This window comes from Paraburkholderia tuberum STM678 (genome assembly GCF_902833905.1).
In the GTDB taxonomy this organism is placed as follows: Bacteria; Pseudomonadota; Gammaproteobacteria; order Burkholderiales; family Burkholderiaceae; genus Paraburkholderia; species Paraburkholderia tuberum.
The window spans coordinates 56,926-111,973 of the sequence record NZ_CADFGP010000025.1 but is presented as its reverse complement, the minus strand read 5'-3'; the positions used below and the strand labels follow the sequence as shown (position 1 = coordinate 111,973).

General features: G+C 62.8%; 47 protein-coding genes and 5 pseudogenes (1 of these 52 cut by a window edge). 34 read left to right on the top strand and 18 right to left on the bottom strand.

Translation table 11 applies throughout. From position 1 onward, the window contains the following. The 4 genes from HWY30_RS22225 to HWY30_RS22210 all read left to right on the top strand — a co-directional run. A partial coding sequence (locus tag HWY30_RS22225) for a citrate/2-methylcitrate synthase (RefSeq protein WP_279613295.1) occupies positions 1-159 on the top strand: 159 nt, incomplete at its 5' end. Between the two features lie 112 nt (positions 160-271). Further along, positions 272-2,869 (top strand): Fe/S-dependent 2-methylisocitrate dehydratase AcnD, encoded by a 2,598-nt coding sequence (acnD, locus tag HWY30_RS22220; RefSeq protein WP_090809236.1) that lies wholly within the window; start codon positions 272-274, stop codon positions 2,867-2,869. Positions 2,870-2,974: 105 nt separating this feature from the next. Next, positions 2,975-4,162 carry a 2-methylaconitate cis-trans isomerase PrpF gene (gene prpF, locus HWY30_RS22215; protein WP_090809238.1) on the top strand — a complete coding sequence of 396 codons (1,188 nt, stop codon included), beginning with the start codon at positions 2,975-2,977 and terminating at the stop codon, positions 4,160-4,162. A gap of 170 nt (positions 4,163-4,332) precedes the next feature. Further along, complete coding sequence (locus HWY30_RS22210) at positions 4,333-5,574, top strand: MFS transporter (RefSeq protein ID WP_090809240.1); 1,242 nt, start codon at positions 4,333-4,335, stop codon at positions 5,572-5,574. 13 nt (positions 5,575-5,587) lie between these two features. Here the strand turns inward: HWY30_RS22210 and copM are convergent. Then, positions 5,588-5,981, bottom strand: a pseudogene (gene copM / locus HWY30_RS22205) (CopM family metallochaperone). A gap of 190 nt (positions 5,982-6,171) precedes the next feature. Between copM and hmuQ the strand changes: the two are divergent. Continuing rightward, positions 6,172-6,486, top strand: a complete 315-nt coding sequence (gene hmuQ / locus HWY30_RS22200) for a heme-degrading protein HmuQ (protein WP_018424703.1) — start codon at positions 6,172-6,174, stop codon at positions 6,484-6,486. Between the two features lie 129 nt (positions 6,487-6,615). After that, positions 6,616-7,623 (top strand): zinc-dependent alcohol dehydrogenase family protein, encoded by a 1,008-nt coding sequence (locus tag HWY30_RS22195; protein ID WP_090810426.1) that lies wholly within the window; start codon positions 6,616-6,618, stop codon positions 7,621-7,623. A 335-nt stretch (positions 7,624-7,958) separates the two neighbouring features. Here the strand turns inward: HWY30_RS22195 and HWY30_RS22190 are convergent, their stop codons facing one another. Then, complete coding sequence (locus HWY30_RS22190; RefSeq protein WP_090809241.1) at positions 7,959-8,582, bottom strand: ABC transporter ATP-binding protein; 624 nt, start codon at positions 8,580-8,582, stop codon at positions 7,959-7,961. Between the two features lie 128 nt (positions 8,583-8,710). Then, positions 8,711-9,559, bottom strand: coding sequence for a shikimate dehydrogenase family protein (locus HWY30_RS22185; protein WP_090810428.1), 849 nt, complete (start codon positions 9,557-9,559; stop codon positions 8,711-8,713). A gap of 603 nt (positions 9,560-10,162) precedes the next feature. Between HWY30_RS22185 and HWY30_RS22180 the strand changes: the two genes are divergently transcribed. Further along, on the top strand, positions 10,163-12,061 hold the full coding sequence (locus HWY30_RS22180) for an ATP-dependent metallopeptidase FtsH/Yme1/Tma family protein (RefSeq protein WP_090809242.1): 1,899 nt from the start codon (positions 10,163-10,165) through the stop codon (positions 12,059-12,061). Between the two features lie 200 nt (positions 12,062-12,261). On the opposite strand, the gene HWY30_RS22175 is transcribed toward HWY30_RS22180, so the two are convergent. After that, the gene (locus tag HWY30_RS22175) at positions 12,262-13,386 is read right to left on the bottom strand and encodes an acyltransferase family protein (RefSeq protein ID WP_090809244.1); all 1,125 of its coding nucleotides are present in this window, start codon (positions 13,384-13,386) and stop codon (positions 12,262-12,264) included. Positions 13,387-13,687: 301 nt separating this feature from the next. On the opposite strand from HWY30_RS22175, the pseudogene HWY30_RS22170 reads away from it, so the two are divergent. Next, a pseudogene (locus HWY30_RS22170) lies at positions 13,688-13,989 on the top strand (IS6 family transposase); the annotation flags it as partial. A 47-nt stretch (positions 13,990-14,036) separates the two neighbouring features. Here HWY30_RS22170 and HWY30_RS22165 read toward each other — a convergent pair. The 3 genes and pseudogenes from HWY30_RS22165 to HWY30_RS22160 form a co-directional block, all read right to left on the bottom strand. Beyond that, entirely contained in the window at positions 14,037-18,185 is a 4,149-nt protein-coding gene (locus tag HWY30_RS22165) for a beta strand repeat-containing protein (RefSeq protein ID WP_341809938.1), read from the bottom strand. A gap of 282 nt (positions 18,186-18,467) precedes the next feature. Beyond that, positions 18,468-18,560: pseudogene (locus tag HWY30_RS43310) on the bottom strand (ESPR domain-containing protein); the annotation flags it as partial. A gap of 182 nt (positions 18,561-18,742) precedes the next feature. Then, entirely contained in the window at positions 18,743-19,081 is a 339-nt protein-coding gene (locus tag HWY30_RS22160; RefSeq protein WP_143037259.1) for a hypothetical protein, read from the bottom strand. Between the two features lie 278 nt (positions 19,082-19,359). On the opposite strand from HWY30_RS22160, the gene HWY30_RS22155 reads away from it, so the two are divergent. Further along, the gene (locus tag HWY30_RS22155; protein ID WP_090809251.1) at positions 19,360-19,587 is read left to right on the top strand and encodes a hypothetical protein; all 228 of its coding nucleotides are present in this window, start codon (positions 19,360-19,362) and stop codon (positions 19,585-19,587) included. An 84-nt stretch (positions 19,588-19,671) separates the two neighbouring features. Here HWY30_RS22155 and HWY30_RS22150 read toward each other — a convergent pair. Next, positions 19,672-19,740: pseudogene (locus HWY30_RS22150) on the bottom strand (transposase); the annotation flags it as partial. Positions 19,741-19,806: 66 nt separating this feature from the next. On the opposite strand from HWY30_RS22150, the gene HWY30_RS22145 reads away from it, so the two are divergent. The 4 genes from HWY30_RS22145 to HWY30_RS22130 all read left to right on the top strand — a co-directional run bounded on the left by HWY30_RS22145 (position 19,807) and on the right by HWY30_RS22130 (position 24,554). After that, positions 19,807-20,922, top strand: coding sequence for an OpgC domain-containing protein (locus tag HWY30_RS22145; protein ID WP_090809253.1), 1,116 nt, complete (start codon positions 19,807-19,809; stop codon positions 20,920-20,922). Continuing rightward, positions 20,919-22,613 (top strand): tannase/feruloyl esterase family alpha/beta hydrolase, encoded by a 1,695-nt coding sequence (locus HWY30_RS22140; RefSeq protein WP_090809255.1) that lies wholly within the window; start codon positions 20,919-20,921, stop codon positions 22,611-22,613. Before HWY30_RS22145 ends, HWY30_RS22140 begins: the two co-directional genes overlap by 4 nt. 256 nt (positions 22,614-22,869) lie before the next feature. Beyond that, positions 22,870-23,796 (top strand): ABC transporter ATP-binding protein, encoded by a 927-nt coding sequence (locus HWY30_RS22135; RefSeq protein WP_090810431.1) that lies wholly within the window; start codon positions 22,870-22,872, stop codon positions 23,794-23,796. Beyond that, positions 23,793-24,554 carry an ABC transporter permease gene (locus tag HWY30_RS22130; RefSeq protein ID WP_090809257.1) on the top strand — a complete coding sequence of 254 codons (762 nt, stop codon included), beginning with the start codon at positions 23,793-23,795 and terminating at the stop codon, positions 24,552-24,554. The genes HWY30_RS22135 and HWY30_RS22130 overlap by 4 nt, the downstream gene beginning before the upstream one ends. 82 nt (positions 24,555-24,636) lie before the next feature. Here the strand turns inward: HWY30_RS22130 and HWY30_RS22125 are convergent, their stop codons facing one another. Then, complete coding sequence (locus HWY30_RS22125) at positions 24,637-25,638, bottom strand: helix-turn-helix transcriptional regulator (RefSeq protein ID WP_090809259.1); 1,002 nt, start codon at positions 25,636-25,638, stop codon at positions 24,637-24,639. A 182-nt stretch (positions 25,639-25,820) separates the two neighbouring features. Between HWY30_RS22125 and HWY30_RS22120 the strand changes: the two genes are divergently transcribed. From HWY30_RS22120 to HWY30_RS22110, 3 genes are all read left to right on the top strand, one after another. Further along, positions 25,821-26,732 carry an AraC family transcriptional regulator gene (locus HWY30_RS22120; RefSeq protein ID WP_090809261.1) on the top strand — a complete coding sequence of 304 codons (912 nt, stop codon included), beginning with the start codon at positions 25,821-25,823 and terminating at the stop codon, positions 26,730-26,732. A gap of 300 nt (positions 26,733-27,032) precedes the next feature. Then, entirely contained in the window at positions 27,033-27,458 is a 426-nt protein-coding gene (locus HWY30_RS22115; protein WP_018424716.1) for a DUF3830 family protein, read from the top strand. A 131-nt stretch (positions 27,459-27,589) separates the two neighbouring features. Next, entirely contained in the window at positions 27,590-28,624 is a 1,035-nt protein-coding gene (locus HWY30_RS22110) for an SGNH/GDSL hydrolase family protein (protein ID WP_090810433.1), read from the top strand. 76 nt (positions 28,625-28,700) lie between these two features. Here the strand turns inward: HWY30_RS22110 and HWY30_RS22105 are convergent, their stop codons facing one another. From HWY30_RS22105 to shiA, 3 genes are all read right to left on the bottom strand, one after another. Next, positions 28,701-28,829 (bottom strand): MFS transporter small subunit, encoded by a 129-nt coding sequence (locus tag HWY30_RS22105; protein ID WP_090809263.1) that lies wholly within the window; start codon positions 28,827-28,829, stop codon positions 28,701-28,703. A 10-nt stretch (positions 28,830-28,839) separates the two neighbouring features. Further along, positions 28,840-30,243 carry an L-lactate MFS transporter gene (locus HWY30_RS22100; RefSeq protein WP_090809265.1) on the bottom strand — a complete coding sequence of 468 codons (1,404 nt, stop codon included), beginning with the start codon at positions 30,241-30,243 and terminating at the stop codon, positions 28,840-28,842. 414 nt (positions 30,244-30,657) lie between these two features. Then, on the bottom strand, positions 30,658-31,977 hold the full coding sequence (shiA, locus tag HWY30_RS22095) for a shikimate transporter (protein WP_090809267.1): 1,320 nt from the start codon (positions 31,975-31,977) through the stop codon (positions 30,658-30,660). A 375-nt stretch (positions 31,978-32,352) separates the two neighbouring features. Here shiA and HWY30_RS22090 point away from each other — a divergent pair, with 375 nt between their 5' ends. The 6 genes from HWY30_RS22090 to HWY30_RS22065 all read left to right on the top strand — a co-directional run bounded on the left by HWY30_RS22090 (position 32,353) and on the right by HWY30_RS22065 (position 38,486). Next, on the top strand, positions 32,353-32,571 hold the full coding sequence (locus HWY30_RS22090; RefSeq protein ID WP_090809269.1) for a hypothetical protein: 219 nt from the start codon (positions 32,353-32,355) through the stop codon (positions 32,569-32,571). Further along, the gene (locus HWY30_RS22085) at positions 32,549-33,268 is read left to right on the top strand and encodes a GntR family transcriptional regulator (protein WP_090809271.1); all 720 of its coding nucleotides are present in this window, start codon (positions 32,549-32,551) and stop codon (positions 33,266-33,268) included. Before HWY30_RS22090 ends, HWY30_RS22085 begins: the two co-directional genes overlap by 23 nt. A gap of 457 nt (positions 33,269-33,725) precedes the next feature. Continuing rightward, on the top strand, positions 33,726-35,489 hold the full coding sequence (locus tag HWY30_RS22080) for a thiamine pyrophosphate-binding protein (RefSeq protein ID WP_090809273.1): 1,764 nt from the start codon (positions 33,726-33,728) through the stop codon (positions 35,487-35,489). 24 nt (positions 35,490-35,513) lie between these two features. Beyond that, positions 35,514-36,761: a formyl-CoA transferase gene (gene frc, locus HWY30_RS22075; protein ID WP_090809275.1), complete on the top strand. Its 1,248-nt coding sequence runs from the start codon at positions 35,514-35,516 to the stop codon at positions 36,759-36,761. A 9-nt stretch (positions 36,762-36,770) separates the two neighbouring features. Next, positions 36,771-37,586 carry a fumarylacetoacetate hydrolase family protein gene (locus HWY30_RS22070; RefSeq protein WP_090809277.1) on the top strand — a complete coding sequence of 272 codons (816 nt, stop codon included), beginning with the start codon at positions 36,771-36,773 and terminating at the stop codon, positions 37,584-37,586. Between the two features lie 54 nt (positions 37,587-37,640). Continuing rightward, a complete protein-coding gene (locus HWY30_RS22065; protein ID WP_244144962.1) occupies positions 37,641-38,486 on the top strand; it encodes an NAD(P)(+) transhydrogenase (Re/Si-specific) subunit beta in 846 nt (281 codons plus the stop codon). Between the two features lie 90 nt (positions 38,487-38,576). On the opposite strand, the gene HWY30_RS22060 is transcribed toward HWY30_RS22065, so the two are convergent. Beyond that, positions 38,577-38,897 (bottom strand): HAD family hydrolase, encoded by a 321-nt coding sequence (locus HWY30_RS22060; protein WP_090809281.1) that lies wholly within the window; start codon positions 38,895-38,897, stop codon positions 38,577-38,579. Between the two features lie 96 nt (positions 38,898-38,993). Beyond that, positions 38,994-39,941 (bottom strand): LysR family transcriptional regulator, encoded by a 948-nt coding sequence (locus HWY30_RS22055; protein ID WP_090809283.1) that lies wholly within the window; start codon positions 39,939-39,941, stop codon positions 38,994-38,996. Between the two features lie 370 nt (positions 39,942-40,311). Between HWY30_RS22055 and oxlT the strand changes: the two genes are divergently transcribed. The 3 genes from oxlT (at position 40,312) to HWY30_RS22040 (ending at position 44,220) form a co-directional block, all read left to right on the top strand. After that, complete coding sequence (gene oxlT, locus HWY30_RS22050; RefSeq protein WP_090809285.1) at positions 40,312-41,661, top strand: oxalate/formate MFS antiporter; 1,350 nt, start codon at positions 40,312-40,314, stop codon at positions 41,659-41,661. A gap of 30 nt (positions 41,662-41,691) precedes the next feature. Beyond that, positions 41,692-42,675 (top strand): LysR family transcriptional regulator, encoded by a 984-nt coding sequence (locus tag HWY30_RS22045; RefSeq protein ID WP_090809287.1) that lies wholly within the window; start codon positions 41,692-41,694, stop codon positions 42,673-42,675. Between the two features lie 93 nt (positions 42,676-42,768). After that, positions 42,769-44,220: an aldehyde dehydrogenase family protein gene (locus HWY30_RS22040; RefSeq protein ID WP_090809289.1), complete on the top strand. Its 1,452-nt coding sequence runs from the start codon at positions 42,769-42,771 to the stop codon at positions 44,218-44,220. Positions 44,221-44,306: 86 nt separating this feature from the next. Here the strand turns inward: HWY30_RS22040 and HWY30_RS22035 are convergent, their stop codons facing one another. The 3 genes and pseudogenes from HWY30_RS22035 to HWY30_RS22025 form a co-directional block, all read right to left on the bottom strand. Then, the gene (locus HWY30_RS22035; RefSeq protein ID WP_090809291.1) at positions 44,307-45,284 is read right to left on the bottom strand and encodes a 2-dehydropantoate 2-reductase; all 978 of its coding nucleotides are present in this window, start codon (positions 45,282-45,284) and stop codon (positions 44,307-44,309) included. A gap of 166 nt (positions 45,285-45,450) precedes the next feature. After that, positions 45,451-46,005 (bottom strand): annotated as a pseudogene (locus HWY30_RS22030) (LysE family translocator); the annotation flags it as partial. Positions 46,006-46,015: 10 nt separating this feature from the next. Next, a complete protein-coding gene (locus HWY30_RS22025; protein WP_176078929.1) occupies positions 46,016-46,564 on the bottom strand; it encodes a hypothetical protein in 549 nt (182 codons plus the stop codon). Here HWY30_RS22025 and HWY30_RS22020 point away from each other — a divergent pair. Beyond that, complete coding sequence (locus HWY30_RS22020; RefSeq protein ID WP_176078926.1) at positions 46,476-46,718, top strand: hypothetical protein; 243 nt, start codon at positions 46,476-46,478, stop codon at positions 46,716-46,718. The two genes, HWY30_RS22025 and HWY30_RS22020, sit on opposite strands and share 89 nt — an antisense overlap. A gap of 98 nt (positions 46,719-46,816) precedes the next feature. Here HWY30_RS22020 and HWY30_RS22015 read toward each other — a convergent pair whose 3' ends face one another. Beyond that, entirely contained in the window at positions 46,817-47,398 is a 582-nt protein-coding gene (locus HWY30_RS22015) for an IMPACT family protein (RefSeq protein ID WP_090809295.1), read from the bottom strand. A gap of 839 nt (positions 47,399-48,237) precedes the next feature. On the opposite strand from HWY30_RS22015, the gene HWY30_RS22010 reads away from it, so the two are divergent. The 8 genes from HWY30_RS22010 to HWY30_RS21975 form a co-directional block, all read left to right on the top strand. Beyond that, entirely contained in the window at positions 48,238-48,420 is a 183-nt protein-coding gene (locus HWY30_RS22010) for a Flp family type IVb pilin (protein WP_425199393.1), read from the top strand. Between the two features lie 64 nt (positions 48,421-48,484). Next, a complete protein-coding gene (locus HWY30_RS22005; RefSeq protein ID WP_090809297.1) occupies positions 48,485-49,012 on the top strand; it encodes an A24 family peptidase in 528 nt (175 codons plus the stop codon). Between the two features lie 24 nt (positions 49,013-49,036). After that, positions 49,037-49,981, top strand: coding sequence for a Flp pilus assembly protein CpaB (gene cpaB / locus HWY30_RS22000; RefSeq protein WP_090809299.1), 945 nt, complete (start codon positions 49,037-49,039; stop codon positions 49,979-49,981). 137 nt (positions 49,982-50,118) lie between these two features. Continuing rightward, positions 50,119-51,480, top strand: coding sequence for a type II and III secretion system protein family protein (locus HWY30_RS21995; RefSeq protein ID WP_244144961.1), 1,362 nt, complete (start codon positions 50,119-50,121; stop codon positions 51,478-51,480). A gap of 11 nt (positions 51,481-51,491) precedes the next feature. Next, positions 51,492-51,866, top strand: a complete 375-nt coding sequence (locus HWY30_RS21990) for a CpaD family pilus assembly lipoprotein (RefSeq protein ID WP_244144960.1) — start codon at positions 51,492-51,494, stop codon at positions 51,864-51,866. A gap of 36 nt (positions 51,867-51,902) precedes the next feature. After that, complete coding sequence (locus HWY30_RS21985; protein ID WP_244144959.1) at positions 51,903-53,129, top strand: CpaE/TadZ family protein; 1,227 nt, start codon at positions 51,903-51,905, stop codon at positions 53,127-53,129. After that, positions 53,129-54,544, top strand: coding sequence for a TadA family conjugal transfer-associated ATPase (locus HWY30_RS21980; RefSeq protein WP_167368754.1), 1,416 nt, complete (start codon positions 53,129-53,131; stop codon positions 54,542-54,544). Before HWY30_RS21985 ends, HWY30_RS21980 begins: the two co-directional genes overlap by 1 nt. Continuing rightward, positions 54,541-55,048, top strand: partial view of a type II secretion system F family protein gene (locus HWY30_RS21975; RefSeq protein ID WP_244144958.1) — the 5' portion only. Its footprint extends 479 nt past the window's final position; the window shows 508 of its 987 coding nt (coding positions 1-508); the start codon lies at positions 54,541-54,543; the stop codon falls past the right edge of the window. Before HWY30_RS21980 ends, HWY30_RS21975 begins: the two co-directional genes overlap by 4 nt.

Here is a 55,048-nt window from a genome sequence, read left to right as displayed (position 1 = left end):
CCGACCGCGATGTTCACGCCGCTGTTCGTGATCTCGCGTACGGCAGGATGGAGCGCGCACATCATCGAGCAGCGCGTCGACAACAAGATCATTCGTCCGAGCGCGAATTACACCGGTCCGGACGATCTGCCGTTCGTGCCGCTGGCGAAGCGCGTTTGAGCTGAGGCCGCGAGCTAAACTACCCGCACTGTCCGGCCGGCGCGCGAGCGAAGCGCCGCCCGAGGCCGCCGGCATACCGTCCGGCGGCCGATAACCGTCCTGTCCCTACGTCATGAATACTGCCAACCGCAAACGCCTTCCGGGCACCGAGCTCGACTTCTTCGATACGCGTGCCGCGGTCGACAAGATCGAGCCCGGCGCCTACGACAAACTGCCTTATACGTCGCGCGTGCTCGCCGAAAACCTGGTGCGCCGCTGCGACCCGGTGACGTTGACCGCTTCGCTGAAACAGATCATCGAGCGCAAGCGCGAGCTCGATTTTCCGTGGTTCCCGGCGCGCGTCGTGTGCCACGACATTCTCGGCCAGACCGCTCTCGTCGATCTGGCGGGTCTGCGCGATGCGATCGCCGCGCAAGGCGGCGATCCGGCGCTCGTGAATCCGGTGGTGCCGACGCAACTGGTCGTCGATCACTCGCTGGCCGTTGAGTGCGGCGGTTTCGATCCGGATGCGTTCGCGAAGAATCGCGCGATCGAAGATCGCCGCAACGAAGACCGCTTCGATTTCATCAACTGGACCAAGCGCGCGTTCCGCAACGTCGACGTGATTCCGCCGGGCAACGGCATCCTGCATCAGATCAACCTCGAACGCATGAGCCCGGTCGTGCAGGTGAAGGACGGTGTCGCGTTTCCCGACACGCTGGTCGGCACCGACTCGCATACGCCGATGGTCGATGCGCTCGGCGTGATCGCGATCGGCGTCGGCGGCCTCGAAGCGGAGAGCGTGATGCTCGGCCGCGCGTCGTACATGCGGCTGCCCGATATCGTCGGCGTGGCGCTGAGCGGCAAGCCGGGCGAGGGCATTACCGCGACCGACGTGGTTCTGTCGTTGACCGAGTTCTTGCGCAAAGAGAAGGTGGTCGGCGCGTACCTCGAGTTTTACGGCGAGGGCGCGGCGAATTTGACCTTGGGCGATCGCGCGACGATCGCGAACATGGCGCCCGAGTTCGGCGCGACCGCCGCGATGTTCTACATCGACGAGCAGACGATCCGCTATCTGAAGCTGACCGGCCGCGACGACGAACTCGTCAAACTCGTGGAAACGTATGCGAAGCAAACCGGCTTGTGGGCCGATACGCTGAAGCACGCCGACTACGAGCGCGTGCTCAAGTTCGATCTGTCGAGCGTGGTGCGCACGCTCGCGGGGCCGTCGAATCCGCATCGCCGCTTGCCGGTGTCGGAGCTGGCCGCGCGCGGCATCAGCGGCAAGGTCGAGAACGAGCCCGGTCTGATGCCGGACGGCGCGGTGATCATCGCCGCGATCACGAGCTGCACCAACACGAACAATCCGCGCAACATGATCGCGGCGGGCCTGGTCGCACGCAACGCGAACCGGCGTGGACTCGTGCGCAAGCCGTGGGTCAAGAGCTCGCTCGCGCCGGGATCGAAGGCGGTCACGCTGTATCTGGAAGAGGCAGGGCTCTTGCCTGAACTCGAACAGCTCGGCTTCGGCGTGGTCGCGTATGCGTGCACGTCGTGCAACGGCATGTCCGGTGCGTTGGACCCGGTGATCCAGAAGGAGGTGATCGAGCGCGATCTGTATGCGACCGCCGTGCTGTCGGGCAACCGCAACTTCGACGGCCGGATCCACCCCTACGCGAAGCAGGCTTTTCTCGCGTCGCCGCCGCTGGTCGTCGCCTATGCGATCGCGGGCACGATCCGCTTCGACATCGAGAAGGACGTGCTCGGCGTCGATGCGGACGGTCATGCGGTCACGCTGAAAGATCTGTGGCCGTCGGATGCGGAGATCGATGCGATCGTCGCCGCGAGCGTGAAACCCGAGCAATTCCGCAAAGTGTATGAACCGATGTTCGCGGTCTCCCCCGACACCGGCGCGAAGGCCGACCCGCTGTACGACTGGCGCGAAGAAAGCACCTATATTCGCCGTCCGCCGTACTGGGAAGGCGCGCTCGCCGGCGAGCGAACGCTGAAGGGTATGCGCGCGTTGGCCGTGCTCGGCGACAACATCACGACGGACCACCTGTCGCCGTCGAACGCGATTCTGCCGGACAGCGCGGCCGGCGAATACCTGACGAAAATGGGCCTGCCCGAAGAGGACTTCAATTCGTACGCGACGCACCGCGGCGATCACTTGACCGCGCAGCGCGCGACCTTCGCGAACCCGACGCTGAAGAACGAGATGGTGCTGGAGAATGGCCAGGTGAAGGCCGGTTCGCTCGCGCGTATCGAGCCCGAAGGCAAGGTCACGCGCATGTGGGAAGCGATCGAAACGTATATGGAGCGCAAGCAGCCGCTGATCGTGATCGCGGGCGCCGACTATGGCCAGGGGTCGTCGCGCGACTGGGCCGCGAAGGGCGTGCGGCTGGCCGGCACCGAAGCGATCGTCGCGGAAGGCTTCGAGCGGATTCACCGCACGAACCTCGTCGGCATGGGCGTGTTGCCGCTCGAATTCAAGCCGGGCGTGAATCGCCTGACGCTCGGCATCGACGGCACCGAGACGTTCGATGTGATCGGCGAGCGCAAGCCGCGCGCCGATCTGACGCTGGTGATTCATCGCCGCAACGGTGAGCGCGTCGAAGTGCCGGTGACGTGCCGGCTCGATACGGCCGAAGAGGGGTCGATCTACGAAGCCGGTGGCGTGCTGCAGCGTTTCGCGCAGGACTTTCTCGAGTCGACCAGAGCAGCGGCTTGACGGGTAGACGCGCGTTTGCAGTGAACGTCGCAACAGACCAGGGCGATGCGGCTTGACGAGCCGCATCGCCCTTCATCAAAGAACATGTCACCTCAGGACACCTTCATGGCCCACCTTCCCCAGATCAAGATTCCGGCCACCTATATGCGCGGCGGCACCAGCAAGGGCGTGTTTTTCCGTCTGCAGGATCTGCCCGAGGCCGCGCAGCGACCGGGCGCCGCGCGCGACGCGCTGCTGATGCGCGTGATCGGCAGTCCCGATCCGTACGGCAAGCAGATCGACGGCATGGGCGGCGCGACGTCGAGCACCAGCAAGACCGTGATCATTTCGCGCAGCAGCCGGCCCGGTCACGACGTCGACTATCTGTTCGGGCAGGTGTCGATCGACAAGGCGTTCGTCGACTGGAGCGGCAATTGCGGCAACCTGTCGGCCGCGGTGGGACCGTTCGCGATCAGCGCGGGCCTCGTCGATGCGGGCCGCGTGCCGCGTGACGGCGTCGCGATCGTGCGCATCTGGCAGGCCAATATCGGCAAGACGATCATCGCGCACGTGCCGATGAGCGATGGCGCGGTGCAGGAAACCGGCGACTTCGAGCTCGACGGCGTGACCTTCCCGGCCGCCGAAGTGCCGCTCGAATTCATGGACCCGGCCGCCGACGAAGAAGGCGCGGGCGGCGCGATGTTCCCGACCGGCAACCTCGTCGACGACCTGGAGGTGCCGGGCGTCGGTACGTTGAAGGCGACGATGATCAACGCGGGCATCCCGACGATCTTCGTCGCCGCCGAGGCGATCGGCTACAAGGGCACCGAGTTGCAGGACGCGATCAACAGCGACGCGAAGGCGCTCGCGATGTTCGAGACGATTCGCGCGCATGGCGCGCTGCGCATGGGGCTCATCAAGCATCTCGACGAGATCGCGACGCGGCAGCACACGCCGAAGGTCGCGTTCGTCGCAAAGCCGGTCGATTACGTGGCGTCGAGCGGCAAGCCGGTGCGCGCGGGCGACGTCGATCTGCTGGTGCGCGCGATGTCGATGGGCAAGCTGCATCACGCGATGATGGGCACGGCGGCGGTCGCGATCGGCGCCGCGGCGGCGATCGCGGGCACGCTCGTCAATCAGGCGGCGGGCGGCGGCGAGCGTGAGTCGGTGCGCTTCGGGCATCCGTCGGGCACGTTGCGCGTCGGCGCGCAGGCGAGTCGGAAGGACGGCGAGTGGGTCGTCACGAAAGCGATCATGAGCCGCAGCGCGCGCGTGTTGATGGAGGGGTGGGTCAGGGTGCCGCAGCAGGGCTGAGGCGGCGCCGATGTCGGCCAACGTCAGCGGCACGGAAGGCTACGTAGAGCAGGCCGCCGCGCTCGCGGCGATGGGGGCATACGGTGCTCGCGGTCTACAATGGCCGCTCCGGCCGCGCTCCCATAACCACTCCCCAGCGGCCGACTCAGTCCCGACGCAGAGGAGCCACGATGCAGAACAGGCTGGACGCCGACGCAACGAAGTCCGGCGACGCGGCGCACGACATCGCGCGCGCGAGACGCGCTGTGCTCGTGATCGCGATTGCGCAATTGCTCGGTACGTCGTTGTGGTTCAGCGCGAACGGCGCGATGCGCGATCTGCAGATCGCCTGGCATCTGAGCGCGTCCGGTATCGGCTGGCTGACGAATGCAGTGCAGGCTGGCTTTATCGTCGGGACCTTGCTGTCGGCGACCACCGGACTCGCGGATCGCGTGTCGGCGAGCAAGGTGTTCGCCGTCTGCGGCGTGCTCGGCGCGACCTTGAATGCGCTGTTCGCGCTGTGCAGCAGCGGGCTCGCGTCGGCGCTCGTGTTTCGCTTCGGCGTGGGCGTCGCGCTTGCCGGCATCTATCCGCTCGGCATGAAGCTGCTCGTTACGTGGGACCCGCGCCGCGCCGCGCAGACGCTCGCGTTGCTCGTTGCGATGCTGACGCTCGGCACGGCGTCGGTGCATGCGATTCGTGCGTTGCTGTCGAGCGTGCCGTGGCAAACCGTGGTCCTCACTTCGTCGGGACTCGCGGTGATCGGCGCGCTGCTGGTGTTCGTGCTCGGCGAAGGGCCGCACGCGCGGCGCTCAGGCAGCCGACGCTTCGGTTTGTCGGCGGGCGTCGGGCAGGTCGTGCGCATCAGCGAGTTTCGCTCGGCCGCGCTCGGCTATTTCGGTCACATGTGGGAGTTGTACGCGTTCTGGACGCTGACGCCGCTGCTCGTGCAGCGCGCGTTCGCGAGCGGGGCGCCGGCGGCGCCGGGCACCGTCGCGTTGTGGTCGTTCCTGATCATCGCGATCGGTGCGCTCGGCTGCCTGTTCGGCGGCAGACTCAGCCAGGTGGTCGGCAGCGCGCGTACCGCCGCTCTCGCGCTGACGATCTCGGGCACGCTGTGCGCGATTTATCCGCTGACCACGGGGCTCGGCACCGCCGCGCAGCTCGGGTTACTACTCGTGTGGGGCATCAGCGTGATCGCCGATTCGCCGCAGTTTTCGGCGCTGTCCGTGAAGGCCTGTCCCGCCGACAAGATCGGCGGCGCGCTGACGCTGCAGAACAGCTTCGGCTTTTTCCTGTCCGCCTGCTCGATCCTGTGGTCGACCAGCGTATTTCACGCGCTCGACGTGCGCGTCGCATGGCTGCTGCTGCCTGGGCCGATCATCGGTCTGATCGCGATGACGCCACTGTTGCGCAAGCAGCCACGCTGGTGATGCTCGCGCTGCGTTACTTGCCGCCGTGCTTTTCCTGCCAGCGCTGCATGAACGCGATCTCGTCATGCTGCGCCTTGATGATGTTGCGCGCGAGCCGCTTGATCTCCGGGTCCTTGCCGTATTTCAACTCCGCCTGCGCCATCTCGATCGCGCCCTGGTGATGCGGGATCATGTGCGCGACGATCCCGGTCGGCGTCGCCGGTGTATTCGGGGGCGCTCGTCTCATGCATCATGCGCTCGTCGGCGGCCTTGAAGGCTTGCGTCGATGCGCCCGCGTCGGTATGCGCCGAATCCGGCATGTCCATGCCGGGCATGCCCTGATGTTGCGCGTGAGCGGGCAGAGCCGCCGCCGCGAATGCCAAACCGCCGAACACACAGAGAGCGCGCAACGCGCGAAGGTTTTTCAGATTGGTTTTCCGTTGTTGAAGAGTGTGGCGACGTGATCCGCGCGATTCTAACGGTCACGTCGGACATCGTGGAGCCTCCTGCCGTGGTAAGGTCAAGCGGAGGCAAAGCAACGCACGCCTATAATGAAACGCGACTGGATGACCAAGCCAGCATCATTGGCAGCATCACTCACTCAACGAGGCTGACAGCATGTACATCGCGATGAACCGCTTCAAAGTGGCGCCCGGCTCCGAGGACGCCTTCGAACATCTGTGGACCACGCGCGACACCCATCTGAAAGAGGTGCCGGGCTTCGTCGAATTTCATTTGCTGAAGGGACCGCGCAAGGACGATCACGTCCTCTATTCGAGCCATACGATCTGGCGCGACCATGGATCGTTCGAGGCATGGACGAAGTCCGACGCGTTTCGTGCCGCGCATCGCAGTGCCGGTAACGAAAACCGCGTGTTGTATCTCGGCCACCCGGAATTCGAAGGCTTCGAAGTCATCCAGACCGTCAAATAGCGCGGTGCTCGCGCGGCGCCTGCATGCCGGTTCGCATTCGCGCGGGCATGGCGCATGCACATCCGACGCGCATCGCGCGTGGACATCGAGCTGCTCACGGCAGCGCACCACTCACCAAGGATCGAAAACATGAAAGCCGTCAGAATCGGTTCTCCCGCCACAGTCGATAGCCTGCAGGTCGTCGATCTCGCCGATCCCGGTCAGCCCGAGGCCGGGCAGATTCGCGTGCGCATTCGCGCTAGTTCGTTGAACTACCACGACTACGGCGTCGTCAGCGGCAATCTGCCGGCCGAAGCGGGCCGCATCCCGATGGCCGATGGCGCGGGCGTCGTCGAAGCGGTCGGCGCAGGCGTGCGCGAATTCAAGGCCGGCGATCACGTCGTGTCCTGCTTCTTCCCACACTGGGAAAACGGTTCGCCCGCGATCGGCGATTTTGCGACCACCCCCGGCGACGGCGTCGACGGCTACGCGCGCGAAGTCGTCGTGCTGCCGAGCCACTACTTCACGCGCGCGCCGGCCGGCTACAGCCACGCCGAAGCCGCGACGCTGACCACGGCGGGGCTGACCGCGTGGCGCGCGCTGGTCGTCGACGGTCAGTTGAAGGCAGGCAGCAGCGTGCTCGTGCTCGGCACCGGCGGCGTGTCGATCTTCGGCTTGCAGATGGCGAGGGCGATGGGGGCGTCGGTGATCGCGACGTCGTCGTCGAATGCGAAGCTCGCGAAGCTGCGCGAACTGGGTGCCGACCATACGATCAACTATCGCGACAATCCCGAGTGGGGCAAAGAAGTGCGTCACATCACCAACGGGCGCGGTGTCGATCACGTAGTCGAGGTGGGTGGTCCCGGCACGCTGCCGCAGTCGATCACCGCATGCCGCATCGGCGGGCACATCGCGCTGATCGGCGTGCTGACCGGCCGCGCGGGTCCGGTGCCGACCGCGCATCTGATGGCGCGGCAACAGCGTCTGCAAGGGCTGATCGTCGGCAGCCGGCAGGATCAGATCGACATGGTGCGCGCGCTCGAGACCACGGGCATCAAGCCGGTGATCGACAGCACGTTCGCGCTGGACAAGCTCGCCGACGCGTTCCGGCACGAGGCATCGGGTGCGCACTTCGGCAAGATTTGTGTGGCGATCTGAGGATTCAACGCTCGCGCCCGGCCCGCATGACCCGCGGGATCGCTAGGGCCTGTTCACGCTAATAACGGGCTTGCGAACGTGCCTTTCCGCCCGTAGCGCAAGGAGAGAGGAGCGCCGTTTGGCCGAGCCAAACAAGCGACGACCGACGCCGCAATACGGGCGCAAAGGCACGTTCCCCTGTTTTAAAAAAACCTTCAAAGGGCTGGCCGCCAGAAGGGCCGATCGCCGCGTCATGCTCCTTGCGAATACGTCGAGTATTCGTTGCGTCGCAATCCTTGCGCTCGGCCCTTCTGGCGGCCAGCGCAAGCCCGTTATTAGCGTGAACAGGCCCTAGCTCAAATGCCCCTCGCGAGGTCCGCGAAACAGACACCCGTCGCCTCGCAGGCCTGCGTGAACCCTTCGTCGTAACTCGTGAAAAACAGCGTGCGCGTCGTGCCGAGCGTTCTGAACAGCTCGGCGAGCACCGCGCGCGCTGACGCGTCGAGTCCGCCGGCCGGTTCGTCTGCGATCAGCACGCGGGTTTCGCCGAGCGCGGCCGCCGTCAGAAACACCTTTTTGCGGCTGCCATACGACATCTGCTCGAAACGTTTGTCCAGATGCGGCGCGAGGCCGAAGCGTTCGGCGAGCGCGAGCACGTCGTCGGTCAGCGCGGTGTGCCGCGCCGCCGCAACCTGCCGCAGATAATCGCGGCCGGTCTGATCGGGCCAGCTCATGCTGTCTTCCGGCACATACGTGAGCAGCGCTTGCGCCGCATGCGGCGCGGCGCGCAGCGAATTACCGCCGAGCCATACGTCGCCGGTGTCGGGTTCGAGCGCGCCGGCGAGGATGGCGAGCAACGTCGATTTGCCGCTGCCGGATTCATCGTTCAACGCGACGCAGCCGGACGTCGCGTCGAAGTGCAGTCCTTCGAACAGGACGCGGTCGCTATAGCGCTTGCTGAGGTTGTCGAATCGAAGCATGGGTTGGCGCGCAGAGGGCGATGTGAACGCGGCGCAGGATTGCGCCACGCCTCGTGCATGCCGTGCGGGATCTGCGCCACGGTAATTTCGCGCCAGTGTAGCAGCGCGCGCCTGGTTCCTTCGCGCCGTTACGCAGACGTCGGCGTGTCCAGAAAGAACTCCACCATCCGATCACACACGCGTTCGAACATCTGCGTGCCCGTCACGGTCGGGCAACCGCGCGCGCGTGCCGCTTCGATCAGCGGCGTAAGTGGCGGTTTCGTTACGACATCGCCGACAAAAGTCGTGGCCGGCAAGCGCGCGACGTCGATCGGCAACGAATCGCCCGCGCGCATGCCGAGCGGCGACGCGTTGACGACCACGTCATACGGACTCGGGTCGAGGTCGGCCGCCGCACCGCGCGCCGTGCCTCGGCCGAGCGCATTGAGCCGTGCGGTCAGCGAGCCGGTGCGTTCGACGTCGTTGTCGCGCACGTCGAGCGAGCCGACGCCGCGCTGAATCAGCGCATGGCCGATCGCCGAGCCCGCGCCGCCCGCGGCGACCAGCAGCGCGCGCTTGCCCTGTAGTTCGCAGCCCGCCGCGACGAGCGCCGCAACGAAGCCGGTGCCGTCGAACATGCCGCCATGCCAGCTGCTGTCGGCGTTGCGGCGCAGCGTGTTGACCGCGCCAAGGAACGCGGCTTCTTCGGCGAGCGTCGCGCAATAGCTCGCCGCGGTGAATTTGTGCGGCACCGTGATGATCACGCCGTCGACGTTGCGCATCGGCGCGATGCCCGCGAAAAAAGCCGGCAGATCGGCTGGCGCGACGTGCGCGGGCACCACCAGCGCATCGCGGCCGGCCGAACGCAACGCGGCGGTCACGCCGGACGGCGAGCGCACCTGCGCAATCGGATCGCCGACGATGAAATACACGCGCGTCGCGCCGCTCAGACCCGCGTCGAGCGACGCCGCGAAGGAAGGGTTTTCAGCCCGCTGCATGATCGAATCTCCTGAGTGCAGCATAGGAAAGAACCGTCGATGCCGCTCGGCGCCGGCGCCCAAAAGCAGAACCTGAGAGAAAGTGTCGATGATGCGAACGGGTCCGTAGAGAGCCGTCGCTCATCCTGCCAGCTGATTCCAAAATCCTGACTTAATCGTGGCCTATTTTCAGATCATTTAGGTCCGTCTAATCACGTTTTGTCAGTAATTGTGACTGATTTTAATTGGGGCGCGGTTAGATATAGACATTAAAAACACGCGCTGCTTTTTACGCTGATAAACTGTGCGCGGAGCCAAGGCGGCGACGCCCTACGCGCGCTTGCCGCGTAACCTTCCGGCGTGTCGATGGTCGGATAGATGGTACAAATAGGCTTTTTCCGCGGCTTTGACAGACGCGTGCCGCCGGCATACTACCTTCGGCTAATGCGGCTCACCGGGATGCACAGATCGTCGTCCTTCTGAATTGTCCTTTGAGCCTCGCCGTGTGGCGCTTCGCCCCCAGCCGATTTTCCGCAGACTCCGCCTTCCGATTTCGACAGGTAAGTTTGACAGAAAGCTTGATTAAGTAAGGGCTTGTTCAAGTCCGCATTTTGGAAATGACTCATGAAGCCGGGAAATAATTCGCTTGGGAAAAAGCGCGCACGCAAAATTGCGGTCGCGGCTGTGGCGGTGCTGATCGCGGTGTTGGTCGGTTGGGGCGTCTGGTATATCCAGCATCGCGCCGAGCCGCAGGCGCCGGCGCTGAGCGGCATTGCGAGCCAGATGCGTCACGATGTATCCGCGTGGACGCATGCGGAGAAGGATGCATCGACGATGCTGCGCGACATTCACGACACCAACGTCGCGGCGATCGGCGTGAGTCCCAACGCGATTCTGGTGTCGCTGCGTGACGGCTCGAAGTACTTCGTCACCGATCACAACGCAACCTTCTCGCACGCGCTGCTGCTGGGCGAGCGCTCCGACGCCGCCGCGTACCAGCTCGTGTGGCTGCCCGACGTCGACATCCACAGCGACGGTGCACGCTGGACCCAACTGTTCGACCAGTTCCGCGACGCGCTGAGCGTGCTGCTGCCGCTCGTGCTGATCGGCGGCATGGCGTGGTTCATGCGACGCGAGATGAAGGGCGGCGCGAAGCTGCTCAGCGAAACACCGACGCTGCGTTTCGACGACGTGATCGGCGCGAACGAAGCGAAGGCCGCGCTCGCCGACATTCGCGGTTACCTGTCCGATCCGAAGCAGTTCTCGTCGCTGGGCGTGCGCGCGCCGTGCGGCATCCTGATGGTCGGCGCGCCCGGCGTCGGCAAGACGCGGCTCGCTCAGGCGTTGGCCGGCGAATGCGGCGCGAACTTCATTTCGATCACGGGCAGCTATTTCAGCGCGAAGTACTACGGTGTCGGTATCCAGAAGGTGCGGCACCTGTTCGAACTCGCGCGCAAGAACGCGCCGACGGTCATCTTCATCGACGAAGCGGACGGTCTCGCGAAACGAACCGACACCGGCGGTGGTCCGGTCGAAGCCGAAAGCAACCGGATCATCAACCAGCTGCTCGCGGAGATGGACGGCTTCGAGTCGAACGAGGGCGTGATCGTCGTGGCCGCGACCAACCATCCCGACAATCTCGACGAAGCATTGCGCCGCCCCGGCCGTTTCGATCGCACGGTGCAGGTGCGTCTGCCGGATCGCGAAGACCGCGCCAAGATTTTCCGTTTCTACGCGCAGCGGCTGAAGTCGAAAGCGGCGGATATCGACTACGACCAGCTCGCGCGTTTGACGACTGGACTGTCGCCGGCCACCGTCGCGATGGTCGTGAATCAGGCGGGGCTGATCGCGCGCAAGGCGGGCGATAACGAAATCGCCGCGAAGCACTTCATGGAAGCGATCAAGATCGCGCGCATCGGCGACGTGAGCGGCGCCGAGCGCGCGCTCACCGAGGACGAGCGCAGGCGCATCGCGGTGCATGAGGCGGGTCATGGTCTGGTCGCGGCGCTGCTTGGCACCGGCGTGCTCGAGGAAGTGACGATTCTGCCGCGTGGCGGCGCGCTTGGCGTCGCGCTGATCACGAAGGCGCAGGACAAGCACCTGTACCGCGAAACGGAAATCCGCAACGAGATCCAGGTGCTGCTCGGCGGACGCAACGCGGAGATTCTGATGTTCTCCGAAGCATCGAGCGGCGCCGCGTCGGACTTGCAGGAGGCCTCGCGTATCAGCCTCGACATGGTGTCGAAGTTCGGCTTCAACAGCGACGGCGATCTGTTCAGTCTCGCGGCGCTGCCGTCGCAGTATGCGGGCCTGCAAATGAAGAGCGCAATCGAGCATGCGAACGTGCTGCTCAAGGAGCTCAACGAACTTTGCTACGGGCTACTGCACGCGTACGAGCCGGTACTGCGCGACATTTCGGACCAGTTGCTCGAGCACGAGACCGTACCCGGGGACACCGTTTATCGGTTCATCGCCGAGCACAAGAGCACGTTGAAGATCGTGCACGAGCCTGCGGCGGCTTGACGGGCCTGATGATGCGCTACGCGAAGTCCGACGATCCCGGGTCGGTCGGCATCGCGGGAAAGCGCCGCGCGCATCGTGTTCTTCTTTCGTTTGGCCGGTTCGGTCCCGTGGAGTGCGTCAGATGAGGGGCGGCCGGGTGGTGAGGCCGAATGATAGCGTGAGGCGCGTAGCCGGATAGATCGGCGACCTGGTTCGATCTGTCAGGCTACGTCGGAAGCGACGTTCTCCGCCGCTTTCAATACCGATTCGCCGCGCGTCTTCACTCGCAAAATCGGCGCCTCGATCAACCGCCACGACAGCACCGCAATGCCAAGCGAAATCGCGAACGACGCGACGATGCCAAGCATGTGTGCCCACATCGGCACGGTGCCGCCAAACAACGCCTCGGCGTGACGGTTACGCGTCAGATCGGGGATCAGGTTGTGATACAGATAGAAGCCGTAACTGATACGCCCAAGACCGGCGAGCCAACGCGTCTGTAGCAGACCCATCACGGCAGCATTGCGGCAACACGCGATCGAAGCCACCAGCGCCGCGATACCGATCCCGTACGTTGCGCTGATCGCGGTAAACAGCAAGGGATCGTCGAGCATGTTCCACCTCGGCTCGGCCGCGCACAAACCGATCACGACCAGACTCAGCGCGAACAGCGTCAGGCCATGACCGAGCCAGGCACGCGCGCGGCCGCGATCGTCCTCGATCACCAGACCACCGATGCCGCCCAACGCGAGCAACCAGACATTGCTCAACGGGTGCGTATAGATCGTGATCTCATCCCAATGCGCGGCGCGCATCGCGAACAGCGCGGCAAGGCCGAGCGCCACGATCGCCCAACATGCCGCTCGATGTCGCCGCGTCGCGAGCAGCAGCAAAAACGGCGCAACGACGAGATAGAACTGCTCCTCGATCGCGAGGCTCCACAAGTGCGAATAGCGGCCCGGCCAGTAACGCAGCACCGAGCCGATCCAGAAGTTGGACAGATACGCGAAGTGAAACGGCATGCCGCTCGCCAGTTCCGGATTCGCGAGGCCGAATGCCATCAGCACGCACATCACGACGAGCATCAGGTAATAGATCGGAAAGATGCGCACCGTGCGACGAAACAGAAAGCGCCCGAGTTCGGTGCGGAAACAGCTGTCGCCCTCTTCGATGCGCGCGCGCCGCGACGACAGGATGCCGATGATCAGAAAGCCGCTCAGCGCAAAGAAGATCCACACGCCGAGATGCCCGATTTCGCCGATGTCGCCGAAGAGTCGATGCTGCAGAAACACCATCAGCACAGCGATCGCGCGCAATCCATCGAATCCGGCAATTCTGTTTTTCATAAACCTCTATTCGCAAAGCGGCGGAAAAGCACGAAAACATCGTACGGGGAAAAAATGCGAAAAAAATCGCAGCGCGCGTTCGATGATTTATTTTCGAGGCTCGCGTCCATCCATGAAGACGGGTGTCCCTGTTTCGTGCATGAAAAGCCGCAAAACTTTCCGCGTGTTCGCTAAAGACGCGCCGAGTATTACCAGTCGCCAACGACTCCATTTCAGAAAGCCGTTGTGAAAGCGAACATTAGAGGCGCATCGTCAGCGCCTTCGCCTGCGTCATAGGTGATGCATTGAACGATCGAGTCTTTTGTCGTTCGCACAGGTCGGCACGCTTTACCACGGTCATCGCTTTCCAGCGGCGGTCATCAGTTCCGCGGTCCGCTGGTATTTCAAGTTTCAGCTCAGCCTGCGTGATATCGAAGAGCTGCTATTCGAGCGGGGGTTATCGTCAGCTACGAAACAGTCCGACGCTGGTGCGATAAATTCGGTGCCCGTTTCGCCCACCGTGTCAAAGCGGCGCGTCGCAAGCCCGGCACGACATGGCACCTTGACGAAGTATTTGTGACGTTGCGCGGCGAGCCTTACCTGCTGTGGCGCGCTGTTGATCAATCGTGAAAAAGCGGGAGAGGGCACACGCACCCTTTCCCGCCGACCGCTTACCACTGATACGAGGCACCAATCCCGGCAGTCGTGCCACCCGCGGACATCCCAACACCCGCTTTCACCTTGATGTTGTCCTTGATACGAGCCGTACCGCCCAGTGCGATCGCCTGATAACCGTTGTAAGTCGCTGCCGCGATACCGAACGACAGTTTCTTGCCTTGATCGACTTCTGGAATCATCGTCAGCGCGGTAGCGGCGGCGATTCCCGAGTAGGCGTTCCTGGCGAGATTGTTGACCGCCTGGTTGGTCGCGTTGATACGCTGATCGGTGTAGTTGTTGGCCTGCTGAACGCCTTGTGCGACCGAGCTGTTCATCTGACCGACATTGACTGCATCCGTGTCCGCCGTACCCGCTGCGACGTTGGTGATCTGGCGTTCGTGACCCGCTGAACCCACCGATACCGAGTTATCGCGATCCGTCACCGAGCCCTGACCCAACGCCACTGAGTTCGCATTGCCAGCCTGCGAGCCCGTGCCGATCGCCGTCGAGTTGACGCCGGTCGCCGCCGCATTGGCGCCCACTGCCACCGCGTTCTCCGCTGCGGCGCTGGCGTTTGCCCCAACCACCGTGCTGCCCGCACCGGTACCCGGCATCGCCGCGTTAGCCACTGCTTCACTGTTGCGGTCCGACGACGAAACATCCGGAGTGACCGGCTGGATGTTCGACACCTGGGAACCGAGATCCTTCACCTGGCCGTTGAGATCCGTCACCTGGTCCTGCAACGCCGACAGCTGGCCGTAGTTCACCGCGTCATACTGGCTCGTGCCGTTCGCCACATTGGTCAGGATCACCGGACCTGCGCTCTGGCCTCCACCCAGCGTCACGGAACCGAAGTTCACCGAACCGTCAACGTTACGGTCGTACTGCACCGCGCCCGACAGTTGTGTTCCGACGTCGCCCACCTGGGTCTGCAGCTTCGTGATGTCCGTGGTGTTCCGCGTGACCCGGTCATCCAGGTTGGTGACGGCATCGCCTACGCTATGCACGGTCGTACCACCCACGCTGTAGCTCGGCGCGCTGACCGTACCGTCCGGGTTCACAGTCGAACCGCCACCCAGTGCCTGGGCCATGCTCGACGCCGTGCCATACAGCTGGCTGCCGTTCACCGCATCCACGCTCGACGCGTTCACCGCGCCTGCGGCCACGCCTGTCACTGTGCGGTCGCCCGCCGTGCCCGCCATGTTCACCACCGTACCGTCGGTGTCCTTGGCAACCGTAATGTCACGGGTGGTCGCGTCCTGCTGGACCAGACCCACCGAGCCATCAGCCAGTTGGTTCTGCACGTTCGTGATATTCGCGGTGTTCTGCGCGATGTCACTCGCGTTCTGCGTCGTACGGCCGTCGATGTTGGTAACAGCATCGCTGATGCTATGCACTGTCGTGCCGCCCACGGCGTAGCTCGGTGCGCTGATCGTGCCGTCCGCGTTCACGGTCGAACCGCCACCCAGTGCCTGGGCCACGCTCGATGCCGTGCCGTACAGCTGGCTGCCGTTCACCGCGTCCGTGCTGCTAGCCGACAGCGTACCGGCCGCCACATTCGTGATCTGGCGTTTGAGCGTCGCGTTGCCAACCGACACCGCATCGTCGCGGTCTGCGATCGAATCTGCACCCAGCGCCACCGAATTCGCCGCCTGTGCATTCGCCTTCGCGCCAAGTGCCGCGGATTTGTCGCCCGAGGCAGTCGAAAAGTTACCCATTGCCGCTGCACTTCCTCCGGTGGCAAGGGCGTTGTACCCCAGCGCAGAACTATCCGTACCCTGGGCCATCGCGCCTGCGCCGACCGCGGTTCCATGCGAGCCAGCTACGGTGTATGCGCCCAGCGCTACACCAGAATAACTATCGCTTACGGCCGTGTCGCCAAGTGCAATACCGCCCAGCGAAGCACGAGCGTTAGCTCCGATAGCAACACCATTGATATCCGTGTTGGAGCCGTTGCCCAAGACAAGAGGATTATTCCAGCTAGCGGTTGCTGCGCTGCCCACATTGGCGGATGCGCCCGCACCGACCGCAACCGACTTGGCTGCCGCGATCGCATCGTCCGTGCCATCCTCCAGGCCGCCCGCCTTGAAGTAGCGACTCGCGTTCGCGATTGCCTGGTTGGTCGCGTGCAACTGCGAACCGTTCACCGCTTCGGTGCTGGTGTCGCTCAGCGCACCGGCCTTCACGCCGCTCAGCGTGCGCACGCCATCGGTGCCACCGAAGTCCACCGTCGTGCCGTCCAGGTCCCTGGCCACCGTGATGGTCTTGCTGGTCGCGTCCTGCTTCACCAGGCCGACGCTGCCGCCGTCCAGCTGCTGCGTCAGGTTCGTGACCGAGCCTTCCACGTTGGTCACGCGGCCGTCGATGCTGGTGATTGCCGTCGCGTTGGCCGCAATGCTGGCCGTGTTGGTCGTCACGTTCTGGTTGGTCGCGTGCAGCTGCGAACCGTTCACCGCTTCGGTGCTGGTGTCGCTCAGCGCACCGGCCTTCACGCCGCTCAGCGTGCGCGCGCCATCGGTGCCACTGAAGTCCACCGTCGTGCCGTCCAGGTCCCTGGCCACCGTGATGGTCTTGCTGGTCGCGTCCTGCTTCACCAGGCCGACGCTGCCGCCGTCCAGCTGCTGCGTCAGGTTCGTGACCGAGCCTTCCACGTTGGTCACGCGGCCGTCGATGCTGGTGATCGCCGTCTTGTTGGCCGCAACGTTCGTCGTGTTGTCGGCGATGTTCGTCGTGTTGGCCGTCACGTTCTGGTTGGTCGCGTGCAGCTGCGAACCGTTCACCGCTTCGGTGCTGGTGTCGCTCAGCGCACCGGCCTTCACGCCGCTCAGCGAGCGAACGCCATCGGTGCCACTGAAGTCCACCGTCGTGCCGTCCAGGTCCCTGGCCACCGTGATGGCCTTGCTGGTCGCGTCCTGCTGCACCAGGCCGACGCTGCCGCCGTCCAGTTGCTGCGTCAGGTTCGTGACCGAGCCTTCCACGTTGGTCACGCGGCCGTCGATGCCGGTGATCGCCGTCTTGTTGGCCGCAACGTTCGTCGTGTTGGCGGCGATATTCGTCGTGTTGGTCGTAATGCTGGCCGTGTTGGCCGTCACGTTCTGGTTGGTCGCGTGCAGCTGCGAACCGTTCACCGCTTCGGTGCTGGTGTCGCTCAGCGCACCGGCCTTCACGCCGCTCAGCGAGCGCGCGCCATCGGTGCCACTGAAGTCCACCGTCGTGCCGTCCAGGTCCCTGGCCACCGTGATGGTCTTGCTGGTCGCGTCCTGCTGCACCAGGCCGACGCTGCCGCCGTCCAGTTGCTGCGTCAGGTTCGTGACCGAGCCTTCCACGTTGGTCACGCGGCTGTCGATGCTGGTGATCGCCGTCGTGTTGGCCGCAACGTTCGTCGCGTTGTCGGCGATGTTCGTCGTGTTGGCCGCAATGCTGGCCGTGTTGGCCGTCACGTTCTGGTTGGTCGCGTACAGCTGCGAACCGTTCACCGCTTCGGTGCTGGTGTCGCTCAGCGCACCGGCCTTCACGCCGCTCAGCGTGCGCGCGCCCTCAGTGCCACCGAAATCCACCGTCGTGCCGTCCAGATCCCTGGCCACCGTGATGTTCCGGGTCGCTGCGTCGTGCTGCACCAGACCGATCGTGCCGTCGTTCAGGTTGTTGGTGACGTTCGTGATGTCGCCACTCATCTTCGTGATGTCGGCTTTGTTGATCGCGATGTCCTTGCTGTTGTCGAGCGCGATGTTGTGGATCATCACTAGGCCATCGTTGAGGTTATCGATGAACCAGGCGTTGCGGCGCACGCTTTCGTCGATGTTGGCAAACGCGTCACCCACGTTGTTGACCGTCGTACCGCCCACGCTGTAGCTCGGCGCGCTGATCGTGCCATCCGACTTGATCGCCGCCCCACCGCCTAGCGCATTCACCACTCCGCCGAGCTGGCTCAGATTGACGGCATCCGTACTTTGGGTACCTGCAGCCAGGTTCACGATCTGGCGTTGGCCGGTGGACGTGCCTACCGACACCGTATTCGCCCGGTCGGCCACCGAATTCACGCCCAAAGCTACGCTATTGGTGGCGGTGACCGTGCTCCCGAAACCGAGCGCCACAGAATCTGAGGCACTCACGGTTGAAGCCGAGCCGAAAGCTGCCGAGCGATCACCGTTGACAACGGCCATTTCGCCGAGCGCAATCGTGCCACCCCCGTTCGCCTCGGCTGAATCGCCGATGGCAATGGCCGAGCTACCGTCATAATTAACGTCGCCTTTAGCGTTTGCACCAGCACCAATCGCTATCGATCCAGGAGTGCTGGCAGAAGCAGCGACGGTGGTGCTGGTCGAATTGTCAATAGCAATGTTGCCATAGACGCCAATAGGGTTCGCAACTTTAGCAGCAGCATTCCCACTGTAGCCGGCAATCACACCCAAGGCTACGCCGATGCTACCCATCACGCAGCGTGACTTGCTGCGCTTGCCGCGACGTGCAGTGTGCTCGGATGCAGCCACCCACGACCCAAGGGCTTCACTCCAGATGCTGACATAGGACTTGTTCATGACATGATTCCCTTTAAATTTTGAAAAAGAATTGAGTTATGCGAACTAATGCCAAATCGCCGTTGCCATTTCTTGCTGTTCGATATCAGCTGCAAAAACGGGGGCGATGACGATCCAGAAAGCTCATGGCCGCAGTAAGAATCGGCCAGATTTCTGCCGAGTCAATCTAGGGCAGGCCTTTGCTAAATCTCTGTAACTGGGTTCAGTCTATATTTTTGAGATTGGATAAAAATAGGACCGGTCCGAATCGGCGCGGGCCGGTATTTGAGCGCTGCAGCGCTTGAGATGGCGGCACTGCCTGCTAACGCGGAGAGCGTGGCAAGGTCAGAAATCTTGACGGGACGGCAGATAGTGGATTTTTGGGATTGGATAAAAATAGGACCGGTCCGAATCGGTGCGGGCCGGTATTTGAGCGCTGCAGCGCTTGAGATGGCGGCACTGCCTGCTAACGCGGAGAGCGTGGCAAGGTCAGAAATCTTGACGGGACGGCAGATGGTGGAAAGGGTGCCTATGTGTTTCATCAACTATCAACAGTTCAGCGATGCCCGTCGCCAATGCTTGCGCTGACGAGTGCAACCGCGCGCCGAACGGGTTTCAGTCGAGCTTCACGTAACAGGCGACGACCAGAAGTGAAGGCGGGGACAGGCGCAAACCGCAACGCCGCCCGCCACAGGCGGCTCAATCGACATCAAACACGCAACGAGTCGGAATCGCCGTATGATGCGGAAATCATTCCTTGCGTCCCTGATTCAGGTCCGCCATGCCATCACAGAGCACAGATTCCAGCAGGCATGGACGCGTGGTTCACACGCTCAACGGCGACTCACGCGTTGATGAGCCGAGCAGGCTGAACCGCTATCAGCGGACGCTCGTCATGGGCGCGGGCGTCGCGGTCTCGTTTGTCCTGGTGCTGTTGACCGGCGTTGTGCTGAAATCGACGGTCACGGACTACGTCGAGGATCGCTATACCGATTTCGCTCTCCGGCAGACTCACGCCGCAGAGACCCAACTGTGGTCAAGCGGTTAGTTGAGGACAGGAGTGCGACATGGTTTCCGCCAGCCACCGATCCCTTTAGCGAACAGCCCGCCATCCGGCTGGTCATGCCGGCCTTCGCTTGAGCGCGAAGTGCTGACGGATCGGACCGAAGCTCGATAAGAAAGCCTGCGTGCGTTCAGGATCGCACCCGCTGATGCGTGGCCATTGACGTTCTTGCGTGCCGCCAGCGCGCATTCTTCGAGAAGACGAATGGAAACCCCAGGCCGTGGCCGTGGACGATCGGTCGAAGTCGATTTCTTTCGCGGTATCGTGCTGATCGTCATCGTGCTCGATCACATTCCCGGCAGCACGCTATCGCATCTGATGCTGCACGCGTACGCGTTGTGCGATTCGGCCGAGGTGTTCGTGTTTCTCGGCGGCTATGCATCGGCCGCGGCGTATACGGCGGTGCTTGCGCATCGCGGCGAACACGCGGCGCAGTTGCGCTTCCTCAAACGCTGCGGGGAGATCTATTGCGCGTATCTGTTGACGGCGATGCTGACGCTCGTGTCCGGCGCGATTCTCGCGCTGCTCGATCTGAATCGGCCGATGGTAGAAATGACCGGCTGGCCGCCGTTCGCGTTGCAGCCATGGCGTCAAGCATTCGATATCGCGCTGTTGCGCCGGCAACCGTATCTGTCCAGCGTGCTGCCGATGTACGTGCTGTTCGCGCTATGCGTGCCCGTGATGGTGCCGCTCGCGCGCCGCTCTGCATCGCTCGCGCTCGCGGTGAGCGTCGCGGTGTGGGCCGTCGCGCGGCCGCTCGCCGCGTTATTCAGCATTGACGCTGTCGCCGACTGGGCTTTTAATCCGTTTGCGTGGCAACTGATGTTCGTGCTCGGTATGCTGTGCCGCGTGCAGCCGATCAGCGAACGTTTTCATGCGAGCTATACCGCGCAGTGGCTCACGCGCGTCGCGGTGGTCGCGGTGCTTGGCTTCGCGATGGTCAAACTTTTCGTGCTGACGCAGCCTTTGCCCGGCACGCACAAGCAGAATCTTTCAGTGGAACGTGTGATCAATTTCATCGTCATCGCGTGGCTCGCAGCCCAGTTCGTGCGGATGGGCAGTATCGCGTGGCTAGCGAGGCGGCTGCCCGCCGTCGTGACGGTGGGGCGCACCGGACTCGTGTGCTTCGTGACCGGCACGCTGGTGTCGTTGATCATCGACACGGCGACACCGCACACGTTTCACGGTTTTCGCGCGGTGCTGGTCGGGCTCGGCGGCGACCTCGCGGCGATCGGCGCGCTGCTGATGATCGCGCGCGGCTGGAGCGGCTGGAAAGGGCAGCAGTCGGGCGCACAGGCGAATGGCGCGGGTTGCGAATGACACGACGCGAGCGCCGCGTGCGCATCACGACCACGATGCGCACGACGCGCAAGCTCGTTGGACTCGCAACCGTGATGAGCGTCGTCGTGCTCGCGTGGCTCGCGATGCATCGCACGGCCGCGCAGGCCAAAGAGACACCGTTCGCGATGCACTGCGCGGAGTTCGCGGGCGCGGTGCTGTCGCCCGAATTGATCGAGATCCCGACGGCCGGCGCGCTGATCGAAAGCGCGGCGATGATCGGCGCGACCGCGCCGGGCAATCAGCAAGGCGGCGAGTATTGCCGCATCACGGGGCGCATCAAGGCGCTGAATCGGACAACGCCCGACATCCGCTTCGATCTGAATCTGCCGAGTCGCTGGAATGGCCGTGCGTTGCAGATCGGCGGCGGCGGGTACAACGGCGTGGTTGTCAGCGGCACCGGCGTGATGCCGTTCTCGCCGGATCGCGCGCCGCTCGCGCAAGGCTACGCGACGTTCGGTGACGACTCGGGGCATGTCGGCGATTCGTCGCTCGCGGAGTTTGGTCTCGTCGATGAAGCGGTGACGAACTTCGGCTACGCGCATCTGAAGAAAACCCATGACGTCGCGCTCGCGTTGATCGCGCACGCGTACGGCAGGCCGCCGCAGCGCATGTATTTTGCCGGCGGCTCGACGGGGGGCCGCGAAGGCTACACGGTGATGCAGCGCTTCCCCGACGACTACGACGGCGTGATCGCCAATGCGCCCGCGCTGAATTTTTCCGGCGTGCGGCTGATCGGCGTGAAGCTCGGCCAGGCCGAGTACGGTACGCCGGGCGGCTTCGTGCCGCCGGCGCTGCTCGAACGCGTCTATCAACGCACGCTCGAGGTATGCGACCGGCTCGACGGCATGGCGGACGGCATCGTTAGCGACGTCGAAGCATGTCGCGCGCACGAAGCGCAAATTGTCGATTCGCTGCGTTGCGCGCTGCGCCTTTCATCTGACGATGCGTGTCTGACCGACGCGCAACTGGCCACCTTGCTGGCGATGCGCGACGGGCTGTCGCTGCCGTATCGGCTCGCGTGGGAGGTGAGCGGCTATCGCGGCTACAACGTGTTCCAGGGCACGCAACTGACCGGCGCGCTCGGGCTCGCGCATCAGCCGCGGCGTCAACCGGTACCGACGTTCTATGCGAACGGTTATCTGTTCGCGCAAGGCGACGGCTATCTGCGCTACTTCGTCGCGCGCGACGCGGACTTCGATTCGTTGACGTTCGATCCGCAACGCCCCGGCAAATATCGCGCGCGACTGATCGCGCTGTCGGGCACGATCGGCGCGATGAACCCCGACCTGTCGCGTTACATCGCGCACGGCGGCAAGCTGATCACGCTGCAGGGTCTCGCCGACGAAGTGATCAGCCCGAACCAGACGATCGCATATCACGACGCGCTAGTCGCGCGTTTCGGCAAGGACGAGGTGGATCGCTTCATGCGGCTGTACATGGTGCCGGGGTTTCAGCATGGCAACGGCGTGTTCATTCCATCGGTCGATCTGCTCGGCGCGCTCGACGCGTGGGTCACGCGCGGCGTCGCGCCCGAAACGCTGATGGCCACAGATCTCGCCGCGGCGACGAATGGACGCTCGCGGCCGCTGTGCCGCTATCCCGGGTTTCCGCGCTATCTCGGCCGAGGCAATGTAAATCTGGCGAGTAGTTTTGTCTGTGCGCAGCCCTGAGGTCTGAGTCGTCGCAGCGCCTGTTTGACCGGCGAGCCGCGCAACAAAGCGTGCGGACCGAGCCGGGGCCCACGCCCGACGAGCCGACAGCCCGAGCGCCACCGCCTTTTCGCGCACGTAGCGCCGCAACCGCACGATCTGTTCGTCCGCTCGCGTGCGCTGCACGCTTTCGCACTTTCCATTACATTGCGGATGCGGCGCGTTCCTTCGCGCCGTTTCCTGTCATTCAACAGCGGTGTCGGCCATCATCGAGTCCATGCAGCCAATCGTTTCGGTCACGAATCTGTCGAAAACCTATGCCAGCGGTTTTCAGGCACTGAAGAACATCAATCTGGCGATCCACCGTGGAGAAATCTTCGCGCTGCTCGGGCCGAACGGCGCGGGCAAGACCACGCTGATCAGCATCGTCTGCGGCATCGTCAACGCGAGCGAAGGCGGCGTGACGGTGGACGGCCACGACATCGGCTCCAACTATCGCGCGGCCCGCTCGTTGATTGGCCTCGTGCCGCAGGAGTTGACCACGGACGCGTTCGAAACCGTCTGGGCCACCGTGTCGTTCAGCCGCGGCCTGTTCGGCAAGCCGAAGAACCCCGCTTACATCGAGAAAGTGCTGCGCGACCTGTCGCTCTGGGAGAAGCGCGACAACAAGATCATCACGCTGTCGGGCGGCATGAAGCGGCGCGTGTTGATCGCGAAGGCGCTGTCGCACGAGCCGCGCGTGCTGTTTCTCGACGAGCCGACCGCCGGCGTCGACGTCGAGCTGCGGCGCGACATGTGGAAGCTCGTGCGCTCGCTCGCGGCGAGCGGCGTGACGATCATCCTGACCACGCATTACATCGACGAAGCCGAGGAGATGGCCGACCGCATCGGCGTGATCAACGCGGGCGAAATCATGCTGGTCGAAGAGAAGACCGAGCTGATGCGCAAGCTCGGCACGAAGCAGTTGACGCTGCAACTGGAGAGCCCCCTCGACACGGTGCCGGCTTCGCTCGCCGGCTACGGGCTCGCGGTCGCGAACGGCGGCAACGAACTGACCTACACCTATGAAGGCGAGGGTGGGCGCACCGACATCATCGCGCTGCTGAAATCGCTCGACGACGCCGGTATCCGCTTCAAGGACCTGCACACCACGCAGAGTTCGCTCGAAGACATTTTCGTCAGTCTGCTGCGGGGGAACCCATGAACATCTACGCAATGCGCGCGATCTACAAGTTCGAAATGGCGCGCACGTGGCGCACGCTGATGCAAAGCATCATCGCGCCGGTGATTTCCACGTCGCTGTACTTCGTCGTGTTCGGCTCGGCGATCGGCTCGCGTATCAAGGAAGTGGAGGGCATCAGCTACGGCGCGTTCATCGTGCCGGGTCTGATCATGTTGTCGCTGCTGTCGCAAAGCATCGCGAACGCGTCGTTCGGGATTTACTTCCCGCGTTTCACGGGCACGATCTACGAGCTGCTGTCGGCGCCCGTATCGTATCTGGAGATCGTCGTCAGCTATGTGGGCGCGGCGGCCACCAAGTCGATCCTGCTCGGGCTCATCATTCTCGCGACCGCCGCGCTGTTCGTGCCGTTGCAGATCATGCATCCATACTGGATGGTGCTGTTTCTCGTGCTGACGGCCGTCACGTTCAGTCTGCTCGGCTTCATCATCGGCATCTGGGCGGACAGCTTCGAGAAGCTGCAACTGGTGCCGCTCCTGATCGTCACGCCGCTCACGTTTCTCGGCGGCGCCTTCTATTCGGTGGACATGCTGCCGCCGTTCTGGCACGCCGTCACGCTGTTCAATCCGATCGTTTATCTGGTCAGCGGATTTCGCTGGAGCTTCTACGAGCTGGGCGACGTCGGCGTCGGCCTGAGTCTCGGCATGACACTGCTGTTTCTCGCGGTGTTCCTCGTGATCGTCGGCTGGATCTTCAGGACCGGCTATCGCTTGAAAAGCTGATAAGACCGCGCGATTAGCAGAGGGCGCGACAGCGAAAAGCCGTCGCGCCCTCTTCATCGATACGCGCAGACGCCGACTACAACTACAACAGATACGCCTGTGCGACATTGATCAACTGCACGCGGTTGCGCACGTTGAACAGCTGCCGCAAGCGCCGCAGATGATAGTCGACGTTATGCGGCGACAGCCCGAGGAAATACGCGATTTCCTTGTCGCGCTGCCCCTGCACGACCGCCTTCAGCACCGCGTGCTGCAGCTTGCTGAGCGCGACGCGCTGCTGCTGCGCGGGCGCGATGCCGATCACGCTTTTCGCGTGCATCCAGATGAACTCATGAATCGAGTGCGCGAACATCAGCGTTTCCGCGACGATCGATTCGGTCATCCAGCGCGGGTTGCCGATCTCCGAATTGAAGCACAGGCTCGCGCTCAGCTCCGGCTCCGGCAGCGGCATCTGCGTGAGAATGCCGCTCTTGCGGTCGGTCGCCTCCAGCATGTCGATCAGCGCGGCGAGCCGCTCGCTGCGCAGCTGCGCGCGCGGCAGGTCGGCGCGCAGGTCGGCGGTATTCCACAGAAACGGCATGCCGGTCGGCGACGCGAGCGCGACGCGCGGGTCGAGCTCGAAATAGCGCTCGCGGAAATAGCGCGTGAGCCATGCCTGCGACTCGTAGCTCGTCAACACGAACATCGTCTTGTGATGCGAAGACGTGCGCGTGGCGGTATAGCTGAACGAGTCGAAGCCCAATTGCCTGATGCGCCGACGCACGAACTCCATGCGGTCCTGCGCGCTGCCGAACCGTCCGAGCGGACCGATCAGCGGCGCGGCCCGCCCCGCCGCGGGCGACGGCGTGCCGATTTCTTCCTCGGTGAACAGAGTCAGAAAGCCACTGCGACCCGCACCATTCGCGGCGCGGGGAGACATCTTCACTGCTTCAGCCGCGTGGGCTGATTGCGCGGCGTGCCGCGCGCCGGCCGGGTAAGCCGGTTGGGCGGATGCCGCTCTCGGGTGTGCTGCCGACGCGTGCCCGGCTTCGCCTTGCGGCGAGCCGGTCAGCCATTGCGGCAGCGTATCGCATTCATGTTCCATGAAACGGTAGCTCCGGCGTTCTAAACGCGTGAAGGACGACAACCTCAATGATTAGCGATTTCGTGAAATGTCGGTAGCCGGTTCCTTGCTATCATTTTTGTGATCTTGCGCTGACAGTGGACCGGCAATACGGGTACGGCGGCGTTTCTCCTTCCATACGGCACCTCCTTCGAGGGGATGTGATGGCACGAATTCCCAAGCTCACGACGACGCTCGCCTACGACCGCTACATGGCCGGCCAGCGACTCGTGTCGAGCGTGGATCGCGAGTGGCGGCATCTGGTGCTGCGCTCGTATCTCGAGCCGGTGCGGCAAGACCTGCTCGAAGCGCCCGGTTTGCGCGACTTCACGCTGATGACGCTCGCGAGCGGCGCCGAGCATCTCGAACGCAACCTCGGCGGAGCTTGGGAAAGCGCCGATATGCGCGTGAACGACCTGTGGTTCGTGCCGCCCACGCCGATCTCGTGGCGCTGGCATTCGCTCAGCGACGAGCCGTTGTCTACGTTGCACGTGCACATCGAGCGCGATTTGATCGACAGCGTCGCGCAACAGATGGGGCTCGACGCGTCGCGTGAACTGTCGCTCGGCGACGCGATGCGCTTCAACGATCCGCTGATCGCCGCGATGCTTGCCGCGCTGCATCGCGCCGCCCGCGATCCGGCCGATTCGCGTCTGTATGTCGATACGCTGGCTCACGCGCTCGCTGCGCACCTGCTGCAGCACTATTCGAGCGGCAACGATGCGCGGCGCGGCGGCGCGACGCGGCTTGAACGGCTGGTGCCGCGCCGGATCCGCCGAGTGACCGAGTACATCCGCACCAATCTCGCCGAAGATCTGGCGATCGCCGAACTGGCCGAGCAGGCCGGCCTAAGCAGTTTTCATTTTGCTCGGGTGTTTCGCCGCGAGACCGGGGAGACGCCGCATCAGTTCGTGACGCGCTTGCGGCTCGAGGAAGCGGCGAGGCTGCTGCGCGCCACGGATCGAACCGTGCTGCAAATCGCGCTCGAAGTTGGCTTCGAGAATGCCAGTCATTTCTCCGTGCAGTTCAAGCGTGGCTATGGTGCGACGCCGCTCGCCTACCGGCTCCGCGCTTGAGATGCACGCCGGCTGATGCTTGCCTGCGCACGCCGTAACGGCTCGCCTTTCTACAGTCGGAATCACGCACTTGCGCAGTGTGCTTTGCATTGCGCGGCTTGCAAACTACGAACTTTCGTGGCGGCGCGCGGTGCAAACTGGCATGGCACGTGGAGCAAGGCTTCGCGGTTCGGCCGGCCGCCCGCGATCGGACGTGGTCTAACTGGACTGACCGCGGCGCCGACAACTGTATCTGTCGAAACCTTGCATCGGACGACAGAATCGAACCGCTTTTGAACCCCACATACCGGATAACGCGCCATGACCCGACTCAAGATGACCGCCTGCGGCCACGCCTTCATCGCCGAAACCCATCCCGATGCGCCGCAGACCGTGGCCGCGTTCCTGAAGCTGCTGCCGTACCGGCAGAAGCTGATCCATGTGCGCTGGAGCGGTGAGGGCTGCTGGGTGCCGCTCGGCGAATTCAAGCTCGAGAACGACGGCGTCGCGGTCGGCTTCGAGAATCACACGAGCCATCCATCGGTCGGCGACATCCTGTTCTATCCGGGCGGCTATAGCGAGACCGAGATCATCCTCGCATATGGCTCATGCTGCTTCGCGAGCAAGATGGGGCAACTCGCGGGCAATCATTTTCTGACGATCGTCGAAGGCAAGGAAAAACTGCGCGAGCTCGGCACGAAGGTGCTGTGGGAAGGCGCGCAGGAGGTGGTGTTCGAGAGGCTTTGAGCGAGCCGCATTTCCTTGCTGGGCACACGCGATGCTTGTTCGAAGAGCCGCGTGCGGTCAGGTACCGATCCGGCACCGACCACGCACGTGAGGCACTCGACACCGCTGGCCCGCCCGGCGAGGAGGAGCAAATGCGAGGCATAAATGACAAGGTCCGCGCTGTAGTTTTTGCCATGTCGATCGTGCTGCTCTCGGCTTGCGGCGGGGGCGGTAACGGAAGCGGCGGGTCGAGTAGCGGCGGCGGCACGGCGGCCGAGCCGGCTGGCGGCGTCAAGCTGCAGGTCGTGACGTTCGGCGACAGCCTGTCGGACGTCGGGACTTATGCGCCGCTCGCGAGCGCGGTGGGAGGCGGGCGTTTCACGACCAACCCCGGCCAGGTGTGGGCCCAGGAGGTCGCGCAATACTACGGCGATACGCTCAGCGCCGCGTTCACGATCGATTTCACGCATAAGCTGAGTGCGCAGAGCGGCCTCGGTTACGCGGAAGGGGGCTCGACGGTGGCGACGCCGGCGAACCAGTACGACTATCTGAGCGACGTCATCGGCAACATCGAAATGCCTGTCAATCAGCAACTGTCGAGTTATCTGAGCGCTCACGGCAGCTTCAATGCCAATCAGCTCGTGCTCGTGTGGGTGGGCGCGAACGATGTGCTCCGCGCCGGCAACCTGCCCGCCGCGGCGCCGATCGTGCAGGCGGCGGCCACCACGCTCGCCCAGCTCGTCGGGCAGATCGTGCAGAACGGCGGCACGCATGTGGTGGTGATCAATCTGCCGAATATCGGGCTGTCGCCGAAGGGGCTCGCTTCGGCCGATGGTGGCTCGAATCTCACGCAGTTGTCGCAGCTTTTCAACGCCACGTTGAACGCCGCGTTGCAAACCGATGGGCTGCAGTCGAAGGTGATCGAGGTCGATTCGTACACGTGGACGAATCAGGTCATCGGAAGCTTTCAGGCGAACGGTTTTACCGTATCGAATACGGGGCAGGCCTGCGATCCGAAGAAAACGCCCGATGACACCGCGCTGCTATGTTCGCCGGCAACCTACGTGAGCGCCAATGCGGATCAGACTTACATGTTCGCGGATGATTTGCATCCGACGACGCATATGCATGCGTTGTTTGCGCAGTTCGTCGAGCAGCAGATCGCGCATAGTGGGTTGGGGCGGTGAGGGGGGATACTGCGGCGGGGCGCGCTGTCGGCACCCCGCCCCTCAACCAGGCCGGGGTGCGCACCCCATCAGGTCATCACTTGAACAACTTCATCGCCTGCGTCAGCGTATTGATCACCCCCCAGGCAAGCGGAATCATCACATACACCCAGAACACCGCGAGCATCACCTTGTTGGTCGGATGTACGGTTTGAACGGTCGACATACGGATCTCCTCACGCGCCCTTGGCGACTTGTGCATCGGTCATGTGGTGCTTCTCATCCACACGCTTGACCAGCAGGTTGCAGATAAAGCCGATCACGAGCAGCACGGCCATGATGTGCACGGTCATCGTGTACGCGTCCGCTTTGGCGACACCGTTCGCGACTTCATATGCGCGGATGTAATTGACGAGCACCGGACCCGCTACACCCGCCGCCGCCCACGCGGTCAGGAGCCGTCCATGAATGCCGCCGACGAACGCTGTACCGAACATGTCGGCGAGATAGGCCGGCACCGTCGCGAAGCCGCCGCCGTACATGGACAGGATGATGCAGTACGTCAGCACGAACAGCGCGATCTGTCCGTTCGCGGCAAAGCTGGGCACGAAGTAGTAGAGCACCGCGCCGAGCACGAAGAAGATGGCGTAGGTGTTCTTGCGACCGATCCAGTCCGATGCCGACGACCACACGAAACGTCCACCCATGTTGAACAGCGACAGCAATCCGACGAAGCCGGCCGCAGCCGACGCCGTCACGGTGTTCTTGAAGCTCTCCTGGATCATCACCGAGGCCTGGCCGAGAACGCCGATCCCGGCCGTCACGTTCAGGAACAGCACGAACCAGATCAGATAGAACTGCGGTGTTTTCAACGCCTGATCGATATGCACGTGGTTCCGCGAGATCAGCCGGTGCTGCGTGACTTCGGGCGGCGTCCAGCCGGCCGGCTTCCAGTCGGCGGGCGGCACGCGGATCGCGAGCGCGCCGACCGTCATCGAGATGAAGTAGACGATGCCGAGCACGACGAAGGTCTCCGCGACGCCCACGCTCGTTGCGCTATGAAAGTGGTTCATCAGCGCGACCGACAACGGCGCCGCGATCATCGCGCCGCCACCGAAGCCCATAATCGCCATGCCGGTCGCCATGCCGCGGCGGTCCGGGAACCAGCGGATCAGCGTCGACACCGGCGACACATAACCGAGCCCCAGCCCGATCCCGCCGATCACGCCGTAACCGAGATATAGCAGCACGATCTGATGCAGATAGACGCCGAGCGCGGACACCAGGAACCCGCCGCCGAAACAGCATGCTGCCGTGAACATGGTGCGGCGCGGACCGACGTGTTCGAGCCATTTGCCCGCGAATGCCGCCGACAAACCGAGGAACACGATCGCGAGCGAAAAGATCCAGCCGAGCGAGGTCAGCGACCAGTCATCGGGCGCGGACTGGGTGATGCCGATCACTTTGGTCAGCGGTCCGTTGAATACCGAGAACGCATAGGCCTGACCGATGCACAGATGCACGGCGAGCGCCGCGGGGGGCACCATCCAGCGCGAAAAGCCGGGCTGTGCGACGGTGGCCTGTTTGGAAAAAAATGGGGCTGAGCCTCGTTGGCCGCCCGGCTCGCTGATGCTACTCATAAGTGGGTCTCCTTACAGTTGTTCTGTTTATCGGCGCTTCGTGCATATACCTTGAGGCGGCGGAGTGTAACTTGCACACGCCGTCGCGTCATCGCTATATGTCCTTTCATTTCATATGACCTGGATCCACGTACCCAAAATCGCGCCTGGCTCGACAATAGGACGTGGACGATGGCTTCGCAATATGAATCGGGCGGACATAAGGTGTGAACCTGGTGAAACGTGGGTATTCTTCACGCGATCGTGCAAATCGTGGGACGCTCCGAGCGGGTTGCTTCGTTCTTCCGACTAGAGCCACTATGCAAAGTCAGCAATAAAGGAGACGCGCACGACGCGCGGCACAAAAAGAAACGGGCCGGCGCGGCTTCTTCGCCGCGCCGGCCCGTCGTGTATCGACGGCGAGTTCCGCCGGTGTCAATCGATCTTGCGCCCGGTCTTCATGCGTGCTGCAACGAGTACCGAGATCAGACAGCCGATCGCCAGATACGCGGCCACCGGATGCCACGAGCCGCCCGCGAAGCTGACCAGCGCGACCGCGATGAACGGCGTGAATCCGCCGCCGACCACGCTCGCCACCTGATAGCCGACACCGGCGCCGCTATAGCGGTACTCGGTGCCGAACAGCTCGGTGAACATCGGCTGCTGGACGCTGACGACCATGTCGTGCGCGATGTTGGCAAGCATCACCGCGAACACGACGATCCATACTGTCGAACGCGCTTCGAGCGCGAGGAAGAACGGCACCGCGCTGAACACGCCGACCAGCGCGCCGATCATATAGATGCGACGGCGGCCGAAGCGATCCGCGAGCCAGGCGAAGCACGGAATCGTCACGCAGCTGAGCGCGCCGACGACGAAGCCGATCGTCAGGAAAAACTCGCGCGGCATGTGCAGGTTCGTGGTCGAGTAGCTCAGTGCGAACGCGGTCACGATGTACATCGTGAACAGCTCGGCGAGCCGCAGCGCGATGATCAGCAGGAAGGCTTTCGGATGGCGCAGCAGCGCTTCGACGATCGGCAGGCGCACACGGCGCTCGCCATGCTGGCCGACTTTCTCGACGAACTCCTGAGATTCCTCCATGCTCGAGCGGATCCACAGCGCGATCAGCACCAGTACGACGCTGAACAGAAACGGCAGACGCCAGCCCCAGTTGAGGAACGCGGCGTTGTCCATCGAGCGGCTGATCAGCGCGACGAGTCCCGTCGACAGCACGAGCCCGACGCCGTAGCCGACCTGCACGCCGCTACTGTAGAAGGCCTTCTTTTTCTCGGGCGCGCTTTCGACGGCCATCAACGCCGCGCCGCCCCATTCGCCGCCGACCGCAAAGCCCTGGATTGCGCGCAGCGTGACGAGCAGCACCGGCGCCAACCAGCCGATCGTCGAGAACGCCGGCAGCAGACCGATCGCGGCCGTCGACAGACCCATCATCATCACGGTGAGCACGAGCATGCGCTTGCGTCCGAGCCGGTCGCCGTAATGGCCGAACACGAAGCCGCCGAGCGGCCGGAATAGAAAGCCGACGCCGAAGGTCGCGAACGCGGCAAGCGTGCCCATCGCCGGGCCGACGTTCGGGAAGAACTCGGCGTTGAACACGAGCGCGGCGACGATGCCGTACAACAGGAAGTCGTACCAGTCGACCACGGCGCCGATAAAGCTGCCGAGCGCGGCCTTGCGAGCCCGACTGCGCGCATTGCGGTGAGTGGCCACTGTGGCCTGCGGGTGGGTGGTGCTCATCGAGTCTCCTTCAATGTGATATGTGCTTTAATCGATTGCGCCGCCCGGGCAAGGCTTTCGATGCGATCGATCCGCGCAGGGAATGTCCGGAAGGTTAATGACGCGACCCGGGATTCACAATCCGCATGATGGAGAAAATGCGCGATCATCGCTCGCGACTGCGCGAATAGCGCGCGTTTTGCGTGTTTACACCGAGCGCCACGGAGAACCGTCGCGGGGGAATGATGTGGGCGAACCCACGCAGCGCGCGGCGTGCTAACGTGAAAGTAATCTTAAAAACAACAGTCATTGATATACTACATACCGAATATTGAAAAATGCGGCGTTGCAGCATATGATTGAGGGATCAATCTTCTCAATCATCCGGAGTTACACGTGGAATTCGTGCCTCTTGCGCTGTTCGCCGTGGCCGTCGTTGGGTTGGGCTGTGCCGCCACCGTTCTGCTGACCGACTGGATTCCCGAATCGGTCGCTGCACCTGCATCGCAACATGGCCGCTTCGTGGGTCTGGGCGAGCAGCGCGGCAAAACGGCGGCGCCGAATCGCGCGCGTGTTCAAGCAGAGGCGATGAATGTCGTCAGAACTTCCAACTGAAACAGTGGCCACCCCGTTGACCCTGTCGTTGCAGCCAATCGGCGCGAGTGCGAGCTTGCGCGATCAGGCCTATACGATGCTGCGTCAGGCAATCGCCGACGCGGATATCTACCAGAATCGCGAAGAAATCCGTCTCGACGAGCGCGTGCTCAGCGAATCGCTCGGCGTGAGCCGCACGCCGGTGCGCGAAGCGATGACGCTGCTCGAGCAGGAAGGCTTCCTGCGCATGGTGCCGCGGCGTGGCATCTACATCGTGCGCAAGAGCAAACGCGAAATCGTCGAGATGATCCAGATGTGGGCCGCGCTCGAAAGCATGGCCGCGCGGCTCGCCACGCTGCATGCGACCGACGAGGAAATCGGCCGCTTGCGCCATATGTTCGACAATTTCCGCGACACGACGCCGGCCGAGCATATCGCCGAGTATTCGGACGCGAACATCGCGTTTCATCAGGCGATCGTCGAGCTGTCGAAGTCGCAGATCATTCTCGACACGATCAAGAACATCTTCATCCACGTGCGCGCGATCCGGCGCATGACCATCTCGCAGAGCGACCGGGCCGCGCGCTCTATCGTCGATCATCTGCGCATCATCGAGGCGCTCGAAAAGCGCGATACCGAACTCGCCGAGCGGCTCACGCGCCAGCATTCGCTCGATCTCGCGGCGTTCGTCGAAGCCAATTGCGATTTCCTCGATTGATGGCGGCGTAGACGCTGCCTGGCTGCTGATGGCGAAAAGCCCGCGAGTGCAAGCACCGCGGGCTTTTTTGCGTGCGCGCACTTCGAGCGATGCGCAGGTCGCGCGGCGGCGAACGGCAAACAAAACGGGGTCGCCGCCGCGCTGCGGGATAGACCTTGCTTGACGGTCATGAAAATATGGTATGTGATATATCAACAATGACCGGTGGAACGCACGACCTGGTGTTTTCCCTTGAAATGACTGCCGCAGAGCCTTGTAGATTCGGCGCAAAGCTGCGGCTGGCAAGCTCGAGCAGCACAAACTTCGCGCCGTCTATGTCTCGAAATCGGCCTTGAAGGAACGTGATATATCACATACGGTATCTTCGAAGCCGTGAGACGTCGGTGCAACCGGACGTATATCGAAGCGGACGCGTCCGTCGATAACCGTTGCACATCCGATTGATGAGGAGATGACTATGTCTGCAGTTGTTTCATCCCTGAGTCCGGCCACGGCCACCACGACCGCCGACGACACGCTCAAGCAGAAGACCCGCGACGCGGGCGTCGTGTCGGGCGGCCATCTGGTCGCAAAGGCGCTGAAAAACGAGGGGGTCGACACGATCTTCACGCTGTGCGGCGGCCACATCATCGATATCTACGACGGCTGCGTCGACGAAGGCATCCGCATCATCGACGTGCGCCACGAGCAGGTCGCCGCGCACGCGGCCGACGGCTACGCGCGCCAGACCGGCAAGCTCGGCTGCGTGGTGACGACCGCCGGCCCCGGCTGCACGAACGCGGTGACCGGCATCGCGACCGCGTTCCGCTCGGAAAGCCCGATCCTGCACATCGGCGGGCAGGGCGCGCTGACGCAGCACAAGATGGGCTCGCTGCAGGACCTGCCGCACGTCGACATCATGGCGCCGATCACGAAGTTCGCCGCGAGCGTGTCGAGCACCGAGCGCATCGCGGACATGATCTCGATGGCCGCGCGCGAATGCTTCAACGGCGCGCCCGGTCCCGCCTACCTGGAAATTCCGCGCGACGTGCTCGACCGCGAAGTCGACGTGTCGCGCGCGATCGTGCCGCGGCCGGGCCGCTATCGCGCGTCGACGAAATCGATCGGTGACCCGCGCGACATCGAGAAACTGGCGGACATTCTCGTCGATGCGGAACGCCCCGCGATCCTGTACGGCCAGCAGGTGTGGACCGCGCGCGGTCACGAGGAAGCGATCGCGCTGCTGCGCGGCATCGAGATTCCCGGCTATTTCAATGGCGCGAGCCGCGGGCTGCTGCCGCCGGGCGATCCGCATCATTTCGATCGCACGCGTTCGCAGGCGTTTGCGAATGCCGACGTGCTGATCGTGGTCGGCACGCCGTTCGATTTCCGCATGGGTTACGGCCGACGCATCAGCAAGGAATTGACGCTGGTGCAGATCGATATGGACTATCGAACCGTCGGCAAGAATCGCGATATCGATCTGGGTCTGGTCGGCGATCCGGGCGCGATTCTCGCCGCGGTGCTGCAGGCCGCGAGCGGTCGTATCAAGGACGACAAGCGTCAGGCGCGCCGCAAATGGATGGCGCAGTTGCGCGACGCCGAAGCGAGCGCAACCGAAAAACTGATGCCGCTGTTCCGCTCGAACAGCACGCCGATTCATCCGTATCGTGTCGCGTACGAACTCAACGAATTCCTGTCCGACGACACCGTCTATATCGGCGACGGCGGCGACGTCGTGACGATCTCCGCGCAAGCGGTGCGCCCGCGCCGCCCCGGTCAGTGGATGGACCCCGGCGCGCTCGGCTCGCTCGGCGTCGGCACCGGCTTCGCGCTCGCGGCGAAGCTCGCGCACCCGCACAAGGAAGTGCTCTGCTATTACGGCGACGGCTCGTTCGGCATGACCGCGTTCGACATGGAAACCGCGAACCGCTTCGGCGCACCGTATCTCGCGGTGATCGGCAACAACTCGGCGATGAACCAGATCCGCTACGGCCAGCTTGCCAAATACGGCGAAGAACGCGGCAACGTCGGCAATCTGCTCGGCGACGTGCCGTTCAGCAAATTCGCCGAAATGCTCGGCGGCTATGGCGAGGAAGTGCGCGATCCCGCGCAGATCGCGAGCGCGCTACAGCGTGCGCGCGAAGCGATTCATCGCACCGGCCGCTCGGCGGTGGTCAACATCTGGGTCGACCCGCGCGAGTACGCACCGGGCACGAAGAACCAGACCATGTACAAATAACCCTCATCGTTCAGGAGATACGACATGGCCAAGGCACTCGACGGTGTGCGCATCCTCGATTTCACGCATGTGCAATCGGGGCCGACCTGCACGCAATTGCTCGCATGGTTCGGCGCGGACGTGATCAAGGTGGAACGGGCAGGCGCGGGCGACATCACGCGCGAGCAGCTGCGCGATATTCCCGACGTGGATAGCCTGTACTTCACGATGCTCAATCACAACAAGCGCTCGGTCACGATCGACACCAAGCATCCGGAAGGCAAGCAGGTGCTCGAAGCGCTGATCCAGAAATGCGACGTACTGGTCGAAAACTTCGCACCGGGCGCGCTCGACCGGATGGGCTTTACGTGGGAGCGGATTCAGGAATTGAATCCGCGCATGATCGTCGCCTCGGTGAAGGGCTTCGGTCCCGGTCCTTACGAGGACTGCAAAGTCTATGAAAACGTCGCGCAATGCGCGGGCGGCGCGGCGTCGACCACCGGCTTCGACGACGGCCCGCCGGTCGTGACCGGCGCGCAGATCGGCGACAGCGGCACGGGGCTGCATCTCGCGCTCGGCATCGTCACTGCGCTCTATCAACGCACGCATACCGGACGCGGCCAGCGCGTGCTCGCGGCCATGCAGGACGGCGTGCTCAATCTGTGCCGCGTCAAACTGCGAGACCAGCAGCGGCTCGACCGTACCGGCGTGATGAAGGAGTATCCGCAATATCCGAACGGCACGTTCGGCGAAGCGGTGCCGCGCGCGGGCAATGCGTCGGGCGGCGGCCAGCCGGGCTGGATTCTGAAATGCAAAGGGTGGGAGACCGACCCCAACGCCTATATCTACTTCATCACGCAGGCGCCCGTGTGGGCGAAGATCTGCAACGTGATCGGCAAGGAGGAGTGGGCCACGGACCCCGACTACGCGACGGCGCCCGCGCGCCTGCCCCGCTTGAAGGAGATCTTCGCCGAAATCGAACGCTGGACGATGACGAAGACCAAGTTCGAGGCGATGCAGATCCTGAACGGATACGACATTCCGTGCGGCCCGATCCTGTCGATGAAGGAAATTGCCGCGGAGCCGTCGCTGCGCAAAACCGGCACGATCGTCGAAGTCGATCATCCGAAGCGCGGCAAGTATCTGACAGTGGGCAATCCCATCAAGCTGTCCGACAGCCCGACCGACGTCAAACGCTCGCCGCTGCTTGGCGAACATACCGATGAAGTGATGGCCGAGCTCGGTTATTCGGCCGAGCAGATCACGGCGCTGCGCACGGCGGGCGCAATCTAGGAGCGAGGCATGCAGACGTGGATGCGGTTCATGTCGGGCGACGGCGGCATCGTGTTCGGCCGTGTCGAAGGCGCCTATCTGCACGAGTACGAAAGTCTCGCGCAGCCGGTGCCGACCGGCGCGGTACTGTCGCTGCGCGCATTGACGCCGTTGGCGCCGTGCGCGCCCGGCAAGATCGTCGCGCTGTGGAATAACTATCACGCGCTCGCGACGAAGCTCGACAAACCCGTGCCCACGCATCCGCTGTTTCTGCTGAAGCCGGCGGCGTCGGTGATCGGCGCGGGCGAGCCGATCCGCCGGCCGCATCACTACGCGGGCAAGATCGTCTACGAAGGCGAACTCGGCATCGTGATCGGCCAGCGTTGCCGCGACGTGGATGCGCAACAGGCAGAGGCGGCGATCTTCGGCTACACGCTCGTCAACGACGTCACCGCCGCCGATCTGCTTAACGAGAATCCGCATTTTCCGCAGTGGTGTCGCGCGAAGAGCTTCGATACCTTCTGTTGCCTGGGTCCGGCCATCGTCTCCGGTTTCGACTGGCGGGCGGCGCGCCTCCTGACCACGCTCGACGGCGCCGAGCGTCAGAACTATCCGCTCGCCGATATGGTCTTTTCGCCGGCCGAGCAGGTGAGTCTGATATCGCAGGATCTGACGCTCGAACCCGGCGACGTGATTGCGTGCGGCACCTCGGTGGGCGTGGGGTCGATCAAGGACGGTGCAACGGTCTCGATCACGATCGATGGGATAGGCACGCTGACCAATACCTTGAGCGCGGCGCAGCGCGACGAGCCACGGCGATCGGGCGATACCGCGAACGTCGGTTGACGAGGGCCGGACCTCGCGGCTCTTGCCTTTTCATCGCATCACGGAGGATCACGCATGCCGCAAGCCTGTGGGAGTGCCGTGTGGATGGACCTGTTGTGGCTGCTCGCCGTGACTGTCGCCGCGGCGTTGATTGCGGTGCTGATGGTGGCGTTGGCCGCGCTCTCGCGACGACAGTTCGGCCGACGTTCGGCGCAGCGGCATTCATGCGTGCGCGAACGCGATCTGACACGCAGGCCCCGGATGCTTGCATTGCTTGGCAGCGGCATCGGTTTGGCGGTCGCGTCGACAGGCTTTACGCGCTACCTGTTGGCAGCGGCGCGCGAGAACAGCGAACGCATCGAACTGTTTGCAGCCGTGTTGATCGGCGCGCTGCTCTTTGCGATCTCGGCGATTGCGTTCTGCAAGCTGCGCGGCGCATTGCAACTCGAGGCGCTCGCGCGGCCGGGACATCACGTCGTCAATCTGTTTGCGCTGTTTTTATGCGGATGGCTCGGTTACGGCTTCGTCACTGAACAGGCACAGCCGTTCGGACTCGCGGCATTGCTCGCGACGGGCGCGCTGGCGTTGGCAATGGGCGTGCATCTGATGCTGAGCCGCGAGTACTCGGCCGATCCCGCTCACGCGGCGAATCGCGTCAGTTGCGCGGCGCGCATGTATGCCTTCGCCGCGCGTAGCGATGGCCTGGCGATCGGCAAGCCGGGCCTGCTCGCGAACATCGAGTGGCATGGCGGGGAAGAGCAGACGTGGGCGCTTCGCGATGTCACGCCGGCGATGATGCGCGTGAGCGCCTCTGCAGATAGTCGGGATGGGCGTGATGGTAGACGCGGCAACGGCCGCCAGCGCGACTATGCACGCCAATGCGCGCACGAGCGGCCGGTTCATTTCACTACACGTCGCTGATCAATGATGCATGCGCCGCCAGGAGACCGGATTGCCAATAGCGAAGACGGCGGGACGATGATCCCGCCGCCCGAGTCTTTTTCGATGCTTCTAGTCGCCCACGGTCGCGGCGAATTCGCTGTAGTACTGCGTCTTCCTATGCAGAATCAGTTGCGCGAGAAAGTCGGCATCGTACGCCCGATGCAGGTGGCTGTGATAGCGCTCGATATAAGCGGTGATTCGCGCCAACTCGCCATTGAACTCTTTCAGCATGTCGAGCGTCGCACGGTCCCAGCGAAACCGCAGCCCAAGATCGCTGAACGCGGCATTGTAGGCGCTCAGGTGCGCATCGTCGGGTTGGTCTTCGTGATCCGCCGCCGCTGTGCGAGCGTTGCGTGTACTGATACGGGATTCAACCGGAGCGTGGTTCATGATTGGCCTCCTCGGCTCGCAAGTGAAAGAACTCGCTTGCAGCATAGAAGTCGCGATCGATTTGCAATAGTTAAAGTTTTATTGGCTTTCCATAGCCTACGGCTTATGCACGCTCAGTTCCCTCACGCGGGTGATCTTTTCGATCAGATTGGCGCCTTCCTCCATCAGGAAGCGTTTGAAGGCGACGGCAACCGGTGGCAGACGCTTGTTCTTCCGATGCACGACATACCAATTGAGCATGACCGGAAAGGTTTCGACGTCGAGCACGACCAGATGACCCAGTTGCAATTCGAGGCTGATCGTATGGGCGGACAGAAACGCGATGCCCATGCCGGCGATGACCGCCTGCTTGATCGTCTCGGTGCTCTTGATCTCCATCGCAATCTTCAGATTGGACAGCCGGCCGGCAAAACCTTCTTCCATCGAATTCCACGTGTCCGAGCCGCGTTCGCGCACGATGAACGCTTCGTTCGCGAGTTGACTGAAGCGGATATTGCGCTTGTGCGCAAGCGGATGAGTGGGCGCCGCGACGATCACGTACGGGTGCGGCGCGAACGGTTCATTGGTCGCGTCGGTTTCGTGCGGCGGACGCACCATGACCGCGAGGTCGGTCTGATTGGTCGCCAGTTGATGAAGCAGTTCTTCGCGGTTGTGTACCGCGAGATTGAGATCCACACCCGAATAGCGACGCGTGAATTCGGCGAGAAGGCGCGGAAAGAAATAGTCGCCCGCGCTAATCACCGCAACATTCAGTTTGCCGCCGGAGACGCCCTTCAACTGGCTCATCGCTTCGTCGACTTCATGGAACTGCTGCATGATCGCGCGGCTGTAGTGGAGCATTTCCGTGCCGGCCGGCGTCAGATAGATCTTCTTGCCGAGTTGCTCGAACAAAGGCAGCCCCGCATGTTCCTCGAGTTGCCGGACCTGGGTGGAAACGGCCGGCTGAGTCAGATGCAATTCCTCCGCGGCGCGGGAAAAACTCAGGTGGCGCGCTACCGTTTCAAAGACCTTCAGTTGCCGCAGAGTTGCATTGCGCATCGTCATGGTCGATGTATAAGGAAACGTGAATCAACATAATAACAAACTTTAATTATGAGTAATTCAGCAATGACCCTAGCATGACACGTATAAGAAGCCGAATAGCCGCTGTAATACGCGGGTTAACGCATAGATATGTGGTGTGGCGGACTTGATAGCGGGGAATAACCTGTAATGCTTACCGGCTGAAGCGTGGTTCTGGTCGGAATAAAGCAAGAATTTTATAGAAGACGAGTTCGGGCATCTGCGGAAACACAAAAGCGTCAATTGAGATTTTTCCCGAATGGCGATGTTCTCGGGCCATAACGATAAGGCGGGACACATCCAGCGCGGCGCGTAAGCCGGCTGCACTAAATAAATAGTGGAGACAAGGCTCATGAACGATATCACCCAGCAATCGACGACCCGTATGTCCTGGCGTAACCGATGGTGGCAACTCGTCATCGGCATGGTATGCATGGCGCTGGTGGCGAATCTGCAATATGCGTGGACGTTATTCGTGGCCCCTATGCATGCGCGGCATCACTGGAGCGAGGCGTCGATCCAGCTCGCGTTCTCGATCTTCATTCTGACCGAGACGTGGCTCGTGCCGTTCGAGGGCTGGCTCGTCGATCGATTCGGGCCGCGCCCGGTGGTGGCAGCCGGCGCGGTATGCGCGGGTTTGTCGTGGATTCTCAATTCGCATGCGACCACGCTCGGCATGTTGTATTTCGCCGCGGTGATTGGCGGGATAGGCGCGGGCGGTGTGTATGGAACATGCGTCGGCAACGCGCTCAAATGGTTTCCCGACCGGCGCGGTCTCGCCGCGGGTTTGACGGCCGCGGGCTTTGGCGCAGGCGCGGCGCTGACGGTGATTCCGATTGCGAACATGATTACGCGCCGCGGCTATGAAGAGACGTTCCTGTTCTTCGGCATCGTGCAAGGCGTCAGCATTCTGCTGCTCGCGATGCTCCTGACGCGGCCGATCTTGCGTCAGCCAGGGGTACGCAAGAGCCGCTTCGCAGTGTCGAAGGTCGATTTCACCTCGCGCCAGATGATCAGAACGCCAGTGTTCTGGGTGATCTACGCGTCGTTCGTCGCGGTCGCGGCGGGCGGCTTGATGGCGACCGCGCAGATCGGCCCGATCGCGAAAGACTGGGGCATAGCGCGCATTCCGATGACGGTCTTCGGCGCGACGTTGCCGCTGCTGACCCTCACGCTGTCGATCGACAATATCTTCAACGGCTTGACGCGTCCGCTGTGCGGCTTCATCTCCGACAAGATCGGCCGTGAAAACACGATGTTCGTGATCTTCGTCGGCGAGGGGCTCGCGTTGCTCGGCATGATGCAGTTCGGCAGCAATCCGTATGCGTTCATGGTTTTTGCCGCGCTGATCTTCCTGTTCTGGGGCGAGATCTTCTCGATCTTCCCGGCGACTTGCGCCGATACGTTCGGCAGCAAGTACGCGGCCGCCAATGCCGGCACGTTGTACACCGCGAAGGGCACGGCCTCGTTGCTGGTTCCGATCGCGTCCATACTCGCGGCGACGGGCGGCTGGAGCCTTGTCTTCGTCTTTGCCGCCGTCATCACGATCGCAGCCGGCATTTGCGCGAAGTTCATCCTCAAGCCGATGCGCGCGCGTTGGATCGAATCGCACAACGAACCTCAGGGCGCGCTGGCCGTCGCGGGTCATGGCAATGGCAATGCGTCGCGAATGAGTCACTGGCCCGAACAGTCTGGCGAATAACGTGAGCGTCGCGCGCCCGGAACCGAAGCCATGAATGTTTCGCTGCAGCAACTCAAGGTATTCGTCGCGGTCGCGCGCGAGCGCAGTTTCACGCGCGCGGCGCGCGAGTTCGATCTGACGCAGTCGGCCGTGAGCCGTTGCGTGCGTGAACTGGAAGACGCGGTCGAATTGAAGCTGTTCGATCGCACGACACGCCAGGTCGAACTGACGAATGCGGGTGCGAGTCTCGAGAGAAGAATTGGCCGGCTGCTCGACGAAATCGAGTTGACGCTGCTCGAAGAGCGCGCTGCTTATGACGGACACACGGGCGTCGTCTTATTCGCGAGTAATCCGGTGTTGTCATCGGGCTGGGTGCCGCGGGCTTTGGCGCAGTGCGCGTCGGTTTTTCCCGAGCTGGTCGTATCGGTCAAGGATCAACCTCAAAGCAGCGTACTGGCCAGTGTCGAGCAGGGCGAGGTGGATTTCGGCGCGGTCTGTGTGACTGTACCTGTCGATAGTCCTCTACTGCACGCTCAGGTACTTTTCACTACGCCACTGCATGCGGTGCTTCCATCCGCGCATCCGCTAGCGCGGCAAGACAGCATCGGATGGCACGCGTTGCGCGAATGTCCGCTGATAACGCTGAATGCCGATACTGGCGTGCGTGCCGCGCTCGCACCGGTACTCGCCGCGAACGGATCGAAGCGCCGGCCGTTGCAGGAACTCGGACATGTTGCGACGGTAGCGCGCATGGTCGAATTGGGACTGGGTGTCGGCGTATTGCCTGTCGATGCGCATTGGCCTTCGCCGGGCGCTTCGTTGGTGAGTCGTCCGCTGGTCCCCGAAACGGCATTGACGACGGTACTCGTGCACCGCAGAAATCGCTCGCTTCGTCCCAATGCGGCTGCTGCGTGGGCGCAGTTCGTTGCGTCGACGACAGATCATTCGCCGATCGCGAACGAAGCGCCTGCCGCAGCCGCGACGCCAAGCTTCAACTGGCGGTCCGTGCGGCAAAGCCTGTTGCCGGAACCTTAGACAGGGGCCGACGCAAAAAGCTTGCGCGACGCGCGGCATTCGATCGATGCGCCGTCAGTCAACCACATAACGTCCTACTCAAGGAGCTTCATGATGGAAATCCAGACCGATCTCAGGCACCATGATCTGCTGATCGACGGCAAGCGCATGCCGCCAGGCAGCGGGGAATATTCCGTCGACATCAACCCCGCGACCGAGGAGCCGATCGCACGGGTGGCGCAAGGCAGCGCCGCCGACGTCGATGCCGCGGTGCGCGCCGCGCGCGGCGCATTGAAAGTATGGAATTCGATTCGGGCCGCCGAACGCGGGCGCATCCTGCAACGTCTCGCGGGCCTGATGCGCGAGAACATGGAAGAACTCGCCGCGCTCGAGAGTCTCGACGGCGGCAAGCCGATTGGCGCGGTGATGCGTCAGGACGTGCCCGCCGCGATCGATACCGTCGAATACTACGCAGGCTGGTGCGACAAGATCAACGGCCAGGTGGTGCCGACGCGTCCCGATGCATTGACCTATACGTTGCGCGAACCTGTCGGCGTGGTCGCCGCAATCGTGCCGTGGAATTTTCCGCTGATGATCGGCATGTGGAAGATCGCGCCCGCGCTCGCATGCGGTTGCACGCTGATCGTCAAGCCCGCCGAGATCACGCCGCTCACCGCGTTGCGCATCGGCGAGCTGGCGCTCGAAGCGGGCGTGCCGCCGGGCGTGCTCAACATCGTCACCGGCAAAGGCAGCGTGGTGGGCGACGCGATGGTCTCGCATCCCGGTATCGACAAGGTCACCTTCACCGGTTCGCCTTCGGTCGGACGAGGCATCCTGCAGGGCGCGGCGGGCAACTTCAAACGCGTGACGCTGGAACTCGGCGGCAAGTCGGCCAACGTGATTTTTGCCGACGCGAATCTCGACAATGCGGTGCGAGCCGCGGCGTCGGGCGTGTTCTTCAATACGGGGCAAGTGTGCTCCGCCGGGTCGCGGATACTCGCGCATCGCGACGTGTATGACGAAGTGGTCGAGCGCCTGGCCACGCGCGCGAAGTCGATCAAGGTCGGCGACCCGTCGCTGCGCGAAACGTCGATGGGACCGCTGATTTCGGCCGCGCAGATGAAGACCGTATTGAGCTATGTCGACACGGGACGCTCGGAAGGTGCCTCGCTCGTGACGGGTGGCGCGCGCCTCGGCGATCGCGGCTTTTTCGTCGAGCCAACCGTGTTCGCGAATGTCGAGCACGAAATGCGCATTTCGCAGGAAGAAATCTTCGGGCCGGTGGCGAGCGTGATCCGTTTCAACGACGAAGCGGACGCGATCCGAATCGCCAATGGCACGTCGTACAGTCTCGCGGCTGGCGTGTGGAGCGCTGACTTGAGCCGCGTGCATCGCGTGGCGCGCGACCTGAAGGCGGGCACGGTGTGGATCAACACCTACGGCTATACGGACGTGCGTTTGCCGTGGGGCGGTGCTGGCGATTCGGGCTTCGGTCGCGAGCATGGCGATGTCGCGATCGAGAACTTCACGGAACCGAAGGCGGTGTGGGTGGCGATCGATCAATAACGTCCAATGCGAAAAAAGGATCGGATGCATGGCATCCGATCCTTCAGGCCGTGTTGCAAGACGAAAAGGAATTGACGAGTACTCGGTCAATTGCCCTGTAAAGCCATCTTCTCGCGCAATTTGATCAGTGCGAGAACGACGTCGATAGTGGGTGTCGGTTCGGCAACGAGTCGCCCCATTTCCTGCACGACGGTCAATAAAGGATCGATTTCCATCGGCCTGCGGTGCTCGAGATCGACGAGCGTTGATGTCTTGTGCGCACCGACCGCACCCGCGCCATCAATACGCCTTTCCACATCGACGCGAAAGTGCACGCCGAACTGATCCGCGATTCGCTTCGCTTCGAGCATCATCGTGCGTGAGACCGCGCGCGTGCCCGGGTCACTCGTGAGCACATCGAGCGTTGCATGCGTCAATGCGCTAATCGGGTTGAAGCACAGATTACCCCATAGCTTGAGCCAGATTTCGTCGCGAATGTTGTCGCGAATCGGCGCTTCGAAGCCGGCTGCCTGCATGATCTCGTGCAATTGCTCAATGCGCGGGGTGCGCTCGCCACTGGGTTCGCCGATGGGAAACTTCTTGCCGTACACGTGTTTGATCACCCCCGGTTCGACGATCTCCGCCGCCGGATAGAGTACGCAGCCAATCGCGCGCTCGGGTCCGAGCTTGGTCCATTGCGAACCGTCGGGGTCGACGCTCGTCAGCCGAGTGCCGGCAAAGCGCCCGCCGTGCTGATAGAAGTACCAATATGGAATGCCGTTGACGCCGGTGACGATCGCCGTGTGCTTGCCGAGCAGCGGTTGCATCGTGTCGACCACGCCAGGCAGCGAATGCGCCTTGAGCGTGACGATGACGAAGTCCTGGACGCCAAGCTCACGTGGATCGGAGGTGCAGCGCACCGGCGCGCTGAATGTTTCGCCATCCATGATGAGGCGCGCGCCGTGTTCGCGCATCGCTGCCAGATGCGGGCCGCGCGCGATGAAACTCACGTCCGCGCCGGCGCGTGCCAATTGCACGCCCATTAAACCGCCAATCGCTCCCGCTCCGAAGATGCAGATCTTCATGATGTCGCTCCGTGACGATGAAAAAGCCGTTCGCCCAATGCCGCATTGCAGTACCTCGCGGCCGGTCACGGTTCGAGCATAAGGTGGAGCGACGAATGCTGATAGTTAAAGTTTCTCTGTCGATGTATTAGCGATTGGTTATGAAAAGGCCGCGATCCTACATACCTTATCCGCGCCGAAACAGCAGAAAACTCACGCCGATCGCCGCCAGAAAGCCGCCGCAACAGCGATTGAACCAGCGGCGGATCTTCGCGCGCATGAGCCACTTTCCGAGATACATGCCGGCCCACGAATACAGTGCAATCGCGACCCATTCGAGTACCAGAAAGCTCGCGCCGAGCGCGGCGAATTGCGGCAGTATCGGCTGCGCGACGTCGACGAATTGCGGTAGAAACGCGGTGAAAACCAGAATCGCCTTCGGATTGCCCGCGGCCACGAAGAACTCTTGCCGTGCAATTCGCGTGAGTGCCGCGTCCTGCGGTTGCGACGTATCGATGGCGGGGGCATCGCTGCGCCACAACTGGATGGCGAGCCAGATCAGATATGCGGCGCCCGCGAGTTTGATCGCGAGAAAGATCCATTCGGACGCGTGCAGCACGACGGCGAGACCGGTCGCGGCGAGCGCGAGCATCATCGCGAAGGCGAGCAGCCGGCCGGTGCCGCCGACGAAAGCCTTCATGAAGCCATGGCGCGCGGCCACGTTGATCGAAAGCAGCCGGCTGGCCGCGCATTCAGTTCACGGCCTTGATGAAGCCAGGATCGTCGATCAATGCATCGACGCTGAGCTTGACCGTGTCTTCGATCGCGATCGTATTGCTGGTGAATTTCGGCGACTTTTGCTTCACGGTGCGTGTGGTCGTGAACATCACTTTCTGGGTCGCCGCATCGATGACAACGTAGCGCATCTTCAGCGTCCACAACGCCGGCGAGCGCGTGTCGTCCACCGTGAATGTTTCGATGCGGCCGCTGAGCACGCGCTTGTTGTCGTCGATTCGGAAACCGGCCACTCGCAGGCTTTTCACGACGTCATCGCGCACGACGAGGCTGATATCGTCTTTCAGCACGAGCCCGGTCATCGCGGTATTTTCGATGCGGTTCGGCGAAATATGACCGTCGCGCGCGGGCAGATACGCGAAGTCGCGCGCAGGGGCGACGCTGAGCGACCCGGTGCCGTGGACTTTCGCGTGCGTCATGCTGGCGCTGCTGTTGAGGCCGAACCATGACCATGAGCACGCGGATAGCAGCGTGGGCAGCAGTACGGCGCCGCAGCCCTTGAGCATGACGGATCTCAACGGCGAACGCGCGGCAGCCATGCGGGAGAAAGCGGCGGTCGAAGTCAGAGGAATTGCCCTTTTAAGTGGAGTCATCCCGGTGGAGAACAGCATGGTAGCAGCGAACCGGACCGTCGACCTTCGGATCGGGGCCGGGCAGTAGATGAGAACAATGTGAAATGGGTTGCGCGCACCGTGCGTTCGCACTGTTGTCGGCACTGTTGTCGGGATTCCGCCGCGCAAGGCCAGGACCTGAGGCGGTTAGAAAAAGCCTGCCTTTCCCTGCGTGATATCGATCAGCGCTCGCTTGGCGTCCTCGAGCGCATTGACGGGCACGCGCATCGTCATCTTCACCAGCATGCCGTAGGCGCTGTCCACGAGCGTATAGCCTTCGGCGTCCATCCATCGGCGAATTTTGGCTTCGTCGGCATAACTCACTTCGACGCCCAGCGAAACCTGAGCAATCCTCTCGACGCGCGGCGCGTCGAGCAGCGCGGATGCGATCGCATCGGTGTACGCGCGCACCAGACCGCCCGCGCCGAGTTTCACCCCGCCGTAATAGCGCACGACGGCCGCGAGCACGCCATCCAGATCGTGATGCCGCAGCACTTCGAGAATCGGCCGGCCAGCGGTACCGGACGGCTCGCCGTCGTCGGACATGCCGGATTGGCCGCCCGCGAGCAGCGCCCAGCACACATGCGTCGCGGCCGGATGTTGTTCGCGCAGACGCTGCAATTCGGCCATCGCGGCATCGCGGTCGGCGACCGGGATCGCGTACGCGATGAAGCGGCTCTTGCGAATCTCGAGTTCTGCAGACGCTGTGGTTGAGACGGTGTGACTCACGTTGGTCGAGATCCGTTATGTCAATAAAATCAATTGGTTGATGGGATGGCTTCGTCCCGCTTGGGTGGACCCGGATGGATCGGGTGCGATATGGACTGCGGGCTCAGATGGGGCAATTGTGCATGCGCATCAAGCTGGTGATCATTGTACGAAACAAGGGCTGCATTTCACGAAAATCGGGTGTGGCCGTCCTGCGAATTTGCTGATGCATCATTGATCTGTTCCTATCAAATTTTCCGCCAATTATTCTCATGACGCGTTGACGCAAACGTTTGATCGCTGAACATTGCGCAAAAAACACGGTTCGTGAAATCGAGTTTAACTTCATGATTGGAGATGCACTGATAATCCGCTTCTATCCAGTTTTTTGCCCATTGAATCGGTAACGTTTCGACTCAAACGTTTGATCGCTGACCCTCGCGAGATAAAACGCGCTTCACGTGAGCAGATATATAACTTCATACAATTCGGTGATTCGTCAATGCACGACTGCTCATCTTATGTCCGTGTTTCTACTAATTTTTCTGCAACGGGCTAGCGCAAACGTTTGGCCGCAAATCGTTGCGGAAAAATCGGTAATAATTGCGTCAATTACAAGTCTTCTTGCAATCCGGGAATGCACTAATCATTTATTCAGTAAAGTTTCCCAAATGCCTGCCGTTAAAAGATGAGACGGTAAGGATCTTACTCAATCCTGGTTGCATTCCATGAGCCGAATTGAGCGGGTTTTTCCCGTCTTTTCCGCCCGGGGTATCCAGTTCGCGCGGCTACGATAAGTGCTGGTCCGCAACGACCGGAAAATCTTGGCTATTGACCAACAGTATTTTTGAGGGGGCTATATGAAAATTCGGCAATTCGTCAAAAAGTTCGCGCGCGACGAGCGCGGCGTGACCGCGCTGGAGTACGCAATTCTGGCAGGGATCATCGTGGCGGCAGTCGTCGCCGGCGTCGCTTTTCTTTCGAGCGGGCTTCAGTCGGGCTTCCAGAATCTGAGCAGCACGATTGTTAGCGCAACCACCTAATTAAATTAAGGTTCCCCCCCCCCCCGAATTCACCCGCGTTTCGCGAGTTCAATGAGAGGTGGCGATGTCCGTGCTTTCACTCGTGGTCCGGCTGGCGGCGGTGGGAACGCTGGGGTGGCTTGCAGTGATGGATGTACGCGACCGCCGTTTGCCCAACAAGGGCGTACTGGCGGTCGCCATTCTGTTCTTTGCCGATGCGGTGCTCGCGCAAATGTCGTTGTCTGCGACCGGGGAGCATGTGCTGGTTGCGGCTGTAGTAGGTGTGCTGTGCGTTGGACTCTACCTGATGAACATGCTGGGCGGCGGAGACGTCAAGCTGGTTGCAGCCATCGGCCTATGGGTCGGTAGCAACCTGCTGGTCGCGACGTCGACGCTGATGCTGGTCGCTTTGACCGGATTGCTCGTTGCACTGCTTGGCCTCGCGACACGTCGGCTCGATCCCGCTGCGTGCTTCGGACCAATGCGCGGTCTTGCATTCTTTTCCTGTCGGCGCGGGGTGCCGTACGGGGTCGCGCTTGCTGCGGGTGGCAGCGCGGCAATTCTGTTACCGCTCTGGTTGCCTTGGGCGATAACGCACTTTGTGAAGCACTAGAAAACGACTTCGGCCTCTGCCTATATGTCCAAGATCATAAAGCTGGCAGCTCTTCTGCTGGGCGCACTGCTTGTGGCGGTGATCGTGCGTTTCGTTGTCCAAACCGCGACGGCGCAGCACGTTCAGCCTCCAGCCATGAAACGGGTCCGCGTGGCGGCCGCCGATCTTCCCGCCGGCCTGCTGCTGCGAGAGGCCGATCTCGCCTGGAAGGACACGCCGGCGGCGAGCGTGCCGGCCGGCGCGGTGATCGACGGCGATACGGCGAATACAGTCGAACTGAAAGGCGCGCTGTTACGTCAAGCCGTGTCGACTGGCCAGGCGGTCCTGGCGGATGAGGTCATCCCTCCGGGCGCGCCGGGTTTTCTGGCCGCTACGCTGAAACCGGGCATGCGGGCGGTGTCGGTTGCGATCGACGATGTCTCGGGCAATGCCGGTCTGATTGAGCCGGGCGACTACGTGGACCTGTTGCTGACCCAACAGATGAGCAACCGTACCGACGAGCCGGTGCTAGCGGTGGCGAGCGAAACCATCGTTCAGCACGTGCGCGTGCTGGCCGTCGGCTCGGTCATTCAGCGTCCGAAGGCCGACGGCAATCCGTCCGATTCGGGCAACCGGGCGCGCACCGTCACGCTGGAAGTCTCACCGGAGAGGGCAGAGGTGGTGTCCGTGGCGGCGCGGCTCGGTAGCTTGTCGCTTGCCCTGCGCAGCTTTGCCGTGGCTAGCCGCGATCCTGGCGCCGATTCCGCCGACGCGGCTTCCGCACCGCCCGGACCCGTCTGGGCCGGCGATATTTCGCGTGCTGTGCGCGAGCTGCCACGACCGGCGAGCAATAAGCCGCAGAGTGCCGTCCTAGGCCATAGCGTGATGGTTTATCGCGGTTCGCAAAAAAATCTGGCCGAGGATTCGAGCGTGCCGTTACCGGGCGGTGGTCATGTACCTCCGCTTCCGACCCAGCCCATGCCGCAATAAGAAATATGAAACCAATTTATCTGACCGGGGTAGCGCCAGGGAAATGGCCCAAGGTCGCACGCGCGGTGGTGTTCGCCGTCGGGCTGGGAATGGCTGTCGGAGCGCAAGCGCAGCTGAGAAAGCTTCCACCGACATATATGGCACAGAAGCCCGTACCGATCCGCGCGAGTGAGCATGCCGACGCCGGCGGCAGCGTGAGCGTGACAGCTGGCCAGGAGGTGCTCGTGCGTCTCAATCAGGATGCCAGTTCGGTATTCGTGGCCGATCCGGAGGTGGCCGACGTACACATGCCGACGCCGCGCGTACTGGTGCTACTCGGCAAGAAGGCCGGCACGACAACCCTGTTCGCGCTGACGGCGAACGGCGTGCAGTTGCTCAAGCGCAGCGTTGTGGTCGGCGCCGATCTGGACACGCTGCGCCGCATGATGGCAGCGCGCTTCCCGGACGCTAATCTGCGGCTCAACGCCGGGCCAGGATCGCTGCAGGTCTCGGGCGAAGTGTCGGGATCGGATGTCGCGGATGCCGTGGTGCAGATGATTACGCCGTACCTGGCGGAAAAGCAGGTGCTCGTGAATCGCATGACGATCGCGCATCCGTTGCAGGTGCAACTACGCGTGCGCATTTCCGAAGTCGACCGTACCGTCACCCAGCAACTAGGCGTGAACTGGCAATCGCTCGGCCTCCCTGGCAATTGGCAGACGGGGCTGTTTAACGGTCGCGGCATTCTCAATACGACTGGCTCGAGTAGCAACGGCGGTTCGCCGGTCAATCTGGCGACGAACGGTGCGTTTTCTCTGCTGACCGGTTTCGCGACGAGCCACTGGAACATCCAGATGCTGCTGGACGCGCTCCATCAGGAAGGATTGCTGACGATGCTGGCCGAGCCGAATCTCGTGGCGTTGTCTGGTCAGACCGCCAGTTTTCTCGCGGGCGGGGAGTTTCCGATTCCGGTTTCGCAGACCAACGGCGCGATCGATGTCGAGTTCAAGCAGTTCGGTGTGAAGCTGGACTTCACGCCGACCGTGCTCAACGACAATCGGATCAGCCTCAAGGTCCGGCCTGAAGTGAGCCAGATCGACTCGTCGGTCAGCGTTACCACTGGCGGCATCACGATCCCGGGCCTAAGCGTGCGCAGCGCGAATACCACGGTCGAACTCGGCAGCGGTCAGAGCTTCGCCATCGCGGGTTTGCTGCAGAACAATACGAGCAACACCATTTCGCAGATACCCGGCCTCGGCTCGATCCCGGTACTCGGCAAGCTGTTTTCGTCGAGCAACTACCAGAACAACAAGTCCGAACTGGTCATCATCGTGACGCCGTATCTGGTCGAGCCGGTCAGTCCGGACAAACTGCGTACCCCGCTGGATTCGGTTATGCAGCCAGTGGGTGACCTCGAGTACAGCTTCCAGCACACCTATGGTTCGGCGGGCGCCAAGGCGCCCGTCGCGGACGCCGACACCCAGCCGCGTCTGGTGGGCCGGGCCGGATACATCTATTGATCGGAACGACCATGACAACGCGATTCAGGATGCTGTTTGCTCCGCTCGGTCTGCTCGTCACGCTGCTGGGCGGGTGTTTCCAGCCGCCGTTCGATATGCCCGATGCCTCGGTCATCCGCCACGACGATGGCCAGGTCGTGCCGCCGGATTGCAGGCAGCTCGCCGTGCCATCCGGGCTGACCGACGGCGGCCTGCGGCAGCCCTCGGTGGCATGGGGGTGCGCGACCTACACCAACCTGGCCGCGCAGATCGCGCATCCACGCGATCTGGAGCAGCCTGGACCCATGGGGCCGGCCGATGCGGCCGTGGCAGCCGATGCGATGCGCCGCTACGAGCAGGACAAGGTCACGCCGCTCGACAAGCAATCTTCGCGCAACGCGAAGTAACGACAGGACCCAACCCACTTCGCCCCCGGATTTCACATGAGCATGATTGGATCCCTCATCAAGCCCGCCAGGTCCGACGGGGTTGCCGCCGACTTCGTCGCCTTCGTCGCCGACCGCGAGTCCGAGCAGGTACTGAAAAGCTTCGTTCTGGACGAGGCCCTGCCGCATACCTACATCGCGGAGGGCGGCATCGAGGAAGCCATCGCTCGCCTGTCCAGCATGGAGCACTCGCCGAAACTGCTGCTCGTCGATCTGCAAAGCTCCGAAATGCCGCTTTCGGATCTGGCTCGGCTCGCCAGCGTCTGCGAGCCGTCGGTGCAGGTGATCGCGCTGGGCGAGCGCAACGATGTCGGCTTGTACCGTAGCCTGCTCGGCATCGGCGTGGGCGAATATCTGGTCAAGCCGCTGACGGTCGGACTGCTCAAGCGCACGCTGAACCTGCGCGAGGGCCGCGCGATGCCGGTGTCGCAAGCACGGGCTGGCAAGGTGCTCGCGTTCGTTGGCGCGCGCGGTGGGGTAGGCACGACCACGATCGCGATCAACCTCGCTCGCAACCTGGCCCGCTCGCGACGTCGCGTGGTGTATCTGGACCTGAACCTGCACGGTGGGGCTGCCCCAAGCATGGTTGGCCTGAGGAGCAATAACGGTCTGCTCGATGTGCTGCAGAACGTCAATCGGCTCGACCCCGCCTATCTCGAGCGTGCGATGCAGTCCGTGGAGAGTTCGCGGCTACTGATGTTGTCCGCGCAAATGGGATGGAACGACGAGCGCCCGTTCGGGGAGGGCGCGCTAGAGAAAGTGCTGGATATATTGGTGTCGAGTTTCCACTACGTATTCCTTGATATCGGCGAGCGCGCCGATCCGCTGGCCCACGAGGCGTTCCGCCGCGCCGGGCGAAGCTACGTGGTGGCGGACCGGTCGGTCCATGCAGTCCATGAGACCAGCCGGCTGATCCGGTATATCGAAACCTGCAGTAGCGACAGTCCCGTTACGTCTGTATTGCTAAACAATCCGAACATGGCGACAGCGGGCAAGGTCGAGCCGGGCGACTTCGAGGCGTCCATTGGCCGGGCTGTGCTGGCCGAGGTGCCGTTCGAACGCCGCGCGCTCGCGATTGCCGAGAATGTCGGCGCGCCGGTAGCCGCCGGCAAGACCGAAGCGTTCGAGCAGATCATCATGCATCTGTCCGGCGATCTGACCGGCAACAACCAGAACACGGTTGTGCAATCGGGCCTGTGGCAACGACTCAAGTCGAGGAAGTGATGCAATTTGGTCAAAAACGCATCGCCGAACCGGCCCCCGCGCCCACCGAGGGCGATATCGAAACGCTCGAACCCAAGGCGCAGATCGACGAGAACGCGTTGCGGCGGTCTCTCGCCGCCTTGGTTCAGAACGACACGAATGCAGCTTCCGACACGTCGCTCGTGCGCTCGGAAACGTACAGGACGGTGCGCAATGCCGTGCTGTCGACCATGAATGCCTCTTTGGTGCTCAGTTATAGCCGTGAGCAACTCAAGCCCGAACTCGAGCCGTTGGTTGCCGCGATCATCGAGCGCGAGCGCCTGAACATTCCGCTTTCCGAACAAGGGCAGATCGTCGAGGAACTGCTCAACGACATGTTCGGACTAGGGCCGATCGAGCCGCTGTTCGCCGATGAGACGGTGACCGATATCCTCGTCAACGGCCCCGATCAGGTCTACATCGAACGGCGCGGTAAGCTGGAAATCACACCGTACAGGTTCCGCGACAATGCGCACGTGACCACCGTGGCGCAGCGCATCGCGGCGGCGATTGGCCGACGCGTCGACGAGAGCAGCCCGATGGTGGATGCCCGGTTGCCGGACGGCAGCCGGGTCAACGTGGTACTGCCGCCGCTCGCATTGCGCGGGCCCGCGATCTCCATTCGTAAATTTTCCAAGCGCAAGCTCACCCTCCAGCACATGGTCAATCAGGGCAACATGTCCCTCGCCATGGCGCACGTGCTGAAGATCGCGGTGACCTGCCGCCTGAACGTGCTGGTCTCGGGCGGCACGGGTTCCGGCAAGACCACGTTGCTCAATGCGCTATCGCATTTCATCAATCACGGCGAGCGCATCGTAACGATCGAGGACGCGGCGGAACTTCAATTGCAGCAGCCTCACGTGGTCAGCCTCGAGACGCGCCCCGAAAACACCGAGGGGATGGGTGGCGTCGATCAGCGCGATCTGGTGAAGAACGCGCTGCGGATGCGCCCCGACCGCATCATCCTCGGCGAAACGCGCGGCGAGGAAGCTTTCGATGTGCTTCAGGCGATGAACACGGGTCACGATGGTTCGATGACCACGATCCACGCCAATACGCCGCGCGATAGCCTGACCCGGCTCGAAAGCATGGTGACGATTGCCAACGGCAATCTCCCGTTGATGTCGATCCGGCGGCAGATCGCAAGCGCGCTGCACCTGATCGTCCAGGTCGAGCGGATGCGCGACGGTATCCGCCGGTTGACACGCGTGACCGAGGTTGCGGGTATGGAGGGCGACGTGATCATCACTCAGGATCTGTTCGCCTTCCGTTACGACGTCACAGCCTACGAAGCAGAGGTGAAGGGCAACTTCGAAAACGGACACCTGCGGCCGGCATTCACCGAGCGGGCCTCTTACTACGGCCTCGAGGAAGCCTTGCTGGAGGCCGTTGCGTGAGCGCGATCGTCAACCTCGCCACGATCGCCGCTTTCCTCTGTGCGGTGATCATCGGCATCATGCATATGGTCTGGCAGGACCTGCGCAATCAGCGCCCCGATGCGTTGATCCGCGCACGCATCGCGGCGATGCCTGCGGAAACAGCGTTTGGCGCGACGGCTTCGAGCGACGTACAAGCGATTATCAAAGGGCATGCGTTAGGCCACGCTGAAGAGACACATATCGTGATCGCGTGGCTTCGTGCGCGGCGCGACCGCTTGCGCACGGTCGCGCCGCGCGGGCTGCCAGTCGTGATAGCCGGCAGCATCGTCGCATTGGGTGTGGCACTGGCGATCCCGCGGTTCACGTCGACACCAGCCATTGTCCAGATCCTGCTTGCGCTCGCGTTGCCTGTGTTCGCCGCGCAGCGCATCTACCAGATGTTCGTCGACCGTTTCCGTGAAGGCTTTCTGGCAGCGTTGCCGGATGCGATCGACATGATCGTGCGTGCGGTGCGCGCCGGGA

Coding starts and splice junctions, on each gene's coding strand:
- cpaB (WP_090809299.1), top strand. CDS start 49,037: ATGTCCAAGATCATAAAGCTGGCAGCTCTTCTGCTGGGCGCACTGCTT.
- HWY30_RS22060 (WP_090809281.1), bottom strand. CDS start 38,897: ATGAACCACGCTCCGGTTGAATCCCGTATCAGTACACGCAACGCTCGC.
- HWY30_RS22195 (WP_090810426.1), top strand. CDS start 6,616: ATGAAAGCCGTCAGAATCGGTTCTCCCGCCACAGTCGATAGCCTGCAG.
- HWY30_RS22065 (WP_244144962.1), top strand. CDS start 37,641: ATGCCGCAAGCCTGTGGGAGTGCCGTGTGGATGGACCTGTTGTGGCTG.
- HWY30_RS22055 (WP_090809283.1), bottom strand. CDS start 39,941: ATGACGATGCGCAATGCAACTCTGCGGCAACTGAAGGTCTTTGAAACG.
- hmuQ (WP_018424703.1), top strand. CDS start 6,172: ATGTACATCGCGATGAACCGCTTCAAAGTGGCGCCCGGCTCCGAGGAC.
- HWY30_RS22035 (WP_090809291.1), bottom strand. CDS start 45,284: ATGAAGATCTGCATCTTCGGAGCGGGAGCGATTGGCGGTTTAATGGGC.
- HWY30_RS22125 (WP_090809259.1), bottom strand. CDS start 25,638: ATGGAACATGAATGCGATACGCTGCCGCAATGGCTGACCGGCTCGCCG.
- HWY30_RS22010 (WP_425199393.1), top strand. CDS start 48,238: ATGAAAATTCGGCAATTCGTCAAAAAGTTCGCGCGCGACGAGCGCGGC.
- HWY30_RS22105 (WP_090809263.1), bottom strand. CDS start 28,829: ATGTCGACCGTTCAAACCGTACATCCGACCAACAAGGTGATGCTCGCG.
- HWY30_RS22185 (WP_090810428.1), bottom strand. CDS start 9,559: ATGCAGCGGGCTGAAAACCCTTCCTTCGCGGCGTCGCTCGACGCGGGT.
- oxlT (WP_090809285.1), top strand. CDS start 40,312: ATGAACGATATCACCCAGCAATCGACGACCCGTATGTCCTGGCGTAAC.
- shiA (WP_090809267.1), bottom strand. CDS start 31,977: ATGAGCACCACCCACCCGCAGGCCACAGTGGCCACTCACCGCAATGCG.
- HWY30_RS22120 (WP_090809261.1), top strand. CDS start 25,821: ATGGCACGAATTCCCAAGCTCACGACGACGCTCGCCTACGACCGCTAC.
- HWY30_RS22130 (WP_090809257.1), top strand. CDS start 23,793: ATGAACATCTACGCAATGCGCGCGATCTACAAGTTCGAAATGGCGCGC.
- frc (WP_090809275.1), top strand. CDS start 35,514: ATGGCCAAGGCACTCGACGGTGTGCGCATCCTCGATTTCACGCATGTG.
- HWY30_RS22210 (WP_090809240.1), top strand. CDS start 4,333: ATGCAGAACAGGCTGGACGCCGACGCAACGAAGTCCGGCGACGCGGCG.
- HWY30_RS22080 (WP_090809273.1), top strand. CDS start 33,726: ATGTCTGCAGTTGTTTCATCCCTGAGTCCGGCCACGGCCACCACGACC.
- HWY30_RS22020 (WP_176078926.1), top strand. CDS start 46,476: ATGCTGGCGCTGCTGTTGAGGCCGAACCATGACCATGAGCACGCGGAT.
- HWY30_RS22140 (WP_090809255.1), top strand. CDS start 20,919: ATGACACGACGCGAGCGCCGCGTGCGCATCACGACCACGATGCGCACG.
- HWY30_RS22005 (WP_090809297.1), top strand. CDS start 48,485: ATGTCCGTGCTTTCACTCGTGGTCCGGCTGGCGGCGGTGGGAACGCTG.
- HWY30_RS22110 (WP_090810433.1), top strand. CDS start 27,590: ATGCGAGGCATAAATGACAAGGTCCGCGCTGTAGTTTTTGCCATGTCG.
- HWY30_RS22025 (WP_176078929.1), bottom strand. CDS start 46,564: ATGCTCAAGGGCTGCGGCGCCGTACTGCTGCCCACGCTGCTATCCGCG.
- HWY30_RS22135 (WP_090810431.1), top strand. CDS start 22,870: ATGCAGCCAATCGTTTCGGTCACGAATCTGTCGAAAACCTATGCCAGC.
- HWY30_RS22175 (WP_090809244.1), bottom strand. CDS start 13,386: ATGAAAAACAGAATTGCCGGATTCGATGGATTGCGCGCGATCGCTGTG.
- HWY30_RS21995 (WP_244144961.1), top strand. CDS start 50,119: ATGGCACAGAAGCCCGTACCGATCCGCGCGAGTGAGCATGCCGACGCC.
- prpF (WP_090809238.1), top strand. CDS start 2,975: ATGGCCCACCTTCCCCAGATCAAGATTCCGGCCACCTATATGCGCGGC.
- HWY30_RS22165 (WP_341809938.1), bottom strand. CDS start 18,185: ATGGCCGTTGTCAACGGTGATCGCTCGGCAGCTTTCGGCTCGGCTTCA.
- HWY30_RS22115 (WP_018424716.1), top strand. CDS start 27,033: ATGACCCGACTCAAGATGACCGCCTGCGGCCACGCCTTCATCGCCGAA.
- HWY30_RS22040 (WP_090809289.1), top strand. CDS start 42,769: ATGGAAATCCAGACCGATCTCAGGCACCATGATCTGCTGATCGACGGC.
- HWY30_RS21980 (WP_167368754.1), top strand. CDS start 53,129: ATGCAATTTGGTCAAAAACGCATCGCCGAACCGGCCCCCGCGCCCACC.
- HWY30_RS22085 (WP_090809271.1), top strand. CDS start 32,549: ATGTCGTCAGAACTTCCAACTGAAACAGTGGCCACCCCGTTGACCCTG.
- HWY30_RS21990 (WP_244144960.1), top strand. CDS start 51,492: ATGACAACGCGATTCAGGATGCTGTTTGCTCCGCTCGGTCTGCTCGTC.
- HWY30_RS22190 (WP_090809241.1), bottom strand. CDS start 8,582: ATGCTTCGATTCGACAACCTCAGCAAGCGCTATAGCGACCGCGTCCTG.
- acnD (WP_090809236.1), top strand. CDS start 272: ATGAATACTGCCAACCGCAAACGCCTTCCGGGCACCGAGCTCGACTTC.
- HWY30_RS22160 (WP_143037259.1), bottom strand. CDS start 19,081: ATGAAACACATAGGCACCCTTTCCACCATCTGCCGTCCCGTCAAGATT.
- HWY30_RS22045 (WP_090809287.1), top strand. CDS start 41,692: ATGAATGTTTCGCTGCAGCAACTCAAGGTATTCGTCGCGGTCGCGCGC.
- HWY30_RS22070 (WP_090809277.1), top strand. CDS start 36,771: ATGCAGACGTGGATGCGGTTCATGTCGGGCGACGGCGGCATCGTGTTC.
- HWY30_RS22145 (WP_090809253.1), top strand. CDS start 19,807: ATGGAAACCCCAGGCCGTGGCCGTGGACGATCGGTCGAAGTCGATTTC.
- HWY30_RS22100 (WP_090809265.1), bottom strand. CDS start 30,243: ATGAGTAGCATCAGCGAGCCGGGCGGCCAACGAGGCTCAGCCCCATTT.
- HWY30_RS22180 (WP_090809242.1), top strand. CDS start 10,163: ATGAAGCCGGGAAATAATTCGCTTGGGAAAAAGCGCGCACGCAAAATT.
- HWY30_RS21985 (WP_244144959.1), top strand. CDS start 51,903: ATGAGCATGATTGGATCCCTCATCAAGCCCGCCAGGTCCGACGGGGTT.